Below are 57671 nucleotides of genomic sequence, written 5' to 3' on the forward strand. Positions count from 1 at the left end.
GGCAGCGTCAGATTTTGCTTTTTTGGCATCTGCAGTTGCTTTATCAGAATCAGATTTTGCTTTAGTTGCGTCTTTTTTAGCTTTCGCTGATTCCTTTTTGGCAGCGGCAGCAGCTTTGTCAGCATCCGATTTTGCATCAGCTGTTTTTTTGGCTTTCGCAGATTCCTTTTTAGCGTCTGCAGCAGCTTTGTCTGCATCTGACTTTGCTTTTTTTGCTTTAGTTTCAGTTTTAGACTTCGTAGTTGTTGTGGTTTCCTGAGCATAGAAATTCCCGGAAAGTACAAATACAAAACAGATCAATAATAATTTTTTCATAAGTTGAGAGGTTAAAATTTCGATTAAAAATAATCAATTTATGATAATGTTGTTCTCAAAGTGTTAAAAATAAGCGCGAAGCTGTACATTTCCGGTGTGAATTGTTTTTCCGGTTTCACTTTTTCTGCCTTGATAATTTAAGTTGATATCTAAAAACTGTGTAATGTTTTTTTGTATAAGAAGCTTCCAAACGAGGTTTTGACCCGCCTGAAGCCCTTCAAGCATCTGAAATCCTACAGATGAGAATTCATTTCCCTCAAATTCATTTTCATAAAAAGAAAACTCGCCATTTACTGTTATCTTTTTTTCGCCGGCATAAGAAAAAGAAGTTCCCAGTCTATTTTGACGCAGTGTTTCAAAATTCCCCATTTTATTTTCCTTGTTTTGCAATTCATAAAAGAAATCCAGACTTGTGTTTTTCGAGAATAAATAACTGATTTTCGGAGCAATTTGATAGCCATCCAGATCATAGTTTTTCTCAGTAAAATCTTCAGAAACTAAATTGGTTTTTATGGTTTTAGTAAAGAAATTAAACAACCAGCTTTTTTGCAGCAAATGTGTGTATTGCAATTGATGTGAATTATTGGTTACGTTTTGAGAACCAATAGAAAGCAAATTTTTTCCTTTATTAATAAGGTAAGAATACGTTACAGAGTGTTTTTGTTTGCCCCTGTTATAATAAAAACTGTTTCTAAAACTCGAATTTAATCCCAGCATATTTTCATCTGACGAACTAAACGGATTCAATTCTAAACGATCGCCATCACTTTTTACCTTGCGGTCCATAATAAAAGATGTCTGATTGTAAAAATAAGAAGCCAGTTTTTTGAAACCCGTTTCGTTTTGCCATTGCAACGGATTTAAAGTTACAGATTGCGAAAACTTATTTTGATTTGTTTTTATATAAACCTGATTGGGTAAAAAGATGCGCACAAACTTGGCCTGATCCGGAAAAGGGGCAATTTCAAACTCTTCGAGTTCCTGAATTCCGTTGCCATTATAATCATTCCAGGTATAAACGCCCTGACCGGTAGGAACTTCGACATACGTAAATTCCTGTTGTGCAATAGTTCCCGAACTCGTTTCATAAGCCGTACCAATTTGCATAAGCTGATTAAAAAAACGATCATTGTATAGAATTCTTGAATTTAATGAAGGTTCGTTTTTTCGGGAAACATCCGTAAAATTCAACGTTCGGTAACTGGCATAAACCGCCAAATCTGTTTTTTTGTTCTGAATCAATTTCGATTTCAAAACATACATTCGTGAATCATTAACATGTTGTAATAAGCCATTTTGCAAACTATCGTTGCGACGTTGTAAATATCCCAGTTCAACAAAAACTTTTGTACTGTCGCCGCGCCCAACAAAAACACCATATTCTGAAAACCTTTGGCTTAGTGCCGAAAATTCATTAGTAACTTTATCTTTTTCCTGATTATCTTCAATCTGAACACTTCCCCCAACCCAGTTTTTACCGAAATGATATTTGGTTTTGGTAAGGTTTCGAATGAATTTTGAAGTAGAAGTCGTGGCATCAGAATTCAGGAAACTTCCCTGGTTTTCAATTGTCCATTTATTTAATTTAAAAAACGCTGTTGCCGTATGTCGCGCACCCGAATAACTTTCGGTATAGTCCAGCTTTTCAAATTGATACATAAATAAGCCAATGTTTGTAGTTTCTTTTTTCGAAAATAAATCAAAATTTAATCCCGTAACCAGCAAACTTTGATTGCCCAAAAGTGTTGTTGTACTTAAATTCCAGTCTCTGTTAAACTCAATATTATACAAACGTTCTACAGATCTAAAATCTTCCTGAACAAATTGATAATTGGCAAAAGCATCCAAAGTCCAGTCTCTGGTAAAAAGACGTTTTTTAATATTAGCTTTAAAAGCAATTCCGTCATCGTTGGCATCATCAATATTCGAAAATAAATTTTGATCATTATTACTCACAGCAATTTCAAAATCAGCCAGCGTTTTTTCGTCAGGATTATATTTTCCTAAAAAAGTCGCAACCTGAATTTTCATAGGGGCAACCAACTTTACAATTGGCTCATAATTTCCCTGCAAAACACCATTTACTGGCGCAACATATTCGTAAATACGCTCGACAGAGTTATTGTTTTGAATAATATAATTTCCCAGATTATTGCCAACAAGACTAAATTTTACATTGTACAAAACATCACTCGAATTATTCGAATATTCGTAAACCTCTATAGAATTAACAATCGTTTTTTTGTACAAAATTTTATTATCAGCATAGGCATCTTCGTAAGCAGATGGCGCCACCATTAGGTTTTGATCATCTCCCGCCTGGCTCAAAATCTGAACTTGTTCCGGAGAAAGGTTTTGCTGTAAAGGCTGATTTTTCATATCATTTTCAGAATACAAATAACCGCCAAAACTCCAGCTTTTATTTTGATGTGTCGCGCCCGCATACGTAACAAGTCGGTTATAATTCCGTTCAGAGTATTGGTATTCAATACTAATACGCATTTCTGAGGTAATCGTAAAAAGGGACGTAAATACAATTTCGCCTGCATTATAATCAATAGTATAATCGTTGTTTTCGCCACGTTTTAGCAAAACACCATTTACATAAACACGTTCAGAACCCGAAATAACCAAAACGTACAATTCGCCATTTTGCCCCTTTAATTTATAAGGTCCCTGATTGCCCTCCTGTCCTGTAAAGGTACTTTTGGCATATTGCCCTTTTACAAAAGCGACCGATGCAAAAACATTGGTTTTATTATCCTCGTCGCCAAAATCAAAACTGGTTGCAAGCCCCTGAACTTTTTTATTAAAACTAAGAAATTGTGTTTTCCTGTTTTCTAAGAAAACATCGCCTGCGCGAATATTCCAGTCATCGCTAAAAAGCTCCATGAAAATATTATCAAACTGATCCAGTTTTTGAGAATATCCGCCATCCTGCAGCGGAATATTGCTATCCTGAAGTGAAGCTCTCAAACTAACTTTATCAGATATCTTTCCGGTAATCTGAAGATCAAGATTCGAATTCAAAACCGTATTTTGATTATTTCCAATTGTTACGCCACGTGTTATACTTCCGGAAGTATTCAATCCGTCAAACGGAGTAACTTTTTTGGCATTAGTATTTTCAAGTTTGTATAATTTCTCTGAGCCAACATCGTTACTCACAACCTGACTGTCTTTGTAAAGCGAATATTCTTTGGTTAAAAAGTCAGGATAATTTAAATAATTGACAACTAGAGTATCTGAATCTGAAGTGAATTTTTCGTTTAAAAGTAAAGTTCCTTTTTGAAAATCGATTTTGTAAAATGTCGAATCAATAGGTTCATTTTTAGTATTTAAAAGTTCGAAAAAGCTCGAATTAATGCTGAATTTTTCTAAGTGAATTGTATCTCGCGTTACAGTTACTTTTTTTGTTTGGTACGAAGATTCCGTTTCCTGCGCCCGAAGACCAGAAAACCAAATTAGCACCGTAAAAAACAGTAATTTTTTCAACATAAACACTTTAACTCTAAAAAAGCCAAAAGTAGTATTTATAATTGGGAAATGTTGTGGAGGATATTTTAGTTTTAGCAGTAATTATGATGGATTAATGCTGATTATCTGGCATATTTTATAAAAACAACTATTACTGCAACTAACAATAAGATAATAACAATGTAATTAGGATCTGCATAATTAGCATGCCAGCCAAATTCTTTTATTCTTTTTGGAAAATAAGATCTCTTGTCTTTTGGATTATAATAAAACATTCCCCATATCCAGTTATCCGGATCGTTTTCCCATTCATTTTTAGTTTCTTCGCTAGGTTCGTTATCATTTCGCATAATCGTAAAGTATTGATATTTATTGACTTACTTTTTTTGGCGCAAAGTAAATTTAGTTAAATATTTTTAATCAAGGAATAATCTTATTTTTTGTAAAAATTAAAAATAAACTTTTTCAAAATTATTCTGACAGGAATCAATTTTTTTTAGCTTTGTCAGATATAAAACTTCAATTATGGATACTGGTAAAGAACTTTTATTCTTTTTTAGTGCTTTGGGAGCTTTCAACGGAATTATTCTTGGGGTTTACTTTTTCTTCTTTACAAAGAAAAAATACCTGACTAATTATTTCTTGGGTGCACTATTGTTTGCATTAAGCGTCCGAATAGGGAAATCAGTATTTGTATATTTTGATCCCACTTTGCCTAAAATGTATTTGCAATTTGGGTTAACGGCTTGTTTTTTTATTGGTCCGTGTTTGTATTACTTTTTAAGATCGGCGGTTGAAGAAATAAATGTGATGCCAAAATCCTGGAAAATTTCATTGCTGTTTTGGGGAATTGTGATCGTTACTGTTGGTATTTTATATCCCTATGAAGATTATCCAAAACTTTGGGGACGTTCGATTATAAAAATAATTTATTTTCAATGGTTTGTTTATATTGTTTTTTCAGGATATACGATTCGAACAATTCTGAAGAAAATAATTGACCCAAGACAAAAAACAAATCCTGCCGAAGTATGGTTTGGAATGCTTTTTCTGGGTAATTTTCTTTTGTTTCTTTTTTATTTCCTTTCGATTATGGGTGCTCCGGGAGCAACGTATATAAGTGGTGCAGTAGTTTTTTCTTTCATCTTGTATTTAATAATTTCGATTCTTTTATACCGAAAAAAAACAGACGATTTATTTCTCCTGAACAATCAAAAGTATTCAGGTAAAAAAATAGATTCGGCAGAAGCCAAAGTTTTATCTGAGAAATTAGAAAAGATAATGAGCGACAAAAGTTTATACAAAAACCCGAACCTGAGTTTACAGGATTTATCACAGGAACTTACTATTTCGAGTCATCAATTATCACAGTTTTTAAATAATAATTTAGGAAAGAATTTTACGAGTTTCATCAATGAATTTAGAATTAATGAAGCTTGCAAAATCATCACTTCAAACGATAAACTTACTTTGGAATCGATTGGTTACGACGTAGGTTTTAATTCAAAATCGACATTTTTTGCAGCTTTTAAAAAACATACCGGAACAACACCGTTAAACTATCAGCTTCAGGCTTTACAAACTTAGGTTATGAATATTGGTAAAGAAATATTATTCTTTTTTGGTGCTTTGGTTGCATTCAACGGATTCATTCTGAGTGCGTACTTTTTGTTTTTTACCAGAAAAAAATACCTGACTAATCTTTTTCTAGGCTCGTTGCTTTTGGCTTTAAGTATCCGGATTACTGTCACGGTTTTTGTATATTTTAATAACGCTTTACCAAAAACGTATCTTCAAATCGGACTTTCGTCTTGTTTATTAATTGGCCCTTTTTTATATTATTTTTTAAAAGCGGGAATTCATTCTATTAATAAAATTCCTAAAACATGGAAATATCATTTGATGATTTGGTTCATTGCGATTTTTGGCATTGGATTTTTATTTCCATATCAAAATTATCCGGTTTTATGGAACGACTATTTTGTAGCATTAATTTTTCTGCAATGGTTTAGTTACCTTTTTATATCAGGTTTTGAAAGTCGAATATTGCTTCAAAAAATGATTCAACACTATAATAATACGACTCCGGCAGAAAAATGGTTCGGAATGATTTTCTTAGGTAACGCGATTATTTTTCTTTTTTATTTTCTTGGCTTTGCCAGAGTTCCGTTTATTTCGTGCGTTACAGGTTGTTTATCCTTTACATTTATTTTATATCTGGCTTTTTCGATTCTTTTATACCGAAAAAAAACGGACGATTTGTTTCTGTTGAATATCTCAAAAGACAAAAAACCAGATCCAAAAGAAGCATCAATTTTAGCAGAAAAATTAGAAAAAATAATGCTGGAAAAGAGTTTATACAAAAACCCGAATTTGAGTTTACAGGATTTATCCAATGAAATAAATATTTCAAGTCATCAATTATCACAATTTTTAAATAATAATCTGGGCAAGAATTTTACAAGTTTTGTAAATGAATTTAGAATAAACGAGGCCTGCAAAACCATAGTTTCAAATGATAAACTGACATTAGAATCTATCGGCTATGATGTTGGTTTTAATTCGAAATCAACCTTTTTTGCTGCCTTTAAAAAACATACCGGAACAACGCCTTTAAACTTTCAAATTCAGGGATTTCAAGCCTAAAACAGAGTATTGATTTATAAATTCGTACTCCTGAAATCTCTTTCCATTACCTCGTTTCGCGATTTTGAGCTGACTTTTGTCACTACAAAAAGTCAAATCCTCAATCGCAAAATTTATGAAGTTTTTAATCTCAGTTTTCATTTTTATTTATTGTTTTGTTTTTGCCTCGACAAATGCAAATGCACAAACTAAACCAACGATTCAGCCGAAAGTCGAACCTCAAAATAATGAGTTAAACGAAGTTGTAATAAAAAGACAGGCTTCCTTAATAAAGTACGGAGCAAACGGCAATATTGATGTAAACGTTGCCAACACCTTATTGGCCACAAGCAGTTCTGTAAATGAAGTATTAAGCAGGGTTCCAAACGTTGTCGTTGCCGAAGGACAAATTAGTGTTCTGGGAAAAGGCGAAGCCATTATTTACCTGAACGGAATTTTAATTAATTACGAACGTTTTGCCGCGATTCCGGTTTCACAAATTTTAAAAATAGAAGTAATCTCCAATCCATCTTCAAAATATGATGCCGAAGGAAAAGCGGTGATCAATATTATTACCAAAAGAAATATCGAAAACGGAATAATGGGAACGGCAACCCAGCAAGTTACAGTTTCGGAATTTGCGGGAACGAGCACCAATACACTTTTAGATTTTAATTATACAAAAGGGAAATTTTCGTTTATAACCAATTACGGATTACAATTAGGAAAAGGCAGAGAACTTTTATACACAACAAGAACACGACCAAATCCTGATGAATTTATGCGATCTCAATTAACCACAGACTGGAAACGTCAGTTTAATAATTACTCCAATTTTGGTTTTGGATTGCAATATGCTTTTTCTGACAAGGATTATATTTCTCTGGCTTATAGCGGAAACATTGAAGATTTAGGCGGAGTTGTTGAAAGCCGAAATTCAATTGAAGATAATACAGGAACTAATTTTTATGCAACGGATATTGCTAAAAATGATGTTTTACTAAATCAGTTCATCAATTTAAATTACAATGTGATCACGGATGCTAAAGGTTCATCATTATTTATAGGAACTCAATATTCAAATTATAATGGAACCATACATGACTTCATTAATGAGAACAGTCTTGAAAATGAGGTTAATACCGAAAAATATTTAAAGAATAATGTTGCTAATGGTATAAATATAATAATGGCACAAGTAGATTATTCTAAAAAAAACAATAAAAACACAAAGCTGGAAACAGGAGCAAAGTTTAGTAATGCCACTATAAATTCGGGCACAGATTTTTTGATTGCAAATCCTGAAGACGAAGTTTTTGAGTTGGATAGTGAACTCTCAAGTGATTTCTCTTATAAAGAAAAAATTGGTGCAGCGTATTTTAATTATGGAAATTCCTGGGGCGAAAAGTTTAATTTTTCGGTTGGCGCACGTGGTGAGTACACAAATTATGAATTATTTACAAACGCAAACGGAAACAGAAAATTTAGTAAAAGTTATGGCAATATTTTTCCGAACCTGCTTTTAAATTTCGATTTCTCGGATGATTTAAAAGCTCACGCTTCGTATGTTTCCAGAATTACAAGACCAAGATATCAGGCATTAAATCCGTATGTTATTTATCAGGATCCGTTTACGACAATAGAAGGAAATCCAAATTTATTGCCCGAAAAAATTCATGCTTTTGAAATTGGCGCGATGTACAAAAAGTTTGATTTTAAAATGGGATATACCTATAAAACAGATCCTATTTCTGCCGCAGCTTTACGTGGTGATACACCAAACAGTTATATTTTAAGATCTTTAAATCTCGAGAAAGAGCATTCTTATTTTGCTTCAATTTCAAGATCGTTTACTTCAAAATGGTGGACTTCTACCAATACCGTAAGTATGAATTTAACCAAAGCAGTTGATAATGCATATGCCTACGTTTTAGGACCTGTAAAACCTCAAATCTATTTGTATTCGAATAATACGTTTACAATTCCGGATTGGTTTAAAATTCAATTGCTTGCCTGGTATTTGGGCGATAAAAGTTACGGTTTACGAAGCGATAATAGCAGATCAACAGTTACCTTAGGTATTGAAAGAAACTTTTTTAAAGATGCCTTAAAACTCAATTTCACGGCAAATGATATTTTTCACGATTTCATGGTTTCAGGAAATTATACAGTCGGACAAACTGAGATTTATTATCACAGAACTTATACCTCAAATTACTTTAAATTGATCGCAACTTATAGTTTCGGGAATTCTAAAAAGACAAATTATAAGAAATCTGAGGTTGAGCAGACGGAGAATAATAGGGCGAGGTAAAAGCAAAAAGGTTTCACATTCCGTGAAACCTTAATATATTGAATTAATAATACCTTTTTAAACTCTTAATTAAGTTCCTTAGTCACAATTTGCATCGTTTCTCTACTTACTTGTTTCAATAAAACAGCTTTATTTTCTTCAACGGTTTGTGCAGCATTTTCTGTAAAGTGACGAATGGTATATAAAGTCACATTTTCGCTATAATCTACTTTGAATTTTTTCGAAAGAATGGCATTCAAATCATTAAAATTTCCAAATTTATCTTCCACACAAACAGAAAAACTAATCGCCGAATTCTGAATTAAATTTACTTTGATTTTGAATTCGTGAAATAAACCAAAAATCTCGCTAATATTTTCTTCCATGATAAAAGAAAAATCTATTGATGAAAGAGAAATCAAAAGCTGTTCTCTTTTTACAATAAAACAAGGATATTGCGGCTCTAAATCAACACCTTTAGAAACACAAGTTCCTTTGAGTAATGGATTGATGAAAGATTTTACATATAATGGAATTTCTTTTTTCTGTAAAGGCTGTAATGTTTTTGGGTGAATAACCGTTGCTCCGTAAAAAGCCAATTCGATTGCTTCACGATACGAAATCTGGTTTAACAAACTCGCATTTTCAAAATAACGCGGATCTGCATTCATAACTCCGGGAACGTCTTTCCAGATTGTTACGCTTTCGGCTCCAAGACAATAAGCAAAAATTCCGGCAGTATAATCAGAACCTTCACGACCAAGAGTTGTAGTGAAATTGTTTTCATCAGCACCTAAAAATCCTTGTGTAATATTCAAAGTTTTTCTTGGTACATTTTTGCTGATAAGCTCTTCTGTTGCTTCCCAATCTACTTCGGCATCTCTGTAGTTTGCGTTTGTTTTGATGAAATTACGAACGTCAAGCCAATTCGTCTGGATGCCCATAAAATTCATGAAATGACTTAAAATTGTAGTCGAAATCAATTCTCCAAAACTCACAATCTGATCATAAACGAAATTGTAATTTGGGGATTTATTATGTGCCAAAAAATATTCCAGTTCAGTAAACTGGGCATCTACCGCAGCAAAAACTTCATGTTTTTCATCTTCAAATAAATCTAATACTATTTGATTGTGATAATTTTTAATTTCCTGTACAGATGAATTCAACTCTGGTGATTGATCAAAATAATTCTTGATAACAACTTCAAGAGCATTTGTGGTTTTTCCCATAGCCGAAACTACCAAAATCACATCTTCATAACCCACTTTTTGTAAAACGTCGTATACGTTTTTAATTCCCGCAGCATCTTTTACCGATGCACCACCAAATTTAAATACTCTCATTATTAATTTTAGATTTTTAATTTTAGATTTCAGATGAATGAAATCTGCTATTTTTTATGGTTTTTTCCACAGATTAAAATCATTATACTCCTATAATCTGTGGAAAAATATTTTTAATTTTTCTCTAAGAAAGAATTAATTCCTTCCTGATCCATTTGAACAACCTGCCATCCGTCAAGAATTCTTGCGCCAGAATTCTTGTAAAAATTTACAGCCGGTGTATTCCAGTCCAAAACATTCCATTCAACTCTTCTCACATTATCTTTTTTTCCTTGCTTCATAATTTCGGCATAAAGTGCAGATCCCAAACCGGTACCACGCATTTTTTCCTTCACAATTAAGTCTTCAAGGTGAATTGTTTTTCCTTTCCAGGTAGAGTAACGGTAGTAGTATAATGCGATTCCAACAATTTCTTTTTGCTGTTTCTCACTTTCGATTTCGGCTACAAAAACATTAAATAATGGTTTTTCGCCAAAACCGTCACGTATTAAATCTTCTTCGGTTATAACAACAGCTTCAGGCTCTTTTTCGAATATTGCCAACTCCTGTATCAGTTCCAAAACCGCTTTCATGTCTTCAGGATTTCCCTTTCTAATATTCATTATTCTTATTATTAATTATTTATAAAGCCAAAAAATATGCTTTTACTGTATTCTTTTTGCCTTTAATTAGCAAATATACAATAGTAGCAAACTAACAAAATAATTTTTAAATCATTCTCACAAAATAAGCGATATTTGTGACTTAAAATTAAAACTATAACGATATAGCAATGGAAGAACGCAATAAAACACTGGGAGAGTTTATTATTGAGAACCAAAAAGCATTTCAGTATTCGTCGGGAGAACTTTCCCGAATACTCAACTCTATACGTTTGGCGGCAAAGGTCGTCAACTATAAAGTTAACAAAGCCGGGTTAGTGGATATTATTGGCGCCGTGGGCGAACAAAATATTCAGGGAGAAGAGCAGCAAAAATTAGATGTGTATGCAAACGAAGTATTTATTCAGACGTTAATAAACCGTGAGATTGTCTGTGGAATTGCTTCAGAAGAAAATGACGATTTTATAACAGTTCAGGGGAGCGACAACTGTCATAATAATAAGTACGTTATCTTAATGGATCCCCTTGACGGATCTTCAAATATTGATGTCAATGTTTCTCTGGGAACTATTTTTTCGGTTTTTAGAAGAATAACACCAATTGGTACTCCGGTTACAAGCGAGGATTTTTTACAACCGGGAGTAAATCAGGTGGCGGCAGGATATGTAATTTACGGAACATCAACTATGTTGGTTTACACAACAGGTTTTGGCGTAAATGGTTTTACACTGAATCCGGCAATCGGAACATTTTATTTGTCACATCCAAATATGAAATTTCCAAAAGACGGACATATTTATTCTGTAAACGAAGGAAACTATGTGCATTTTCCGCAGGGCGTAAAAAACTACATTAAATATTGCCAGCGTGAAGAAGATGACAGACCTTATACTTCAAGGTATATAGGAAGTCTTGTTTCTGATTTTCATCGAAATATGATCAAAGGCGGAATTTATATTTATCCAACAAGTTCAAAAGCACCAAAAGGAAAGTTACGTTTATTATATGAATGTAATCCAATGGCATTTATTGCCGAACAGGCAGGAGGAAAAGCAACAGACGGTTTTGGAAGAATTATGGAAATCCAGCCAACGGAATTGCATCAAAGAGTTCCTTTTTTCTGCGGAAGTCAAAATATGGTAGAAAAAGCTGAGCAATTTATGGCAGAAGCTGAATAGTATTTAGTTTTCAGTCTCAGTTTTCAGTTACAGCAAACCCGACAGATTTTAAAAATCTGTCGGGTTTATTTTTAGTATCAGTTCAAAAACTGTAAACTGAATACTATTTATGCATGTGCTGCATTTCATAAACAAAAGTGTCAGCATCTACTTTTTTGTCTACTAATGACAATGCTTTTGCAATGATATAATTTACGTTGCTTGGCGTAAAACCTAAAGCAATTCCTAACTTTCTTAACATTACCTCTTGTTGGTCTTCTAAATGATGATCAACATGCACCATTCTTGTTAAATCGTATAAACGCTCTAATCGCTGAACATGTAAATAAGGAGGATTGATTGGGTATTTTAATGGGTCGTTTAGAATTTCTTCGTATTCAGTTTCTGAAATTTCTAAACGTGAAGCTAATTTATCCAAGAAATTTTTTTCTTCAGGATGAACAATTCCATCTGCTAATGCTACACGAACAATAGCTGAAAAGTGACCTTTATTTCTTTGTTTGAATTCGCTATCGAATAAATCTGAAAATGACATAATTATGGAGTTTTATATCACGCAAATATAAATCTTATTTTAAATTAATAATTTTAATTTTCTCATAAAATTTAACTTTATTTTCTACGTTGATTTAATATCGGGGTTTCTCAGTTTTTTCAAAATAAATCGTAAGTTTACGACCCCTTAATCAATTAATACCATCATACCTATGTCAGAATTTTGGATTTATTTTCAGATAGGATTAAAGCACGTTTTAGATATTCACGCTTATGATCACGTTCTTTTTTTAATCGCATTAACAGTTCCTTATACCTTTAAAGACTGGAAAAGAATTTTACTTTTGGTTACAGTTTTCACAGTTGGTCATACCTTAGCTCTGGTACTTTCTGTTTTTGGAATCATAGCCGTAAAAGTAAGTCTGGTTGAGTTTTTAATTCCTATTACAATTCTCATAACCGCTTTTTATCATCTTTTTACAGCTGGAAAAGCAACTAAAAATGACGGACTGAACTTGATATTTTTTGTAACATTGTTTTTTGGGATAATTCACGGACTTGGATTCTCCAATTATTTTAAAACAATTTTAGGAGGTTCCGCAACATCAAAATTACTACCTTTAGGGGAATTTGCATTGGGTATCGAAACTGCACAACTAGTTGTTGTTTTTGTAGTTTTGTTATTATCATATATAGTGCAAACCGTATTTCGTTTTTCAAAACGCGATTGGGCACTTGTAATGTCGGCTTTTATTATCGGAGTTGTAATTCCGATGATTGTAGAAAGCCCAATTTGGAACAGATAAAATTAAATGGAAATAAAATTAAATAAATACGATAAAGCGTATCTTCGAATTGCCAAAGAATGGAGTTTGCTATCTTATTGCAAGCGTAAACAAGTAGGCGCGATTATCGTAAAAGATCGAATGATTATCTCTGATGGTTACAACGGTACGCCATCGGGATTTGAAAATTGCTGCGAAGACGAAGACGGATTAACGCGCTGGGATGTTCTGCATGCCGAAGCAAATGCGATTTTAAAAGTAGCACGATCAACACAATCATGTGAAGGAGCAACATTGTATATTACACTTTCGCCCTGCAAAGAATGCAGTAAATTAATACATCAGTCAGGGATAAAAAGAGTTGTTTATCAGGATGGTTATCGTGACGATTCAGGAATTCAGTTTTTAATAAAAGCAGGTATCGAAGTCGAACATATTCCTGTTTTAGAAGAATAAATGAAATTTAATTCAACATATTTACCCATCGTTATAGGAGCTACTTTCGCTCTTGGTACAATTGTAGGAAGCATGACTAATGCTCCTGCCGATGACCAGCTTTTGGCTAAAACCAGTTCAAAAACCAAGCTCAATAAACTGATTGATTTTATCAATAATGAATATGTTGATAAGGTGAACACAGACTCTATTGTAAATCTTACCGTAGATAATATTTTATCAAAATTAGATCCGCATTCTGTTTACATTCCGCCAAGTGAACAAGCAGAAGTTGCCGAAAGTATGAAAGGTGATTTTGTGGGAATTGGAATCAATTTTTATATGTACCGGGATTCTGTGGCGATTATCAGGCCAGTTGAAAATGGACCTTCGGCGAAAGCCGGACTAAAATCTGGAGACCGAATTTTATTTGCCGGAAAAACGAAATTATTTGGACGAAAATTACCTTCTGACAGTTTGTTTTCGAAATTGAAAGGCATAAAAGGTTCTGAGATTGAATTGACCGTTTTTAGAAAATCGGAAAAAAAGAAACTCAAGTTTAAAATTAAGAGAGATATTATTCCGCTTAAAAGTGTCGACGCTTCCTTATTATTGGATAATAAAACAGGTTACATTAAAATCAATCGTTTTGCCGAAACTACTTATAAAGAATTCAAAACCGGATTAACAAGATTAAAGCAAAACGGGATTCAATCACTCGTAATTGATCTTCGCGATAATGGAGGCGGTTATATGGAAGAAGCTGTGGCTATTGCCGATGAGTTTTTGAAAGATAAACAAATGATCGTTTTTACCAAAAACAAAAACGGAACAACCGAAAACACATATGCTACACAAGCCGGCAGTTTCGAAACTGGAAAAGTATATATTTTAATTAATGAAAATAGTGCCTCGGCAAGTGAAATTTTAGCCGGTGCGATTCAGGATAATGATCGCGGAACTATTGTTGGACGACGTTCTTTCGGAAAAGGATTGGTACAACGTGAAATGGATTTCAACGACGGATCTGCAGTTCGATTAACCGTGGCAAGATATTACACGCCAACCGGAAGATCGATTCAAAAACCGTATAAAAAAGGAAACGAAGAATATTATAAGGAATCTGAAGATCGTATAAAATCTGGGGAACTTTATGCAAAAGACAGTATAAAAGTAGCCGATTCCTTAAAGTTTAAAACACCAAAAGGTAAAATTGTTTACGGCGGCGGCGGAATCGTTCCGGATGTTTTTGTACCGATGGAAGCTGAACACGGAAATGAAAATGTCGCTTATTTATTGCAAACGGGAATAGTAGGGCATTTTGTTTTTGAAGAATTAGATAAAAACAGAAATGCATTTGCAGGACTTCATTTTAATGAGTTCCTAAACAAAATGAAAGGTTCTGATGCCTATTTCAAAAAGTTTCAAAACTATATTTTAATGACTGGTTTAGATTTAAAATTAGATAAAACAAAAGCATTGGTAAATCGCTACATTACAGCAGAATTTGCCCGACAATTATACGGAGAGCTGTATTATTATGATGTGATTTTGAAAGAAGATGTGATGATTAAAACAGTTTTAAATCCGAAGAAAAAATAATTTAATTTTTTTTGATATGAAAACAGAAGAGGTTGTTAATGCAGAAATCGAACTTTTAACGGCAATCAAAAAAGCAGATGTTCCAGTTTTAGAAAAAATGCTTCATGACGATTTGTTATTCAATTTGCCTGACGGAAATACCATTACCAAAGAATTTGATTTGGAATCTTATCGTTTGGGTAAAATGAAGGTCGAAACGCTGGAAGCTTCAGATCAACTAATTAATATTATAGATGATGTTGCAGTTGTTGCGGTAACCGTTTCATTAAGGGGAACTTATGATGGTAATCCGTTAGGTGGTGCTTACCGTTATATTAGAGTTTGGAAACAGTTTAATGAAGATCTTCAGGTAATAGCCGGAAGCTGTGTCGTTTTGCAATAATTCAAATAATAATAATTTTTTAAAGTATAATATAATATTTAAAGTCGCAGTCTTAGCGAACTTTACCAGATAAATAATTTAAAAAATTTGTGTCCCAAAGCTTCGGGATTCGTAAAACTTTGCGAGCTTTGCGGTTAAATTTTAATACACACAATACAAATATGAAAAATCTAAAAAGAATAAGTGCATTAGTAATTTTAATGGCTTTTGTAATTTCTTGTACAGCTATGAAAGATACCAATAAGGCCATCTCAGGAAAAGTAGAATCGGTAGAATCAGGAAAAGATGGTTACACAGCAAAAGTTATAACTGATACAAAAGAAGTTTATTTTGCAACCATCAGCATTGTAAATGTCGGCGGACCTCAAAACTACAAACAAGTTAAAATTGGAGATCAGGTTTCACTAAAAGGAGAAATCTGGAAAACAGACGACGAAAAACACATGAAAGTACAGGAGATTGTTTCAGTGAAATAACAACATAAATTTATTTTTAAACCACATAAGTTATATAAGTTCATATAATCTATGCGCAAAGCATTTTATATGAACTTATATAACTTATGTGGTTTAATTTTTTAATGAAATATATGTTTTGCCAATAATAATTGATACTAGAGCTTAATAAACTTAATATCTTAATGGTAAATATAAAAACTTATGGTTTGAAATTTTATCGAATGCTATCGTGGGCGTGAGTTTGTATACCGTTATTCCATAAAGTCAGAATATCGGTTGCAACAGCGGCACCACTTCCTGCGGCAATAGCCAGTTGGCTTCTCCAGCCTGCAAGAGTTCCAATAACATAAATACCATCAGCGACTTTATGATCGTCGTTTTTTAGCTGAATACGCTGTTTTTCTGGTAATGCTTTTTTGTGAGGTTCAACATATTGCATTAAACCTTCGATATCAAAAGTATTGGCAGAACCAATTCCGATTACGATATTTTTAGTTTTGTATGAGTTTTTATTCGTAATTACAGTGAATTCAGGAAAAGATCCCTCAACTTTAATTACTTTTTCATTTGCAATCTGAGTAATATGAGGATAAGTCAGAGCCAAATCCTGTGTGCTTTCTATAAGTAAATCAGATCCTAATTTACCTGGTGTAATTCCGTAAGCATTGTAGAAAATTGCTTCCTGTAAAGAAGAATTTTTTTGATGTGTAAAAATCCCGATTTTTTTATCGGCAACAAAAGCTTTGTTTTTGGCAGACCCCAATACGAGACCACAGGACATGCCAGAAACGCCTCCGCCGATAATTAAAACATCAAACATATTATCTACCGTTCATTTTTTCTTCAATTCTTTTTGAAATTCTAAAAATCAAAAGAATCAAAACGGCACAAAAAGAAGCGGCTATTCCAATAAAAGCAACGGCACTATCTCCTTGGAAAGGATTTTTAAAGTCTAACAATGTAATGTTAAAAACGATTAAAGCTAAAGCTAAAAGTACTAATATGGAAGTGAAAATTTTCATATGGCTATTTTGTTTGTCTAAAATAATAAGTAAAACCTTTTGACGTAAAATTGTCTTAAAGTTGTATTTAGAAATTTTAATGGGGGTAAATTTATAAAAATAAACGTTAGACGAACAAACCTTTAACATTAGCGGCGAATAATTTAACAGCAATCGCTAAAAGTATCACTCCAAATGTCTTGCGAACCACGCCAAGTCCGTTTTCTCCTAATAAATCTTCAATTTTTTTAGAAGATTTTAAAACAATATATACAAGGATGATATTGAGTAAAATAGCAATGACAATATTTATGGTATGAAATTGCGACCTAAGTGATAATAAAGTAGTCATTGTTCCGGCTCCGGCAATTAACGGAAAAGCCAAAGGAACGATAGAGGCAGATCCAGGTTCTTCATCGCGAAAAATTCTAAGTCCTAAAATCATTTCTAAAGCAAGAAAAAATAAGACAAAAGAACCTGCGACAGCAAACGAATGAACATCGATACCTATTAGGTTAAGAAAGCCTTCTCCAACAAAAAGAAAAACTATCATAATTGTTCCCGCAACAATAGTAGCTTTCTCAGATTCAATATGACCAACTTTCGCCCTTAAATTCACAATAATCGGAATAGAACCCACAATATCAATTACAGCAAAAAGTACCATTCCAACAGTAATTATTTCTTTAAAGTCGATTTCTAACATATTACTTTGATTTTAAGCGTTTAAAATTTTTGCAAAGGTAGATAATAAAGGTAGGTGTTTTTTATATACGATGTATTTTTGTTATAAAAACACGTTTTGTTGGTTAAAAAAGTGATATTTGTAACAATTGATAACTTTGTCACAGAGATTCACAAAGTTTTTCACAGAGTTTCGCAAAGTTTTAATTTTTAGAGTTTATAAATCAGTGAGATTTTACCGCAGAGATACACAAAGTTTTTCACAGAGTTACACAAAGGTTTTATTAAGCTTTACGAAAGTTAAATCTCAAAGCTTTGTGAACTTAAAAAAAAAACATCCAATGAAATTAACTCTGTGAATCTTTGCGAAAAAACTTTGTGTATCTCTGCGGTAAAACTTCACCAACGTATTCAGTAAAATTTAATCTCATATCATCTGCTTTCTTTGCCTATCTTTGCACTTTATAAATTTCAGTATTTTATTATCATGTTTCAATTAGGTAAAACCATTATTTCAGAGGATATTCTTGAAAAAGAATTTGTGTGCAACTTGTCAGCTTGTAAAGGAGCCTGCTGTGTTGACGGAGATGCCGGCGCGCCATTAAGTGAAGCTGAGACTAAAATAATGGAAGAGATTTATCCTAAAGTAAAACCTTTTTTAAGAAAAGAAGGAATTGCTGCGATCGAAGCACAAGGAACCTGGGTAAAAGGAACCGATGGTGATCTTGAAACGCCATTAATCGACGAAAAAGATTGTGCCTACGTTATTTTTGATGGAAAAACTGCACTTTGCGGAATCGAGCAAGCGTATAATCAAGGAATAGTTGACTGGAAAAAACCAGTTTCTTGTCATTTGTATCCAATTCGTGTAAAAGACTTCACAGAATTTGCTGCGGTTAATTATGACAAATGGGATATTTGCGATGATGCCTGTTCTTTAGGTAAAGAATTAGAAGTTCCGGTTTATAAGTTTGTAAAAGAAGCCCTGATTCGTCGCTTTGGTGAAGATTGGTATATGGAGCTTGAAAAAGTAGCTCAGGAACTTAAAAATTCTTAAAAAAATAACTGTAAAAAATACGCTTTTCATGCGGTATTTTTTAACTCAATGAATTAAAGTTTTAACTCTAAAAAAACTTTTAAAAACAATTAAAATTTTCTTGCTTTTTATTGTAAAAAGTCTATATTTTACGGCACTTAAGGTTAAATAGGTGGTTTTAAAATACTCATTTTCAATAATTTAAATATTGTCTGAAAAATAGACTACTTTTTTGCCGTTGTTAAAAACTACGCCAAATTGTGAATAAGTTTGGCTTTCATTTTTAGCGATAAATGACAATCTTTGTACTACTCTGAAAAAGCAAAAAATCAGTAAAAAAATTAAACATAAAAGCCATGTCGCAAGTCGAACCAATTTTACAAGAAAACAAGAACCGTTTCGTTATTTTTCCTATCAAGCATCATGATATTTGGGAATGGTATAAGAAAATGGAAGCTAGTTTTTGGACTGCAGAGGAAATCGATTTGCATCAGGATCTTACTGACTGGAATAATAAGTTAAATGATGAAGAAAGATATTTCATTAAACACATTCTTGCGTTTTTTGCCGCATCTGATGGAATTGTAAATGAAAATCTTGCTGAGAACTTTGTAAACGAAGTGCAATATGCTGAAGCAAAGTTTTTCTACGGATTTCAAATCATGATGGAAAATATTCACAGTGAAACTTATTCTTTATTGATTGACACTTACGTGAAAGATGAAGCAGAAAAAGCAGAATTATTTAATGCTTTGGAAGTTTTTCCGGCTATCAGAAAAAAAGCAGACTGGGCTTTAAAATGGATCGAATCTGATTCGTTTGCTGAAAGACTAATTGCTTTTGCGGCAGTTGAAGGTATTTTCTTTTCAGGAGCTTTCTGTTCTATTTACTGGTTGAAAAAACGTGGTTTAATGCCAGGTTTAACTTTTTCTAACGAGTTGATTTCTCGTGACGAAGGCGTGCATTGTGATTTTGCAGTTCACCTTCATAATCACCATTTGATTAACAAAGTACCAAAAGACAGAATTAAAGAAATTATTGTTGATGCTTTAGATATTGAAAGAGAGTTTGTTACGGAATCTCTTCCGGTAAGTTTAATTGGTATGAATGCAGCTTTAATGACACAATATCTAGAGTTTGTTGCTGACAGGCTTTTAGTAGAATTAGGTTGCGAACGTGTTTATGGATCAGCAAATCCGTTTGATTTCATGGATATGATTTCTCTTCAGGGAAAAACTAATTTCTTTGAAAAACGTGTTGCAGAATATCAAAAATCTGGTGTGATGAACACAGATAGTGATGCTCAGAAAATTTCATTCGATGCAGATTTTTAGACAACAAAAAATATTTTAGTGTTTTCCCCAAATAAACACTGATTACTATTAAAATTTTATAACAAAACATTTTTAGAATCTCTTTTCCCAAATCGAAGATTCAATAATTTTCAACGCATTTTCGGTCTGATTTCAGATTGGAATAGGGCGGCTATTGAGAATGCCGTAATTCTCAAAAAATAATTTAAAAACACACAATGTTTAAGTCCCGGAATTCGTTTTCTAGTGACTTTCATTTTTTCAATAAACTAAAAAAAGTAAGCTTATGTATGTAGTAAAAAGAGATGGCCATAAAGAGCCCGTAATGTTTGATAAGATTACAGAAAGAATCAAAAAATTGTGTTACGGGTTAAATGAACTCGTAGATCCTGTTAAGGTAGCCATGAGAGTTATCGAAGGATTGTATGACGGAGTTTCTACATCTGAACTTGATAATCTTGCAGCAGAAACGGCGGCATCTATGACTATTGCGCATCCTGATTATGCACAATTAGCAGCTCGTGTGGCGATTTCAAACCTACATTCGAATACAAAAAAGTCGTTTTCAGAAACGATGAAGGATATGTACAACTACGTAAATCCAAGAAACGGTCAGGAAGCACCGCTACTTTCGGATGAAGTATTTAAGGTGATTCAGGAAAACTCGGCTTTCCTTGATTCCCATATCATTTATACAAGAGATTTCAATTACGATTACTTCGGATTTAAAACTTTAGAGCGTTCGTATTTATTAAAAATCAACGGAAAAATCGTAGAAAGACCGCAACATATGTTGATGCGTGTTTCTGTTGGTATTCACTTAGATGATTTAAAATCAGTAATTGAAACTTACGATTTAATGTCTAAAAAGTTCTTCACGCACGCAACGCCAACGTTGTTTAATGCGGGAACTCCAAAACCACAAATGTCTTCTTGTTTCCTTTTGGCAATGCAGGATGATAGTATTGATGGTATTTATGATACTTTAAAACAAACGGCTAAAATCTCGCAATCAGCGGGAGGAATTGGTCTTTCTATTCATAACGTTCGTGCGACTGGATCTTATATTCGTGGTACAAACGGAACTTCAAACGGAATTGTGCCAATGTTGAGAGTTTTCAACGATACGGCGCGTTACGTAGATCAGGGTGGAGGAAAACGTAAAGGAAGTTTTGCGATTTACATCGAAACATGGCATGCTGATATCTTTGAATTTTTGGATTTAAAGAAAAATACAGGAAAAGAAGAAATGCGTGCGAGAGATTTATTCTTCGCCATGTGGACTTCAGATTTATTTATGAAACGTGTACAGGAAGATGCATCATGGACTTTAATGTGCCCGAACGAATGCCCTGGATTATATGATGTTTACGGAGAAGAATTCGAAACCATGTATTTGGATTATGAATTTAGAGGAAAAGGTAGAAAAACGATTCGTGCACGTGAATTATGGGAGAAAATCCTGGAATCACAAATCGAAACAGGAACGCCTTATATGTTGTATAAAGATGCGGCAAACCGTAAATCGAACCACAAGAATTTAGGAACAATCCGTTCATCAAACTTGTGTACAGAGATTATGGAATACACCTCTAAAGATGAAATTGCGGTTTGTAACTTGGCTTCAATTTCATTGCCAATGTTTATTGAAAACGGAAAATTTGATCACCAGGCACTTTACAACGTTACAAAACGTGTAACCCGTAACCTGAACAAAGTAATCGACAGAAACTATTATCCTGTAAAAGAAGCTGAAAATTCAAACATGCGCCACCGTCCGGTTGGATTGGGAGTGCAAGGTTTAGCAGATGCTTTTATCATGTTACGTATGCCGTTTACAAGTGACGAAGCTAAAGCTTTGAACCAGGAAATTTTCGAAACATTATATTTTGCAGCCGTAACCGCTTCTATGGAAATGGCTAAAGAAGAAGGTCCATATTCTACATTTGAAGGATCTCCAATGTCTAAAGGAGAATTCCAATACAATATGTGGGGAATGAAAGATGAAGAATTATCTGGTCGTTGGGACTGGGCTTCATTAAGAAAAGAAGTAATGGAGCATGGAGTTCGTAACTCATTATTGGTTGCACCAATGCCAACAGCTTCAACTTCACAAATTTTAGGAAACAACGAAGCTTTTGAGCCGTACACATCAAACATTTACACACGTCGTGTATTGTCTGGAGAATTTATTGTAGTAAACAAACATTTGCTGGAAGATTTAGTAAAATTAGGTTTGTGGAACGAAACATTGAAACAAGAAATCATGCGTCATAACGGATCTGTTCAAAACATTGATGTGATTCCGCAAGACCTTAAAGAATTGTACAAAACAGTTTGGGAAATGTCTATGAAAGACATTATCGATATGTCACGTCAAAGAGGTTATTTCATTGACCAATCACAATCGTTGAACTTGTTCATGCAAGATGCAAACTATTCTAAACTAACGTCAATGCACTTTTACGCTTGGCAATCTGGTTTAAAAACAGGAATGTATTACTTGAGAACGAAATCAGCAGTAGACGCGATTAAATTTACCTTAAACAATGATAAAAAAGAAGAAGTTCCAACTTTAGTTGCAGAAACAGAAGCTATCAGTGTTGAAGATTATAAAGCAATGCTTTTAAAAGCACAAGCCGCAGATCCTGAAGATTGTGAAATGTGTGGGTCTTAATTCTTTTTTGAGAAGAAAGAAGATAGAGTAAAGAGAAAAGATTTTATTCTTTGATTAATAGAAAGCAGTTATTGTAATGATAACTGCTTTTTTTGTGGTTTCTTTTTTAAGTTTATTAGTGATTTTGTTATTGAATAAAAGATTCCAAAAGAAACTCTTTAAACATAGCCCACGGTTTCAACCGTGGAAATACAATGCATTATAACGATTCGTATGCCAAGGTTGAAACCGTGGGTCATAGTAAAAAATGTGTTGGAGTTTGTTTAATTACCTTTTTGTATTCTTGTACTTTGAATGGGCAATATCCCCAAAAAATCTTCGTTGTAATTATTACCAAAGACCTTTTTCAAAAAACTTAGTTTCTTAATAATTAAGAAACTTAGCACCTTCTATTTTAAACCTTTATAGAAAAATTAAGTCTTATTGTAATAATTCCTGAATTATGAAAAAAAGCAATCTTTGGTCGTTACGATTGGGTTTTTCCGGCGAGCAAGCCGATGAAATTGAAAAACTAGGATTAGAAAAATTCCTAAAGCGCTCTTATGAATCAAAGTTTGACAAAGAACTTCCTGCTTTTTTGCAAGATGATCCCAAAACAATTGAAGAGCAAAAAAAAAGAAGCGAGATAATTAGAAATTTGGATAAGGAGGAAAAGAGGAAAATTCTAATAGAAGAAAATTTTACTACAACAAAACTTAAGGAATGGTGGGTTGCTAAAATGCAAACCGAAGAATTTCCATTGCGTGAAAAAATGGTTTGTTTCTGGCACAATCATTTTGTAATAACTTCTCAAAAAGTAAAAACCAATTATTGGATTTATCAACACAATATGATTTTACGTGAGAATGCTTTTGGGAATTTCAAGGAACTGACAAAGAAAATCCTAAAATCTAATTCAATGGTTAAATACCTGGATAATGTAGATAATAAAAAAGGTAAATTCAACGAAAATTTAAGTCGCGAATTGCTTGAATTATTTACTATTGGAATAGGGAATTATACTGAAGATGATATCAAAAATGGCGCACGGGCTTTGGCAGGATTAAGTCTTGGAGATGAACAAGCTGTTTACAGACAAAATTTTGAAGATAATAGCGATAAAACCTATTTCGGAAAAACAGGAAACTGGAAAGATGATGATTTGGTCGATATTATTTTCGAACAAAAAAACATCCCATATTTAATTACACGAAAAATTTTAAAGTGGTTTATTTATGACTCCCCATCAGAAGAATTGGTTACTTATTATGGGAATTATTTCAGAAAAGTAAATTTTGAAATAGCGCCGTTACTTACTAAAATCTTCACAGAAGAATACCTTAAAGATAATTCCGGAGAAAAAATCAAAGATCCATTAGTTTATATTTCTCAGCTTATTTCTGAATTGCATCTTAAGGAAATATATGATCAAACCAGGATTGTTGCCTTTTTAAGGCAGCAGGGAATGGATTTGTACAGTCAGACAAATGTAAAAGGTTGGGACGGAGGAAATTCGTGGTTGACTTCTCAACTCTACTTACAGCGAAACAATACTGCCGATTTTCTTTGTAAAGGTGGAAAACTTGCAAAGAAAACACCAGATATGATGAGTGATGAAACTCAGAAACCGAAAGAAGTAGTTAAGATAGAATATGATTCCAGCGGCAATAATAAAACTATCATTGCTGAATTATCAAACAGATTATTGTTTTCTGTAAATGATTCCATGCAAAAAGATATGGAAAATTTACTCAAATATGACTTTGACCCTAAAGGACCTAATTCGAATTTTGCGGTAGTTCGATTGTTTAATTATATTACAAAATTGCCAGAATATCAATTGATTTAAAACTTAAAGCTATGAACAGAAGAAATTTTCTAACGCTTACAGGAACGTTTACCGGAGGGCTACTTGTTCTTCCTGAATTTTTACATGCTTTTGGTTCCCAAAATAGTTTGGTTGTTGGCGAACAATGTTTGGTATTTGTACAGCTAAATGGAGGAAACGATGGTTTGAATACCTATATTCCATATGAGAATCCATTATATTATAATTTAAGAACTAAAATTGCCTTAAATAAGAATATTGTAATTGGAAAAAATAATGGAATGGCATTTCATCCATCTTTAAAAGATTTTGCCCAAATGCAGCAAAATGGAGATTTAACTGTGATTCAGAATGTAGGTTATCCTGAGCCTATTCGTTCACATTTTAGAAGTCAGGAAATTTGGCAAACGGCAGTAGATTCCAATAAATATCTAAATGAAGGCTGGTTAGGACGTTATTTGGATTTGCAGTGTCATGGTCATCAGCCAACAGCGGGAATAAATTTGGACTCGATAGATAATCTGGCATTGAAAGGTGCTGAACCAAATTCGATAACATTAAAAGATCCGGATCGATTTAAGATAAAACCAGGTAATGATGAAAATGTAAAATTATCAAACAATCCGCAATTGGATTTTGTTCGAAAAATTGCCAATTCACTTATAGAAGGTTCAGATGAAATTCAAAATGCATTGAAACAATCGAAAACAGAAGTCAGTTATCCAAAAACCGGATTGTCCAAAAACCTGGAATGGATTGCGCGATTGGTAAAAGGAAATTTAAATTCGAAAGTGTATTATACTTCACTAAACGGATTTGATACACATGACAATCAACTTTCTATGCACGAACGAAAATTAACTGAATTAAATGATGCACTATTTAGTTTTTATCAGGATTTAAAACAGGCTCAATTGCTTCAAAATGTAACAATTGTCGTGTTTTCAGAATTTGGACGACGTGTAAAAGACAACGGAAACGGAACAGATCACGGAACAGCAGCGCCAATGTTTATCATTGGAGGAAATAATAAAGGAACAATTTTAGGAAAAAATCCAAATTTAGCAGATTTAGATAATGGTGATTTAAAATATGAAATTGATTTCAGAAGTGTTTATGCTTCTTTATTAAAGGAAAAAATGAGTTTTGATTATTCTAAAATTGGGATTAAGAATATGCCGGTTTCCGGGTTGTTTTAAAAATAGAAAAAAATAAATTTGTTAGTTTGTTTTTGATTGAATTTATTTCATGGTAATTTGATTAAATTTGTAACATTGATAATATTAGTAATATTGAAAATATGGAAATCAAAAACTTATCTAAATATAGTAATGCTGAAAAAATTGTTTTAGCTGAACAACTGTGGGATAGTGTTTCTAAAGAGGATTTAGAAGTTTCTGATGATGTTAAGAGAGAGTTAGATGTTCGTATTCAAAATTTAGAAGAGGGAAAAACTGAATTATATACTTGGGATGAGGTTAAAGCTCATTTAAGATCGATTAGATAATGCATAGAATTCGGTTTGTTAAAGAAGCATTATTTGATGTTGAAGATGTTGTTATTTGGTATGAAAAACAAAGAATAGGTCTTTCTTATGATTTCGAACTTTGCTTAGAAGCTGGGCTTGATGAAATATCAAGAAACCCAAATGCTTTTCAAAAAAAATATAAAAATGTAAAAATTAGATTTATTTCAAGATTTCCTTATGGAATTCACTATCGATTTGAAAAAGATGAAATTGTCGTTATAGGTGTATTTCATACCTCCCGATCTCCCAAAAATTGGTCAAAAAGATTAAATTTATAAATGAATCTTAGAAACTGACGTACTTAGAAGTTCGGAAACTTTTAAAACCCCCACCGCAATAATCTCATTTTAAACCATATTTTTTATAATATCATACAAAAGGAATATAATTTGTTAAGAAATCCTCTTTTGTTTCATAAAATGCAATATTTTTTTTGGTGCAGTGAAAATAATTTATACATTCGCAGAGAATTTATTGAAAAACACAAACAAAATGTCTAATAACCGTTTTTATTTTAGCAACTCTTTTTATTTCTTCTTTAGTAGAAGTGAGGATTGTGCTATGGTTATTTGAAAAATATAAAATACAAATAAAACTAATATACAATCCTGATGCAAATCAGGATTTTTTTTTGAATATATGACAACTAAAATTGCAATACAAGGTATAAAAGGTTCTTTTCATCATCAGGTTGTGAAGGAATATTTCTCTGAAAATGTGGCTATTGATGAATGTTTGTCTTTTGAAGAATTAGTTGACAGCCTGCTTTCCGGAAAATCTGATCAGGCGGTTATGGCAATTGAAAATTCGATCGCAGGGCCAATTATTCCGAATTATGCTTTGATTGACAAGAATAATTTACACATCATTGGCGAGCATTATTTAAGCATTCATCAAAATTTAATGACTTTAAAAGGTCAGAAAATAGAAGATATAAAAGAAGTTCATTCGCACCCAATGGCATTATTGCAATGCATGGATTTTTTGAAACAATATCCAAATATCAAATTGGTTGAAGATAAAGATACGGCAGAAACAGCAAGAAGAATTCAGGAAAAACAATTAACCGGAATTGCAGCTATAGGGAGTAAAGTAGCTTCTGAAATGTATGATTTGGAAATCATCGCACCGGAAATTCAAACGATTAAAAACAATATGACTCGTTTTGTGATTATCAAAAAGCAGAATTCATTTTTGCCGGAAAGCGAAATTAACAGAGCTTCAATTAAATTTGAATTAGATCATAAAAGAGGAAGCCTTGCAGCGGTTTTAAATGTAATGAGCGATTGCAAATTGAATTTAACGAAAATTCAGTCACTTCCAAAAATTGAAACTCCCTGGAAATATTCGTTTTTCGTAGATGTAACATTTGAGAAATATGAAGATTTTGCAAAAGCCAAATCGTTACTAAATATAATGGCAGAATATTTAAAGGTTTTGGGAGAATATAAAAACACTAAACCTTTTATAGGTTAGAAGTTATTAGTTAAAAGTTATTAGTTAAAGAGCCTAAAGCTTACAGCTTAAAGCGTAAAGCAAAAAAAAAATGATTACAACAGCAAAAAGATTAGATACAGTTGAAGAATACTACTTCTCATCAAAATTGAGAGAAGTTCGACAACTGCAGTCTGAAGGAAAATCTATCATCAATATGGGAATTGGAAGCCCTGATTTGAGTCCATCGAAAGCAGTAATTGAGGCGGTTGCCGGAGCAATTCAAGATGAGAATGGGCATGGTTATCAGAGCTATCAGGGATTACCGGAATTGAGAAAAGGAATGGCAGATTTTTATCAGAATCAGTTTGGTGTTGCATTAAATCCGAATAATGAGATTTTGCCTTTGATGGGTTCAAAAGAAGGGATTATGCATATTTCACTTGCATTTTTGAATGAAGGCGATCATGTTTTAATTCCAAATCCGGGTTATCCAACGTATACTTCGGTAACTAATTTGGTAGGAGCTGTTCCGGTTTATTATGATTTGAAAGAAGCGAATGCGTGGGTACCGGATTTTGAAGCTTTGGAAAAATTAGATCTTTCGAAAGTAAAAATTATGTGGCTGGGATATCCACACATGCCAACAGGAGCGAGAGGAAGTTTAGCGTTATTTGAAAAATTGGTTGCTTTTGCTAAAAAACACAACATATTATTGGTCAACGATAATCCGTATAGTTTTGTTTTAAATGATAACCCAATGAGTTTATTGCAGGTTGAAGGCGCAAAAGATGTGGCTCTGGAATTAAATTCATTAAGTAAAACCTTCAACATGGCAGGCTGGAGAGTGGGTATGGTTTTAGGGAATCCTGAAATTATCGACGCAGTCTTAAAAGTAAAAAGCAATATGGACAGCGGAATGTATTACGGAATTCAGAAAGGAGCTATTGCAGCTTTAAATTGTGATAAATCCTGGTTCGAAGATCAAAACAAAATTTACAGACGCCGCAGAGAATTAACAGAAAAACTAGCAGAAAAATTAGGTTGCAAAGTTTATAAAGAAGGAGTTGGGCTTTTTGTCTGGGCAAAACTTCCGGAAGGAATTGAATCAGCAGAAAAGTTCATTGACGAGATATTATACGAGAAACATATTTTTATAACACCGGGAACAATCTTCGGAAGTAACGGTGAAGGATATATTAGATTCTCATTGTGTGTAAAAGAGGAAAAAGTACAAGAAGCGATTGATAGGTTTTAGTGTTAAGATTTTAGAAGTAAGAATCAAGATTTTAGATTGCGAACTTTGCGTAAAGCCTTGCGAACTTTGCGGTTAAGAAACAAAAAATAAATATGAAAGTATACGTAATAGGAATAGGGTTAATAGGCGGTTCGATGGTGCTGGACATCAAAGAAAAACATCCAAACGCAACTATTTTTGGAATAGATAATAACGAAAAACATTTGCAGGAAGCAATTGATTTGGGTGTTATCGAGAAAGCAGGAAGTTTTGAAGATTTGGCTGAAGCCGATTTTGTAATCGTTTCAGTTCCTGTTGATGTAGCGCTGACGGTTTTACCTAAAGTTCTGGATTTGGTTGGAGATAAAACAATTGTTTTTGAAGTAGGTTCCACTAAAAAGCCAATTTGTGAAGCTGTAGCAAGTCATCCGAAGAGAAGAAACTTTATCGCAACACATCCTATTGCAGGAACAGAGTTTTCAGGACCTTCGGCAGCAATAAAAGGTTTGTTTCAGGGGAAAACGAATATTATTTGTGAAGTGGAAAAAACCACTTTTAAATTGCAGGAAAAGGCGTTGAAGCTTTTTGCAGAAATAGGAATGAGAATTCGATATATGGATCCGATTTCGCACGATAAACACATTGCTTACGTTTCTCATTTGTCGCACATTAGTTCGTTTATGCTCGGAAAAACAGTAATGAATAAGGAAAAAGACGAACAGGATATTTTTGACATGGCGGGAAGTGGATTTGAAAGTACCGTTCGTTTAGCAAAAAGTTCTCCCGCAATGTGGACACCAATTTTTAAGCAAAACAAAGAACATGTTATTGAAACATTAGAAGAATATATCTCAAACCTGAGTCGGTTTAGGGATTTGTTAAAAGAAGAAAATTACAATGCCATTTTTGAAGAAATGGAAAGCACGAATAAAATAAAAGAAATACTAAACGGATTAACAACAACTAAAAAGTAAATTAGAATTAAGATGGAAAATAAGAAAGAAATGAGAAAGTGGTTAGAAGATTTCAATTTAAATCACCCACTTGTGATAGCTGGACCATGTAGTGCAGAAACAGAAGATCAAGTATTGAAAATTGCTCACGAATTGAAAGATTCGAAAGTTAGTGTATTCAGAGCAGGAATCTGGAAACCAAGAACGCGTCCGGGAGGATTTGAAGGTGTTGGAGAAATTGGTTTGAAATGGTTACAAAAAGCTAAAAAAGAAACTGGTTTATTAATGGGTACTGAAGTTGCAACTGCAGCGCACTGTAAACTAGCTTTAGAACATGATATTGACGTTTTATGGGTTGGTGCTCGTACAACTGCAAATCCATTCGCAGTTCAGGAAATTGCTGATACTTTGAAAGGAACTGATAAAATCGTTTTGGTTAAAAACCCTGTAAACCCTGATTTAGCTTTATGGTTAGGTGGTGTTGAGCGTTTACACATGGCGGGAATCGAGAAATTAGGAGTTATTCACAGAGGTTTCTCGACTTACGAAAAAACAAAATACAGAAATATCCCGGAATGGCAAATTGCTATCGAATTGCAAAATAAATTTCCTGATTTACCATTAATCATCGATCCATCTCACATTACAGGAGATCGTAAAATGATTTTTGAAGTAACACAAGAGGCTTTAGATTTGAACTACGATGGTATGATTATCGAAACGCACTACGATCCGGACAACGCTTGGTCTGATGCTGCTCAACAAGTTACTCCAGACGCTTTGAAACAAATCATTAAAGATTTGACTATCAGAAAAACGGATGACACTACAGATGAGTACAGTTCAAAAATGACAAAACTAAGAGCAAACATCGACGTTCTTGATGCTAACTTATTAGAGTTATTAGGAAAACGTATGAAAGTAGCTGACGAAATTGGTCAGGTGAAAAAAGATGCAAACGTTGCAATTCTTCAAAACAATCGTTGGAACGAAATCTTAGGAAAAATGATTTTAGAAGGTGAGAAAAAAGGTCTTACTGAAGAGTTTGTTTTAAGAATGTTCAAAGCAATTCACCAGGAAAGTATCGGTCACCAAGAGAAAATTTTCAATGCATAATTTTTTTAAACCATATAAGTGGTATAAGTTTTTTAAGCTTTTTGTTTTCATTAATTTAAGTTTTCTTATATCATAATTAAAGATTAAATTGTTTTTTAAATCTCCATTTCTTCGAAAGAAGATTTGGAGATTTTTGGTTTTTATTACATAGCTACGGTTTCAACCGTGTGGACACAATCAATAATCATAATCTTTATCGCCAGGATTGAAACCGTGGACTATGTTTAAAATTATTCATTTATCTTTGCAAAGATTTAGGTTTTCAATCTGAAATCTAATCCCGAAGTTTCGGGACAACAATCTAAAATTAAAGAATGACAGGACTCGTATATAAATCTACAGGAAGTTGGTACACCGTAAAATCTGAAAAAGGCGATTTTATAGAATGCCGTATGAAAGGGAAGTTTAGGATGAAAGGTATTAAAAGTACAAATCCTATTGCTGTAGGCGATATTGTCGATTATGAACTCGAAGAAACTTCGGATGCAGTAACGGGAACGATTTTTAATATTCACGAAAGAAAAAATTACATCGTTCGTAAATCGGTTAACCTTTCGCATCAAATGCATATTATTGCGTCGAATATTGATCGCGTTTTTTTATTGATTACGATTAATAATCCGCCAACAACATTCAACTTTATAGATCGTTTTTTGGTAACTGCCGAGGCTTATAGTATCGAAACAATTCTAGTTTTTAATAAAATTGACACTTTTGACGAGCCAACGCTAGAAGATCAATTGTATATGCAATATGTGTATCAGCAAATTGGTTACAAATGCCTGCGTGTTTCTTCTACAGAAATGAAAGGTATTGATGAATTAAAAGAAATGATGATTGGTAAAGTTAGTATGTTCTCAGGACATTCAGGTGTTGGAAAATCGACTTTGGTAAATGCTATGGAACCATCTTTGCATCTTAAAACCAAAACCATTTCTGAGGCCAGCAAACAAGGTCAGCATACGACTACTTTTGCCGAAATGTATGATTTGTCATTTAATGCAAAAATCATCGATACGCCGGGAATTAAAGGCTTTGGAATCGTTGATATGGAAAAAGAAGAAATCAGCGGTTATTTTCCTGAATTTTTCAAATTGAAAGATCAATGCAAGTTTAACAATTGTTTACATAAAGAAGAACCGCATTGCGCCATAAAAGCAGCTTTAGAAAGAGACGAGATCGCCTGGTCGCGTTACAATAGTTATTTAAAGATCCTGGAAGGTGATGAAGAAAATTATCGTACAGATTCGTATGATGAAGATCGCAAAATTAGTGATGAAACAAGAAATCAGAAATAAATTCCAACTTGAAAATTCCAAATTCCAATTCTAATAATTTATAGGCATTAGTTTATTGTAGAGATGCACAGCAGTGCATCTAACGTTAGAATTTAAATCTTTTTAATCCGTGTAATCTGTGGCAAAAAACCACATCATTAGATAAAATATGAAAATAGTTCTTCAAAGAGTTTCCCAAGCATCCGTAACTGTGGATGGGAATAAAACTGCCGATATTCAAAAAGGATTATTGGTTTTAGTTGGAATTGAAGATTCCGATACTCAGGAAGATATTGACTGGCTTGTTGGGAAAATCATTAAAATGAGAATTTTTGGTGATGAAAATGATGTTATGAATTGTTCTGTTCAGGATATCGATGGCGATATTATTGTGGTTAGTCAGTTTACACTTCACGCTTCTACAAAAAAAGGAAATCGACCTTCGTATATAAAAGCTTCAAAACCAGAATTTGCAATTCCGATGTATGAGAATTTTGTAAAATCTTTAGAAAAAGAATTCAATAAAAAAGTACAAACCGGAATTTTTGGTGCAGATATGAAAGTTAGTCTGTTAAATGATGGCCCGGTTACTATTTTGATAGACAGTAAAAACAGAGAGTAAAAAATCATAAACAAATGTTAAGGATTTCTAAAAATAATATATATTTGGCGAAATTCCTTACTGATGAAAAGCCTCGTTTTTGCATTATTTTTTCTTCTATTTACCGTTATTTCTTCCGCTCAAAAGAGCGAATTTCCAGCATTTACAATTTCAGATAGTCTTAAACAAAATGCCAATGCGGTAGTTCGCTTAGATCAAACCGATATTACAATTTTGTCGCAGCGAAGCATGAATACCAAAAATCATCGCGTTGTAACTGTTTTTAACGAAAAAGGTTTTGATGATATCGATGCTTATGAATTTTATGATAAATCAACATCGGTTAAAAATATTGAGGCTATAATTTACGATGCTTTCGGAAAAGAAATTAAGAAAATAAAAAGAAAAGATTTCAAAGATCAAAGTGTTGTTGGTGGTGGAACTTTGTTTTCAGACAACAGGTATATCTTTTTGGATTATACCCCTATTTCTTATCCTTTTACAATTGAATTTAATAGTGAAGTTCAAACTTCTTCAACAGCTTTTATTCCAAAATGGATGCCTTTGAGAAGTTATGGTGTTAGTATCCAAAAGTCTTTTTTAAATGTAATTTACCCGGCAGATTTGGGTTTTAAAAAGAAAGAATTTCAATTTTTAGATTTTAATATAAAAAAAATAACAGATACCAATACACAACTGTCTTATACAGCCAGCAATATTTTGGCTCAGAAAAACGAAGATTATAGTCCGTCATATAAAGATCTTTTTCCTAAAGTAATGATGGGTTTAGAGCATTTTCACTTAGAAGGTGTTGATGGAACAGCCACAAATTGGGTTGATTTTGGCAAATGGTATTCTGAAAAAATATTATCCGGAACAACAGATTTGCCTGAAGAAACAAAAGCAAAAATTAAAGCTGTTGTTGGAGATGAAAAAGACCCAATAAAAAAAGCAAAATTAGTTTATGATTTTGTACAAAAAAAATCCCGCTATGTTAGTATCCAGGTTGGAATTGGCGGTTGGAAACCCATGTTGGCTACAGATGTCGATCGATTAGGTTACGGTGATTGTAAAGCTTTAACAAACTATACCAAAGCACTTTTGCAAGCTGTTGATGTTCCTTCGTATAATACAGTTTTATATGGAGATAGTTATAAAACCAATATAGAAGCCGATTTTGTTGCCATGCAGGGAAATCACATGATTTTGTGTATCCCAAACGGAAATCATTATACATGGCTGGAATGCACAAGTCAGGACGATCCTTTTGGTTATCAGGGAACTTTTACAGATGACAGAGATGTTTTGATAATTAAACCCGAAGGCGGAGAAATTGTTCGTACTAAAACCTATGACGACAAAGGCAATACTCAAACAGACAAAGGAAATTACACTATAGATGAAAACGGGAATTTTTCGGGATCACTTTCAATTGTTTCAGAAGGGTCACAATACAGTTCAAAATCAAGAATAGAACATTTGCAGCCTACAGAGAAAGAAAAACATTATAAAGAATATTGGGATAAAATCAATAATTTAAAACTTGGGAAAATAGTTTTTACTAACGATAAAGAAAATATTCGGTTTACAGAAAACATTCAGGTAAGTGCTATAAATTATGCTGTAATTGCTGCCAACAAATTAATTTTTCCCGTTGATGCTTTTAATCAAAATGCAAATAACATTAAACGAATTCGAAACAGAAAAAATCCATTTCAAATTCAGCGTGGATATTTAGATTCTGATGAAATAGAAATTAATTTACCTAATGGTTTTACGATCGAATTTTTACCATCAAACTATGAGTTAAAAGGGAAATTTGGGGAATACAAAACCGAAATCATCAAAAAAGAAAATAACAAACTCGTTTATAAGCGTTCGATGTTTTTAAATAAGGGAAAATATTCGAATAAAGAATACGATGAATACCGCCTTTTTATAGAACAAGTGTCCAGAAACGATAATGCCAAAATTATATTAACCAAGAACTAACCAGAAAACTAAACAAGCCAAAACCAATGAAATTTATTAAACCATTTTGTTTATCAATTCTTTTGTTATTGATTTCAAACGTAACTGCGCAGGAATTTAAATTAGGGAAAGTGTCTATTGCAGAATTACAGGAAAAAACACATCCAAATGATACAGCAGCTGCAGCAGCGATATTATATAAAAAAGGAAGTTCAAGAATCGAATACAATCAAAACGATGGATTTGTTACGGTAACTGATGTTGAGACCAGAATTAAAATCTACAAAAAAGAAGGTTATAGCTGGGTTACTCATAAGGTTTGGTATTATAACAACAGTAATATATCTGAGAAAGTTTCTTTTAGTGATGCGATTACTTATAATTTAGTAGATGGCAAAATCGAGAAAACAAAGTTAAAGAGCGAAGGAATATTTGATGAAGTCCGCAATAAATTTAGTGGGCAAAAAAAAATAACAATGCCAAATGTAAAAGAAGGTTCAATTATCGAATTTAAGTATACTATTAGAAGTCCAGCCAGAATGATTAGAGAATGGGATTTTCAAACCAGTATTCCGGTCAATTATTCTGAATTTGTAACTTTTGTTCCAGAATATTATACTTTTAATTCAAGGCAAAAAGGATATGTTTTTCCTAAAATGACTGTTGAAAAAAACAATAAGTCGATAATTATATCTTCTAAAGAAAGAGTTAATTCAGGCGGGTTTACAGCTACAAGAACAGAATTTTCTCAGGACAAGTTTGATTATATAGAAACAAAAACCACTTATGTTGGAGAAAATTTTCCAGCGATGAAAGATGAGGCTTTTGTAAATAACATTGATAACTACACATCAAGTATTCAGCATGAATTGTCGATGGTAAAATTTCCAAATGAGCCATTAAAACCTTATTCAACAGATTGGAATTCGGTAGTAAAAACAATTTACGATTATGAAACTTTTGGTCCTGAATTAAATAAAACCGGTTATTTTGAAAATGATTTAAAAGTAATTTTAGCTGGTAAAGATTCTCCGGAAGAAAAAATTATGACAATCTTAAATCATGTAAAATCGAGTGTAAAATGGAATGGATATTACGGTTATGATTGCGATAACGGAGTACGAAAATCATATAAAGAAAAATCAGGAAATGTTGGGGATATCAATTTAATGCTTACCGCAATGTTGCGTTATGCGGGTTTAACGGCAAATCCGGTTTTGGTGAGCACACGTTCAAACGGGATTCCTTTGTTCCCAAACAGAACAGCTTTTAATTATGTTATTGCCGCAGTTGAAACTCCAAATGGAAATATTTTACTGGATGCAACCGATAAATTTTCGACACCTAATATCTTGCCATTAAGAACACTAAACTGGCAGGGAAGATTAATTAGAAAAGACGGAACATCAGAAGATGTTGATTTAATGCCCAGCAAGCCATCCGGTGATAATGTTTTTATTAATTATACTATTGACAACGAAGGTAAAGTTACCGGAAAAACCAGAAGACAATGTACAGATTATAATGCAATGATAACGAGGGATAATATTTCTGGTTTGAAAGAAGAAGAATATCTGGAGAAACTGGAGAATGAAAATAATAAAATTGAAATAAGCGAATATTCAAGAACTAACGAAAAGGAAATTTTATTGCCAATTGTTGAAACTTATTCTTTTACAGGAAATAATTTATGCGAACAAATTGGTGGTAAAATCTATATTAATCCGATGTTATTTTTTACAAATGAAAAAAATCCTTTTAAGCAGGAAGTTAGAGAATATCCGGTTGATTTTGGTTTTCCATTTGCAGACAAGTATAATATTACCATTCAAATTCCGGAAGGTTTTTCGGTAGAGAGTTTGCCGGCGCCCGCAGTAATGACGATGGAGGATAATTTAGGAACTTTCAAATATAATATTGCAGTAAGCGGAAATTCTTTGCAATTAGTTGTTGCACATCAAATTAATGAAGCTATTGTAGGAACTGATAAGTATGAAATGCTAAAAGAATATTACAAGGCAATGATTGCAAAAGAAACAGAAAAAATAGTTTTAAAAAGAATATAATATGAGATTTTACGGTTTAGTATTGGTTGCTTTTTTACTTTTAAGTATTTCAAAAATTAACGCGCAAAATTATGAATTAGGCAAAGTAACAATTGAAGAATTACAGCAAAAAGTAAATGCAAAAGATACTACCGCAGCCGCAGCAGTTTTATTTAAAAAAGGGAAAACTTTTTTCACTTATACATCAGAAAGAGGTTTTACGGCTAATCATGTTTATGAATTTAAAATCAAAATATACAAAAAAGAAGGACTTAACCTGGCAAACCATAAAGTTTCTTACTACATAGGATATGAAAACAGGAATGATGATAGTGTTAGTTTTTCAAATGCAGCGACATATAATTTGGAAAATGGTGTCATTGTAAAAACAAAATTAAATAGGGAAGGTGTTTTTAATAGCAATATCAATAAATACTGGAATCAGGCAATGATTACTTTGCCCAACGTAAAAGTTGGGTCTGTTATCGAATTTAAATATGTTGTGAAATCCGAAAATCTGATTAGGCTTCCTGATTTCGATTTTCAATATCCTTTTCCTGTTGCTTTTTTTGAGTATAAAACTGAAATTCCTGAGTTCCTGATTTATAAAACAATACTTATCGGTCAAGTAAATATTAAGTCAAGCACTGAAGTAGTAGAGAGTAAACAAATATTTGCTACAGGCTACAAACAAATTAACAGTCTTTATACTTTTGAAAATATTCCTGCACTAAAAAATGAAAAATTTGTCGATAACATAAGCAATTATTCAGGTTCTATACAAAATGAATTAGAAAGAAAGCGATTTCCAAGTGAACCTATTGTAGATTTAACTAAGACATGGGAAGGAGTTGCAACTAGTATTTATGAAAATGAGAGTTTTGGAAAAGAGCTTAAACTTAAAAATTATTATTCTGAAGATTTAAAAATTTTATTAGCAAATGTAAACTTGCCTTTGGATCGGTTAAATGCAATATTCAACTTTGTTCAGAATAGAATGAACTGGAATAAAGAAAATGGATATTTTGTAGACAAAGGAGTTAAAAAAGCATATGAAGCAAGAACAGGAAATGTAGCAGAAATAAATTTCATTTTGATTTCGATGCTAAAAACTGCGGGTATAGAAGTGAGTCCGGTTTTGGTTAGTACCCTTGAAAATGGCGTGCCTGTATTTCCAAACCGTACTGTTTTTAATTATGTAATTGCCGCTGCAGAAATCGATGGAAAGAAAATTTTATTAGATGCAGCGAATAAGTTTACTACGTCAAATGTTTTGCCATTAAACCTATTAAACTGGAAAGGAAGACTTATAAAACAAGATGGTTCTTCGCAGGAAATTGATCTTATTCCGGAATCTCTGTCAAAAGGCAACTATACAATAATAGCCACTATAGATCCTGAATTAAGACAAATTCAGGGACAAGTTAGAATTAGAAGAGCAGATTATTCGGCACTTCAATTTAGAGAATTAAAAGTAAGCAATAATGATGAAGACGCTTATCTTGAAAAGTTAGAAAATGATTTGAGCAAAATCGAAATTAAAGATTATTTATTAGAAAATAAGAATGAAGATTTGTCGAAACCAGTGGTAGAGAAATTTAATTTTTCATGGAGCAATGCGTATGATATGATTAACGGGAAAATATTTTTAAAACCCTTGCTTTTCTTTACACACACTTCCAATCCGCTTGTTCAGGAAGAAAGACAAATGCCAGTTTATTTTGGATATCCGGATCAGAATGTTTACAATGTCTTCTTAAAAATCCCGGATGGCTATGTTGTAGAATCGCTTCCAAAACCAATAAGCATTAGTACAGAAGGTAAAGATGGTTTTTATATAATGAATATGAATACTGAAGAAAATAAAATACAAATTCAGGTGACAAAAGGAATAAACAAAGCTATTTTTGCAGCAAGTGATTACGATATGCTGAAAGAGTTTTTTCAGAAGATAATCGTCAGTCAAAATGAAAAAATTGTCCTTAAAAAAATATAATCATGGATTTGAAAAATGCACAACTAGACGTTGATACCTGGATAAAAGAACACGGAGTTCGCTATTTTAATGAATTAACAAATATGGCGCAGCTTACCGAAGAAGTTGGTGAAGTTGCCCGAATCATTGCTCGCAGATATGGTGAGCAATCTGAAAAAGAAAGCGATAAAAATAAAGATTTAGGCGAAGAACTGGCCGATGTTGTTTTTGTGGTTTTATGTTTGGCGAATCAAACCGGAATAGATTTACAAGCCGCTTTTGACAAAAAAATGGATTTAAAATCGGTTAGAGATAAAGATCGTCACAAAAACAACGATAAATTGAAATAATTGTGAAATATCAGTTATAAACTTTGAATTATGAGTTTTGAATTTTGAATTATGAATGGGGAGTGGTAAATTGCATGCCTGAATTAGGTTTCTAATCCATCATAATTCAAATTCACCACTTACAATAAAAAAAATGAATTTAAAATTAAGCACGAATTCACCATTCACCATTGATAATTCTCAATTAAATATAACTGGATCCAAAAGCGAAACCAATCGTTTATTATTACTGAAAGCATTATTTCCAAACATTACATTAGCCAATACCTCAAATTCTGATGATAGCGAAGTAATGCAAAAAGCTTTAATTGGAAATGATGAAATTGTAGATATTCATCATGCAGGAACTGCAATGCGTTTTTTAACAGCTTATTTTGCTGTAAATGAAGGCAGAGAAGTAGTAATGACAGGTTCAAGCAGAATGCAGGAACGTCCTATAAAAATTTTGGTTGAGGCTTTGGCACAATTGGGCGTTGAGATCTCTTATGAAAAAGAAGAAGGATATCCGCCAATACGAATTAAAGGAAAAAAAGTTACGGCTTCAAAAGTAACTTTGGCTGCCAATGTAAGCAGTCAGTATATTTCGGCTTTATTACTAGTCGCTTCAGAATTAGACAACGGTTTAGAGCTGACGTTGGAAGGAGAAATCACTTCAATTCCGTACATCAAAATGACTTTGGCTTTGCTAAATGATTTAGATATTCAAACCAGTTTTGAAGGAAATGTTATTAAAGTATATCCAAAAACAGAAGTTGCAGCTAAAGAAATGGTTGTAGAATCTGATTGGAGTTCGGCATCTTACTTTTTTAGTCTGGTTGCTTTGTCTGATTCCGCTTCACTTATGTTAAGCAGTTATAAAAAAGACAGTTTGCAGGGCGATTCAGAGTTGGTATCACTTTATGAAAAAATGGGTGTTCAGACTACGTTTGAAAACAATAAAATGACTTTGGTAAAACAAGAGAATTTTAAGTTTGAAGATGTAAATTTTGAATTAAATAATACTCCGGATATCGCGCAAACAATTGTTGTAACTTGTTTAGGTCTGGGAATTGGCTGTCATTTAACAGGTCTCCATACTTTAAAAATTAAAGAAACTGACAGATTGGAAGCGCTTAGAATTGAATTGACAAAATTGGGAGCCAATATTTCTGTTACTAATGATTCTTTGACTTTATTGCCTTCGCAAAATATTAATCATAATGTAAAAATCGGCACTTACAATGATCACCGTATGGCTATGGCTTTTGCGCCTTTAGCCCTGAAAGTTCCAATTATTATCGAAGATGCCGAAGTAGTTTCAAAATCATATCCAGATTTCTGGAATGATCTGAAAGCATTAAATTTCGAAGTATCAGAATTGTAAATAAAAATATTCACCACGAATTCACGAATTTTAAATAATAATTCGTGAATTCGTGGCGAAAAAATGCATAGCCTCCAGTTTTAACTGGAGGTTTTTTTATGAATTATTGTTTTCGGCTTTAGCCAAATAAATTATTGACATTTTACAAGAATCCGGATTAAATGAGCTTATACGACTTATATGTTAAAAAAAATCTTTTTTAATCAACTCGAAACGCCACTAAATCAACGACTTTTGAAAATAAACAGCAAAACACTTGACAACGCCTATCTCACAATCGTATATTTGCACACGATTTATAATTTTAGATAAAAAATCTAAAATCTACACTCTAAAAATCACAATGCCAATATGAAATTATCACATTTTCAATTTAACTTACCAAAAGAACTTTTAGCGGAATTTCCAGCAGAAAACAGAGATGAGTCTCGTTTAATGGTAATCGATCGTCAAAAACAAACTATAGAACATAAAATGTTTAAAGATGTTATCAACTATTTTGATGACGGAGACGTTTTAATTCTTAATAATACTAAAGTTTTCCCTGCACGTTTGTATGGAAACAAAGAAAAAACAGGAGCAAGAATTGAAGTTTTCTTATTAAGAGAATTAAATTCAGAGCAACGTCTTTGGGACGTTTTGGTAGATCCGGCCAGAAAAATCCGTATCGGTAACAAACTTTATTTTGGTGACGATGATTCGTTAGTTGCTGAGGTAATTGACAATACAACTTCTCGTGGTAGAACATTACGTTTTTTATATGACGGTTCTTACGAAGAGTTTAGAAACAAATTGACAGAACTTGGAGAAACTCCAATTCCTAAATACATCAACAGAGAAGTAACGGCTGAAGATGCTGAAAGATACCAGACAATCTACGCAAAAGAAGAAGGAGCTGTAGCGGCACCAACTGCTGGTTTACACTTCTCAAAACACCTTTTGAAAAAACTGGAAATTAAAGGAGTAAACTTTGCAGAAGTAACACTTCACGTAGGTTTAGGAACTTTTAATCCGGTTGAGGTTGAAGATTTATCAAAACACAAAATGGATTCTGAGGAATTGATCATTAAACAAGATGCTTGTGATATTGTAAATGCTGCAAAAATTGCGAAAAAACGTATTTGTGCAGTTGGAACAACTTCAATGCGTGCTATTGAAAGTTCAGTTTCATCTCAAAATACTTTAAATCCTTACGAAGGGTGGACAAATAAATTCATTTTTCCTCCTCACGATTTTAGTATTGCAAACTGTATGATTACAAATTTCCACACACCAAAATCAACATTATTAATGATGATTTCTGCTTTCTGTGGACATGATTTAATGAAAAAAGCATACGAAGAAGCAATCAAAGAAGGATACAAATTCTATTCTTACGGAGATGCAATGTTGATTCTATAATTTGCAAGTCAAATCAAATATAAAACCTGTCAGAAATGACGGGTTTTTTTATGGTTTAAAAGTTTCAGGTTTCAGGTTTCAAGTTGAACGCATCGTTGAGCTAACCTGAAACTTGAAACCTGAAACAAAATTAACTAACTATTATAGCATTTTTTGTTATTTTTACCTTTCAAAAATTATACAATGACTTTTCAAAATACACGCGAATTCGCGAAACAACTTGACTCACAAGATACTTTAAACCATTATCAGGATCAATTTATATTTCCTAAAGTAAATGACAAACGCGTAATCTATTTTACGGGAAACTCTTTAGGTTTACAGCCAAAACGCACCAAAGCTTATATCGATGAAGTAATGAATGACTGGGCAGAACTAGCCGTTGAAGGTCATTTTTATGCTCAAAAACCATGGTGGGATTATCAGGAAAGATTTGCAGAACCATTGAGTAAAATTGTTGGTGCTTTGCCATCTGAAGTTACGGTAATGAACACTTTGACAGTAAATCTTCATTTGTTGATGGTTTCATTTTATCAGCCAAAAGGCAAACGTTATAAAATTATCTGCGAAGAAAAAGCTTTTCCATCAGATCAATATATGTTTCAGAGTCAGGTTCATTTTCATGGATATAAAACAGAAGATGCAATTGTAGAAATCAAACGTCGTGAGGGCGAACATAATATCCGCCTGGAAGATGTTTTGGCAAAAATTGAAGAAGTTGGAGATGAACTTGCTCTCGTTTTAATTGGAGGAGTAAATTACTATACAGGACAAGTTTTTGATATTAAAACCATCACCGCTGCAGGACACAAAGCTGGAGCAAAAGTGGGTTGGGATCTGGCACACGCCGCCGGAAACATAAAACTTGAATTGCACGATTGGAATGTAGATTTCGCTGCATGGTGCAGTTATAAATATATGAATTCAGGTCCGGGAAATGCTTCCGGATGTTTTGTACATGAAAAACATCACAATGATGCTGATTTACCAAGATTTGCCGGCTGGTGGGGACATAATAAAGAACGTCGTTTTAAAATGGAACCAACTTTTGATCCCGTTCATGGGGCAGGAGGATGGCAAATTAGTAATTTACCGGTTCTTTCATTAGCGCCTTACCTGGCTTCAGTTGAAATGTTTGCTGAGGTTGGAATGGATGCTTTAATTGCAAAAAGAGATCATATAACTTCTTATTTAGAATTTATTCTGCATGAAATTGATAAGGAAGTAAAAGGTAATTTTGAAATTATTACACCTTCAAATCCCGAAGAAAGAGCTTCTCAATTGTCTGTTTTTTTACACGGCGAAGGAAGAAGTTTATTTGATTATTTAATGAAAAACGGAGTTATTACAGATTGGCGTGAACCTAATGTAATTCGTCTTGCACCAGTTCCACTGTATTGTTCTTATGAGGATATGTATGATTTTGGACAAATTCTGAAAAAAGGAATCTTAGGAAAATAAAAGAAATTCGCAAAGTTTTTTTTTACGCAGATTTTACAGATTTAAGCAGATTTTAAAATATTTTTCAAAAAGAATCTGCTAAAATCCATTTCAAATCTGCGTGAAAAAAAATCAACAAATAAAAAAATCCGTTTTTAATCAGTGTTTTGCTTTAGCAATCCGCGTCATCCGCGTTCTAATCTACAGGGCAATCTTCAAATTCTATAACCTTTCCACAAAATCCTGTAACTTAAACAAAAGCTATCTTCGTTAATTTGTAGTGTATAATAACTTAAAACTACAATCATGAAAACTGTATATATATTACTAGTAGCCCTATCAATTGTTTCTTGTCAGAATCAATCAAATGCGGATATGAAGAAGGCGAAACAGGCAAGTATAGATTCCATGAAAGTTGCAATTGAACAACAAAGAGTAATGGACTCGATGAAAACGGAGATGGCAAAAATAAAAGAAGAGCAACGAGTAGAATCTCAAAAAGTGGTAGTGGTACATCAACAGGCAGCAAACGGAAATACTGCAACTACGACAACTACAACTAAAAAGAAAGGCTGGAGTGCTACTGCTAAAGGTGCTGTAATTGGTGCCGGAGTTGGTGCTGCAACCGGAGCAATTGTAAGTAAGAAAAAAGGTGAGGGTGCCATTATCGGTGGTCTGGCCGGCGCCGCTTTAGGAACTGGGACAGGTGCCGTTATTGACAGTAAAAATAAAAAAGAGTAAGCTAAATAGCGCTATATATAAAACCCCGATCTGGATTTCCAGATCGGGGTTTTGTTTTTATACTAATTCTGGTGTTGGAATTTTTATTGATGCTAATTCCAATTTATAAAAATCGAACTGATATTTGATTTTTTCTGCATCGCTTCTAAAATAGAAACCGGATTCAAATAAATTCTGATAATAATCAATACCTTCCAGAAGATTAGCTTTAAAACTATTCCATTTTTTAAGTTGGTTGGCAGTAACTTCACCCGAAATAGTTTCAATCTCGTTTCTGAAATAATCGATATACATCTTTAATTCTTTCACAAATAAATTAGGGCGATTTTTAGCCCTTAAAACAGACTTATTTCCATAAATATGCTGCATCATACCAGTAAGTGAAACTTCTTGATCAAAATACGCCATATTAGGTCCAGGACAAATAACAACACCTTGGGCTTGTCCTTTTATTTTAATGTCATTTTCTAAATAGGAGGAATTGGCTAAACCAACACACAAACATGATTTTTCTGTGATTTTAGTTTTAGCATTCTCAAAAGCATTAATCGAAAGAGTGTTTTTGATACTATCTAATTCGGCTAATTTTATGTCCTGATATTTTTTAGATGCTGTACAAATTCCGTGAGGATCGTATTCTTTACTCAATGCCAGAAATTTTTTAGGGCAAGAGCTTCCTGCTTTATTTTCGTGGATTCGTTTTTGTTTTAAAATTTCATTTGATGTGCCTCTCACGGTATTAAAAGGAACTCCCAAAGGTGAAATATGACTCAAATACAAATCTTTTTCTTTCGCATTTATCAATAAGTTACGGGTTGTCTGGTCTACAGATGTTGCTTCGGGTACTAATAAAAAAGGAGAGCCCCAGCCAACAGAATCGACCTCGTATTTTTCTAATAAAAATTCATGTTCTTCCGCAGTTCCAACGCCGCCCTGAACGGTAATTTTTAAAGGCAGGGGCTGATCAGGAATGGGTGCATTTTTTTGTTGCAGCACTTTTATCATCAATTCATGGGCAGATTGAATTAATTGTTCTTTTTTCAGTTTAAATTCTTCCAGAATAGTTCCTAATAAAAGCCCATCAGTGGCAAAAGCGTGTCCGCCGCAGTTTAAACCTGATTCTATGCGATATTCAGAAACCCAAAGTCCTTTTTTAGCTAAAAAATTTCCCTGAATCATTGCAGATCTAAAATCACTAACTTTTAGAATAATTTTCTTTTTGAGTTCGTTTTTTTGATTTGGAAAAAAGTCTGAAAAATTCTCGAAATAGCTGTAAAGTCTTGGATTCATTCCCGCAGAAAGTACTACTGAAGATTCAAGATTGCTGTTTGCAAAACCTCTTAAAGCAGCATGGGCGTCATTAAACTCAATAGGGAGCTGTTCATTTTTGACAAAATTATCTTTGTCCAGTTTCGTCATGATATTTACATCAATTTCACCTGGAAAAAGATTGGATTCGATGTAGTTTTGAATGTTTTCTTTGAATAAAATTCCATCTTCCAGTAAATTTTGAAAACCTTTTTTAATGTCAGAAGTATTGGGTAATGTTGCTATAAAATTCTCTAAAGCGGTTTTACTTTCAGCTAATTCTGTTTTAAAACTTTCAAACTTCTGTTTTACGATTTTGTCTACTAAGTTTAGATACGAAGTGATTCTTTCGGCGCGATAATCATGGAATTTCTGATTTATTTCTTCATATGGAAAATTGAATTTGGTGCTGTAAAAATCACGCATCTTTTCAATTAAATCATCATCGGCTATAGAAATCACAGACGAAATCCCGTATTGCGCCACTCGTATCGGGCTGTCAATAGTATAAGCGAGTCCCATTACCGGAATATGAAAGGTATGTAAAGGCCTTTTTGTCATTTGTTTTCAAATTAAAATAAAAACAAATGTGAAGAAAAATAATTACTGAAAACCTGATAATTATCAGGTTCGAGGTTTCTTTACATAGCCAACGGTTTCAACCGTGGGAGACGGGGCGTAAAATACATTGTGTTCCAACGGTTAAAACCGTTGGCTATGTCAACAAATAAAAAATTTGCGGAAATTCGTGTAATTCGTGGCTAAAAAATACTAAATCAAAATCTTCTTCAAAGATTCTGCAATGCTTCGCCATAAAAAATTATAGAATGATTTTTCCTGAATTCTTTCAAGTTCAACCTCGGCGGTTTTTGCTTTGTCTTTTGAGTCGTTTTTTACTAATAAATTAACGACAGCAGATTTTAGTTTGGCTTCTTTTTCCGGGTTTTTCTTTTTGAATAATTTCACTTTCAGATCGTCATAATCTAAAGAGGCATTTCCTTTGGAGATATTATCATTTCCATAAAAATTAAAACGGTATTTATTAAAAACTCCCGTAAACGAAGCATTCATATAAGGCTTGCTGAATCGGCCAATAGCAGCAACATCAAAATTTAAAATAACGCCCTGAATATGAAAACTGTCTTTTTTATCTAAAACATTAAAATTCCAATTAACATTTAATGGCGACGTTTTCATGAACACGCAGTTAATTTTGATTTTTACATCATCCATTTTTTTTAATCCAAAACCACTTTTCAAATTTGTTGCCTGAAGATTAAAATGATCAAAGTTTAAAACACCCGGACCTTTAGAAAAATCAATTTCTTCTTCGTAAACCAGTTTTGATTTCAAGACTTGCAAAGTATCAATTTGAAGCGGAAATTTAATATTTCGTAATAAATGATTGTAAAGATATTTTTTGCTTAAATCATCTTTTGGCATTTTGCCACGATAGATATTGGCATCAAAATGATTGATTACAAGTGAATTTGCTTTAAAGAAAAAACGATCATTTTTAAAACCCCAATCCATTTTTGCTATTTGGGCTGAATCAAATTTTAGCGTATAAATATCCTTTTCCTTATCTAAATGCTTAATAAAATCTCGTCGGTTAAATTGAGGAAGATTAGAAAAATTATTGATTTTTATAAAGTTTTTTTCGGTACTTATTTTGCCAATGTTAATATGATAAAAAGCACTTGGTCTGTAAAATAAGCTATCAATAACCAAAGCGTAACTTTCATATCGAAGCGGAATTTTTTCGTTTAAGGTTGCATCGGTGATTAAAATACCTTCCAGTTTTAAAATCATTTTTTTAATACTGAAAATTGGTTTTTGAGTATCTAAAGAAACAACATCCACAGATGCGTCATTCAAATAAATGTTCGAAACAGCAATTATTTTACGAAAGGGTGCGATAATTTCATTTTTAATGCTTTTGCTGTTATTCAAAAGTTTTTCACCTTTTTTATATAAAATAACTCTGGGTTTATTGATGATAATGCTCTCGGCCTGAATAACGTCGCGAAAAGCCAAATCCCAAATATTAAAATGCTGAATGGTAATAGATTCGATTTTCGAAAAAAGCCCGTTTTTGCTGTCTTTAGGTTCATTTTTCGGGCTTACTAATAATGTCTCGGCGTAGATATTTCTGGAAAAAAGCGATACTTCAATTTTTTCGTAATTGATGTTATACGGCGTATTGTTTTTCTCGTGAATAATAATCGGAAGTTGTTTTTTGATCCAGTAATTCAGACCAATATTGGCAAAAATCACAAGTAAAAAAAGGGAAATTACACCGATTGCTATTTTTTTATATACTGACATTTATAGGATTGGTTTTAAATACATAAATTTAGGCTTTAAAAAAAAAGGATTATTACATTATTCTCTTTATTGGTTACATGATTTTACAAACCTTAATTATTTACTTATTTCAAAATATGAGAAGATTTAAAAAATTTCTGCTGGTTTTATTCGTACTTATAGTTGTAATTGGAATAGGTTTGTGCGCTTACATTTTTCATTTAAAGCCTAAATATGAAGGTGAATTAGAACTTAAAAACATCCAAAAAGAAACCATCGTTTATTTTGATGATTTTGGTGTTCCCCATATTTATGCCAATTCTGAAAAAGATGCAATGACAGCTTTAGGTTATGTACACGCGCAGGAAAGATTGTGGCAAATGGAATTATTACGCCGAATTGCTCCAGGGAAATTATCAGAGATTTTTGGATCTGTTGCACTTAAAAATGATATGTTTTTCTCCGGTATTGGTATCGAAGATGCTTCGGCGAAAGCCATAGCAAAACTGGATAAAAACAGCCAGAGTTATCAATTAACAATGGCGTATTTAGATGGAATTAATCAATATTTAGAGGAAGGCGTAACACCAATTGAATTTACTTTGGTTGGTGTAAAAAAGAAAAAATTTACGATAGAAGATGTTTATAATATTTTTGGATACATGTCTTTTAGTTTCGCAATGGCGCAAAAAACAGATCCTCTATTAACAGATATTCGCAATAAATACGGTTCTGCCTATTTGAAAGATTTAGGAATTGAAGGCGAATTTAATACGACACAAATCAAAAGTTCAAAAGAAAATATTGAAGAATATACAGCAATTTCAAAGTCGGTTGCGGCTTTGCTGGATAAATCGCCGATTCCACCATTCGTGGGCAGTAACAGCTGGGTTGCAGGACCAAATAAAACCAAAAGCGGAAAAGTAATTTTTGCGAATGATCCGCATATTGGGTTTTCGCAGCCTGGGACTTGGTACGAAGCGCATTTGGTAACGCCAAATCATGAATTGTACGGTTGTTATTTGGCCGGAACGCCGTTTCCGTTATTGGCACACAATCGCGATTATGCTTACGGATTAACGATGTTTGAAAATGATGACATCGATTTTTATCAGGAAAAAAATAAAGCCGGAGATTCAACTCAATATCAAACACCTGATGGTTTTGCAAAATATCAATTGATCAAAAAAACAATTAAAGTAAAAGATAGCTCTGATGTAGTTTTAACTGTAAAATCAAGTCGACACGGACCTATTATGAATGATTTGCTGGAACGTTTAGATCGTAAAAATCCAATTGCAATGACGTGGACTTATACCCAACAGCCGATTCAGATTTTGGATGCTGTTTATGGACTTTCGCACGCTAAAAGCAAAGATGATTTTAAAAAAGCAGTACAATTAGTTGCCGCGCCGGGATTGAACGTAATGTACGGCGATGCTAAAGGAAATGTAGCTTGGTGGGCAACGGGAAAATTATATAAACATAATAAAGGCGTGAGTACGTACTTTATTTTAGACGGTGCCAGCGGAAAAGATGATATTGCAGAATATCTGGATTTCTCCAAAAACCCATCTGCAGAAAATCCTGAATGGGGTTATGTGTATTCTGCGAATAACCAGCCGGAAGCTATTGATGGCTTTTTATATCCGGGATATTATTTGCCTGAAGATCGTGCAAAAAGAATTTCAGGTTTAATGGATGCAAAATCAAATTGGGATAAGGAAGAAATTAGTAAAATGATTTATGATAATACATCTGATGTTTCACCGGGCGTTGTTCAAAATCTAATTTCAAGTTTAAATAAAAAATCTCTTTCGATAGAAGAAAGACAGGCAATTGGAGTTTTAAAAGCCTGGAAAGGCACCAATAATTTAGAAGATATTGCGCCAACGATTTACAACAAATGGATTTATTTGTATTTGAAAAATACTTTTGAAGACGAAATGGGGTCTGACAATTTTAATTTATTTCTTGGAGTGAGTTTAGGAAAACAAATTATAGCCAGACAGATTGTAAATGAAAATTCGGTTTGGTGGGATAATATTAAAACCAAAAACGTAAAAGAAACCAGAAGTGAAATTGTATCAAAATCATTTCACGAAGCGATTACTGCACTTAAAAAACAATTAGGAAACAATGTTCCCAATTGGAATTGGGGAAAAGTTCATACCGTAGAACACGAACATCCGCTTGGAAAAGTGGCTGCTTTACGTAAATTATTTAATGTTGGCCCATTTGCAGATCCGGGATCGAATGAAGTAATTAACAATCAGTTTTTTGGATATAATGAAGAAGGGAAATATTATGTAAAAGGCGGACCTTCAACCAGAAGAATTGTTGATTTTGCAGATATTGAAAACAGTTGGAGCATTTTACCAACAGGACAATCGGGAAATCCTTTTAGCAAACATTACGACGATCAGGCCGATATGTTTGTTCACGGAAAATTCAGAAAAATGAAGTTGAATAAAGAAGAAATTATAAAAACTTCGACAAAATTGGTTTTCAAACCAGAGAAAAAATAGTTTTTTTGAAGTTGCTAAGGTTCTGAGTTGCTAAGATTCTAAGATTGCTATAAAAACTTAGAATCTCAGAACCTTAGCAACTTAGTATCTTATTTAGCCAAATACTTCCCGGTAACAACATCTTTGGCATAAATATCCAGATTGTTAAGCAGGACTTTGTTGGTTGTCATTGCGTTTGTAGTTTGGTAAGCCGTATTTTTTTGATATTCTTTTAATAATGTTTCTAATTCTACTTCGTTGTAAAAAGCAAACATATTATAAACCGCATCTCTAAAGTTTTTAAAGTTGATGGTTTCAGTTATTTGAACCGTTTTTTGTTCGTTCCATTTTTCTTTATATGCCGTTTCGTTTATTTTGGTCAAGCAATAATCAACAAAATAGGTTTTGTAATTGGTAACATCAATAATTTTATTGACAATAATAGTATTTTGCTGGGTTGGCATTGGCGCCTTAGCAACCGAAGTTTGAGAAATACAAATAGCAGGAACAAACATCAATAATACAAGAAACAGAAAGTAGTTTTTTTTCATAGGTTATCTTAAAATTGATTACAGTTTTTAAGCTGTAGATCAGGTTGATTTAGATTTTAAATATTATTTTTTGGGCTTGGCTAAAATAGTTTTTTTGTTCTGAATATTCAATGGAAAAATAACTTTTAAATAAAAAATCTCCGATAGCAAATTTTAAAATTTCTGCTGTTGGAGATTTGTAAAGTAATAGTGAAGAATAGCATTTTTCAATCCGTTATTTTCTCGAAGTGCGCATTGCTTTTACCACTTTTAGGTTTTTATCTTTTGATAGTGTTTGGTATTCCGGAGTTTCCATTCCGTATAAGGCAATTTTCCCATTTTCATCATTATGAATTCCCCAGCCGTAACGTTTGGTTAAAGGTGAAGCGCGAAAACACGCCTGACCTTTTGAGAAAAACTGTTCTCTGGATTTTTCATATTCTGATTTGGTTAAATCATGTTTATCTGCAAAAACCTGAAACAAAACATCATCAGAAGAATATTTATATGGATTTTTGCTGATCATGTCAAACTCAATATTGGCAACAGTTTTCTTGTCGCCTTTTTGTTGCGGGATTTCACCATTAGTTGCCAGACAATCTTCTGCAACTTCAATAAAAGTATTTTGATAATTTGTAGTGTGAATTTTCATATCATTTATTGATTAAATAGCTTAGCTAAAATAATCATTTTCAATAAAAAAAAACTCTAACAATCCAGTTTTAAACTGAATTATTAGAGTTAATTTGAATAATTTATTCTTTGTTACTGATTATTTCTTTTTCAAAATTTCTGCTAAAACTTCTTTTCCATGTTCATTTTTCGGATCAAGTTCTATCGATTTTTTGTAATTCGCAATTGCTAATTTTGTGTCTCCATCGGCTAAATAAGCTTCGCCTAAACTATCATACGCATTTCCGGATTTAGGAAAAGCTTCTACATTAATTTTAAAAACTTCAAGAGCTTCTTTCTTTTTTCCGGTCATTAATAATTGATATCCAACATTATTCATATCATCTTCCTTAATGCCATAAGTTGAATCTGCTTTTAGTTTTTTATAAGTTTCTGCTCCTGTGGCTGCGCCTTTTTCTGTTAATACATCTAATAATTCAAATGCCATTGATTTTTTTGGCTGATTAAAAGGCTGATTGTATAAAATATTTCTAATAGATTCTGTCATTTCACCCAAAACAGTTCTTCCTGTATTATTTAATAAAACAATAAGAATCTTGTCAGATGGAACGCGGGAGATATTGGTATTAAAACCATTAATTCCTCCGCCATGTTCAATAATTTTTACTTTTCCTTTAGTTCCGTTTGTTACATCTCTAAGAAACCATCCGTAACCATAAGCCTCATCTCCTTGTGCGATATAAGGCTTAAACAAAGATTCCATTGATTTTTCTGAAAGCAATTTGTTGGTATAAAGTGCCTGATCCCATAAATATAAATCTTCTACAGTAGAATATAAAGAACCCGCAGCATACGGAATACTCATGTCGATATAAGAAGAGTTTACGATTTTTTTACCTTGTTTTTCGTAACCAGCAGCTCTGTTTTTTAATATAACATCGCTGTGATCGTAACCAGAATTGACCATCTTTAAAGGAGTAAAAATAGTTTCCTGTAAATATTGCTCATAAGTTTTACCAGTAATTTTTTCAATAATATATCCCAATAAAAAATAACCCGAGTTACTATAAGCGAATTTTTCACCAGGTTTAAATTCAAGCGGTAAATTCGAAAATGTCTTCACGAAATCTGTAGGCGAATATGCATTTCGGGCCTTTTCATTCATGAAGTTGGGTGCGCTGGTATAATTTGGAATTCCGGATGTATGTGTCAATAAATTATGAATTGTAATTTTATCACCCGTTTCTTTTGGATAATCCGGTAAATAAGTTGTGATTGGAACATCTAATTTTATTTTGCCTTCTTCGGCCAATTTTACAATTAACAGAGCCGTAAATTGTTTACTTATAGAGCCTAATCTGAATTTTGTATCAGGTTGATTTGGAATATTCCACTCCATATTAGCAAAACCGTATCCTTTTTGCAAAATAACTTTTCCGTTTTCTGATACAAGTGCAGAGCCGTTAAATAATCCGTATTGATTGTATTTGTTTAATAATTCTTCAATTTGTTTTGCTTTGTCCTGCGCAGAAATATTCAAAGCAGATAATACAAGAAAGCAAACTGCAATAAGTTTGATTGGTTTTTTCATTTGATTAATTAGTTAGGTTAATGAGCGGTTTTTTGATTGTGAAATGATGAATGAAACTCTTCTAATTTATTAGACGACTATTCTTTCATTTTGTTTCAAATATCAATCATTTTTTTGGTATTTGTCTTAATAACTTATAAATACCACAAAAAAATAGCATTACTTTTTTATCGGTTTATGCTCATAACTAACAATTCGTTTCAATATCCAATTTTCATCTTTTCTTTCCCAAATGTGAATAAATTTTCCAGTTCCAACCGGAATATTATTGACTAGAAAAGTATGTTCGCCCAATTGTACCGCACCAAAATCGCCCAATTTATCGATTGTAGTGGAATTTAATTTTCGGGTAAGTTTTTCGGTTCCGGCACATTTTTCGGCCAACGATTTTATTTCGTTGCCTTTAGAAGTATTTAATCCGAAACGATCGTCGTAAAACTCGACATCTTCGGCTATTATTTTTTTAAAAATTGCCGCATCACATTGATTAAAGGCAACATCAAAAAGCAAACTGTCCATTTTTAGGATTTCATTTTTCAGGAGATCCATTTTTACCGTATCATTATTGGTTTGCCCTTTTGCTTCTCTGCTCAAAAACAATATAAAAAAGGCCAATGTGTTTATCATTCGTGTCATAGCTTTTATATTATTTGGTTTCTATTTCAATTATTTTTCTTCCGTTTTCGCCTAAAAAATGGTTGACAATTTTTTCGTAAACCTTATAGCCGTCATCAACATTGGTAAAAATAAGTAAGCCCTGTTTTGTTTTTGGAAGCAATAAAAAAATCGTCTGAACGCCTTTGTCTGCGCCACCATGCGAAAGTGCATAATTGCTATTTCCTAAGTCGTAAATTTCAAAACCCAACCCGAAATATTTGTTTTTCTTTGTCTCAATTTGATGCGAAATCATGTCGTTAAAGACTTTTTCGCTCAAATTATCGCTATTCATTACGCTGCATAAAAAAGTTCCGTAATCTTCAATTGAAGTTAATAAATCATCGGCAGCGTTTGCGGTTTTGTTTTTGGTTGGTTCGTAGGCAACTCCTTTGTTGCTATAATTAATAGCATATCTTGAAAGATCGATTTTATCATTCCAGATTAGTTGTGTATCGCTCATTTTTAACGGATCAAAAACCAATTCATTTGCTAGTTGATCTAATGTTTTATGAAATTTCTTTTCTAATGCTTTTCTCAAATATTCGAATCCTTCTCCGGAATATTGATATTTTGTTCCCGGTTTAAACTTAAAATCTAATTTCCCGGATTCGTTCATAAATCTCCAATTCGGAAAACCGGTTTGGTGACTCAGAATAATTCTTGTCGTCAGCAATTTTGTATTTGGATCGTTTGCGATATCCGGATCTGTCCAATATTTATACAGTGGCTCGTCAAGATTCCATTTCCCCTGACTTACGAGTTTTAGCGTTACGATTGCCGTTACCGGTTTTGTCAATGAAGCGACATTCCAAATGGTATTATAAGGAGCTGAAATACCTTTTTTAAGTTCGCCAAACACTTTTACTTGCTGCAGTTTTCCATTGTTAATTACGCCAATTCCCAATGTTGGAACATTATTTTGTGATAGCCATTTTTCAATTTCTTCATCATTATCAAAAATATCAGACTTTGTTTCGGCCATTTGAGAAGACTGATGATCATAGCTGAGGGATCTGTGCAATTTCCAGATTCCGTTTTCTAATATCCACAGATGCGTAAATTTGGCTGTACTGCCAAAATTTTCTTTAGCGGCCGCCAGAGATTCATTATTCTCTGCAAACTTTTCATAAAATTGATGAATGCCTATTTGAATAGCGCCATACAAAACACTTTTTTTGTATAAAGGATAAATTTCGGTACTGTTGGGGATTAGATATCTTCGGGATTGAAATTTACTTATAGAACCACAAAGACCTTTTTTAAGGTTTTTCAGAAATAAAGTCTTGTCAGAAATACTGTCTTTGTCGTGATAAAATTCAAAATTATCACTTACAAGGTTTTCAAACTGTGAAATATCGCAAGTATTAAAGCCAACATTAAACAGAAGACTGTCTTTTGACATGATGGTTTTGTACAATGTTGAGGTTTTTTCTTCCTGAGAATATCCAAAATGGAATTGAAAGAGGAATGTCCCCATTAAAATTGCTTTTAATGGGAAAAATGACGGATTGATTTTCATTTTATGATTGATTGATTGATTGATTGATTGATTGATTGATTGATTGATTGATTGATTGATGATTTGCAATATTAGTACAATGAAAATTTTTAAAATTGTACAAATGCGAATTATTCTCTTTTTTTTGAAAGAAAATAAGAATTTGAATTGAATGTTTTTGGAGTCGTTTTCATCACATCTTTAAATTGTTTTATAAAATGTGACTGGTCAAAATATTTGTTATAAAGGGCAACATCGGTCAGATTTAATTTTTCCAGACCAATATTCACCATTTGATCGATTGATTTCCTGAATTTCAGAATCTGAATGTATTTTTTGATTGTAAGTCCGGTTGCGATTTTAAATTTAATTTGCAATAATCTTTGTGAGACATTTAGAATGTTTCCAATTTCCGAAACCGTAATTTCTTCGTTATGAATTTTAATGATTTCACAGATTCTCTCTACAAGATTTTTGTTTGAATTTGAAGTATTTAAGTCTTCAAAATACGTATTAATTATATCCAGTAAAACTAAAATATTACCATTTAAACCAGAATTAATTTCGTGTTTAAATGGCAATTCATTTTTATTAATCCTGATAATTGAATCGGTAAAATTGCTTAAATCATAATTAGGAAACATCGAAAGCGTCCAGGCATGCAATTGAATTATGGTGACTTTTGTTTTCGGCTGAATATTAACCAAAACTTTATTCGTCATTTGCGAACAAAAATAGAAACCTTCGGGCATTTCATATTTTTGTTTGCTTGTATGAACTTCGATAGCATTTCCACTCACAATGGCGAGATTAAAACAGCCGTTTGGTAAAACGAGTTTGTTTTCGATCAGGCTTTCGCCGATGCTGTTATCGAGACACCAAATTTTATTGACAAATCTTTCGCAATTTTCGCTCACATAATATTCTGAATATAAGTTCATTTTTAGATTATTATGTTGTTGATTGTCTCAGATTTATTTTTTTCCTGTAAATAATTCTACACTTGATGTTTTCTTAAACGGATCATTAAAGAAACTCAATAAAACCATATTAAAGAGTTCCGGTTTTTCGTAAGCACCAAAATGAGTTGCACCTGGCATTACAAAAAAGTTCGAGTTTTCGATATTGTCAAAAATTTTAATCGAATGTTCTAATCGTATAGCATCTCTATCGCCCGACATAATTAGCACGGGACATTTAATTTTCTGCAAATCTTTCTCGGTGATATTAGGCTGATGCGCTAATAAAGTGTAGAGATTTTTGGTACGAGGATCTTTGGTTACTTTTAAAGTATCCAAAACCATTTGATCAATTTCGTTAAAAATGGCTTTTTTTCCCGGAAATATATTCGCACCAAAAGTGGCTACTTTCGCAGTTTTATCCGGATGATTTATAGCCAATAAAAGACCTAGAATTCCACCATCGCTTTGTCCCCAAATATTGGCATTTTTAATTTTAAGTGAATCTAATAAAACACTTACATCATCGGCCATTTGCACATAATTCAATTGTTTTTTCGAATCATCTACAGATTTTCCGTGGCCTCTGCTGTCAATTGCGATTACCTGAAAATATTGTTTAAAATATTCAATTCTGCGAGTATGACCTTTTATTGATCCGCCATTTCCATGAAGTAAAACCAGAGGCTGACCGCTTCCGTAAACTTCATAGTACATTTTAATGCCGTTAATTTGTTTGTAATGTCCCGCTTCAGGATTGTTTCCGTACGGAATTTTGATTTCTGTCTGCGCGAAAAGAGTTCCAAAAGTTAGTAGGAGAATTGAAAATAGAATGATTGATTTTTTCATTTGATTTGATTGATTTTGATTGATGATGACGTCTAATAATTATTAGACGTCAAAATTTTGTTTTTGTTTCAATATTGATTGAGAAATAAATAAGGATTTACTATTGGAACTTCTAGATTACAAATCCTATTTATGTGATAAATAGAAATTTTGCGCTGTTAGCACTTATAAAACTTTTAATTTTTTTGTTTAAGATTCTGTTTATTGATTTTAGTTTTAATTATTTCGATTTCTTGTCTTAGTTTCAAATTGTCATTCTCCTTATTTATATTTAAAATAAAAGTAAGAATTGATAATATAATTGCAATTAATGATAGTATATATGGTAAGAAACGAGTTCTATAAATCCACTTTTTAGAAAGAAAATCGTATTTTTCTTTTTCAGAATTTATTTTGTTTTCTTCATTCTGTATATGTAAATTATTGAGCCAGCCTCCTTTGTTTATTACTTCTAATCCATATGAGCTTAAGTATATAATTCTATTATTACTTATAGGTTTGATAAGAAGTTTCAGATCATCAATCATTATAAGTAGCAAACTATGATATTCAATATAATCAGTATGATTTTCAAAGTCATCTTCATCTTTCATTTCATAGTGTTCAGTCTCACTTATATTTTTTAAAATTTGATCTATTTTTATATTGTTCATTAATTTAAATTTAATTGATATTTGATAACTTTTAGTTTTGTCACTAAATTACTGTATTTTTCTCTTATAAAACGTTTAAATAAATTCCGCAAAATATTCTCTTTTAGTATTCTTCCATTCCTCTAAAATAATACTATAATAAACATCATCTTTACTTTTTCCTTCAGAATCAACATAATTATTTCTGAAGATTCCTTCTCGTACAGCACCTAATTTTTCTATAGCTTTTTGCGATT

General features: G+C 32.8%; 50 protein-coding genes and 1 pseudogene (1 of these 51 running past the window's edge). 31 read left to right on the plus strand and 20 right to left on the minus strand.

What is annotated here, in order from left to right; all coding sequences use genetic code 11:
* From RT99_RS04965 to RT99_RS04975, 3 genes and pseudogenes are all read right to left on the minus strand, one after another.
* Window positions 1–315 (minus strand): annotated as a pseudogene (locus RT99_RS04965) (hypothetical protein); the annotation flags it as partial.
* A gap of 63 nt (window positions 316–378) precedes the next feature.
* Window positions 379–3813: a hypothetical protein gene (locus RT99_RS04970; protein ID WP_042563642.1), complete on the minus strand. Its 3435-nt coding sequence runs from the start codon at window positions 3811–3813 to the stop codon at window positions 379–381.
* A 101-nt stretch (window positions 3814–3914) separates the two neighbouring features.
* The gene (locus tag RT99_RS04975) at window positions 3915–4142 is read right to left on the minus strand and encodes a hypothetical protein (RefSeq protein WP_042563643.1); all 228 of its coding nucleotides are present in this window, start codon (window positions 4140–4142) and stop codon (window positions 3915–3917) included.
* A gap of 175 nt (window positions 4143–4317) precedes the next feature.
* Here RT99_RS04975 and RT99_RS04980 point away from each other — a divergent pair, with 175 nt between their 5' ends.
* The 3 genes from RT99_RS04980 to RT99_RS04990 all read left to right on the plus strand — a co-directional run bounded on the left by RT99_RS04980 (window position 4318) and on the right by RT99_RS04990 (window position 8731).
* On the plus strand, window positions 4318–5379 hold the full coding sequence (locus RT99_RS04980; RefSeq protein WP_042563644.1) for an AraC family transcriptional regulator: 1062 nt from the start codon (window positions 4318–4320) through the stop codon (window positions 5377–5379).
* 3 nt (window positions 5380–5382) lie between these two features.
* Entirely contained in the window at window positions 5383–6438 is a 1056-nt protein-coding gene (locus RT99_RS04985; protein WP_042563645.1) for an AraC family transcriptional regulator, read from the plus strand.
* Between the two features lie 115 nt (window positions 6439–6553).
* Window positions 6554–8731 carry a TonB-dependent receptor domain-containing protein gene (locus RT99_RS04990; RefSeq protein ID WP_042563646.1) on the plus strand — a complete coding sequence of 726 codons (2178 nt, stop codon included), beginning with the start codon at window positions 6554–6556 and terminating at the stop codon, window positions 8729–8731.
* 65 nt (window positions 8732–8796) lie between these two features.
* Here the strand turns inward: RT99_RS04990 and RT99_RS04995 are convergent, their stop codons facing one another.
* Both RT99_RS04995 and RT99_RS05000 read right to left on the minus strand, forming a co-directional pair.
* Window positions 8797–10056: an aspartate kinase gene (locus RT99_RS04995; RefSeq protein ID WP_042563647.1), complete on the minus strand. Its 1260-nt coding sequence runs from the start codon at window positions 10054–10056 to the stop codon at window positions 8797–8799.
* Between the two features lie 113 nt (window positions 10057–10169).
* Window positions 10170–10658, minus strand: coding sequence for a GNAT family N-acetyltransferase (locus RT99_RS05000; RefSeq protein ID WP_042563648.1), 489 nt, complete (start codon window positions 10656–10658; stop codon window positions 10170–10172).
* Between the two features lie 170 nt (window positions 10659–10828).
* Between RT99_RS05000 and fbp the strand changes: the two genes are divergently transcribed.
* Window positions 10829–11836, plus strand: a complete 1008-nt coding sequence (fbp, locus tag RT99_RS05005) for a class 1 fructose-bisphosphatase (RefSeq protein WP_042563649.1) — start codon at window positions 10829–10831, stop codon at window positions 11834–11836.
* Between the two features lie 103 nt (window positions 11837–11939).
* Here fbp and RT99_RS05010 read toward each other — a convergent pair whose 3' ends face one another.
* Window positions 11940–12371, minus strand: a complete 432-nt coding sequence (locus RT99_RS05010) for a TerB family tellurite resistance protein (RefSeq protein ID WP_042563650.1) — start codon at window positions 12369–12371, stop codon at window positions 11940–11942.
* 172 nt (window positions 12372–12543) lie between these two features.
* Here RT99_RS05010 and RT99_RS05015 point away from each other — a divergent pair, with 172 nt between their 5' ends.
* From RT99_RS05015 to RT99_RS05035, 5 genes are all read left to right on the plus strand, one after another.
* Window positions 12544–13137: a HupE/UreJ family protein gene (locus RT99_RS05015; RefSeq protein WP_042563651.1), complete on the plus strand. Its 594-nt coding sequence runs from the start codon at window positions 12544–12546 to the stop codon at window positions 13135–13137.
* Window positions 13138–13143: 6 nt separating this feature from the next.
* Window positions 13144–13572, plus strand: coding sequence for a dCMP deaminase family protein (locus RT99_RS05020; RefSeq protein ID WP_042563652.1), 429 nt, complete (start codon window positions 13144–13146; stop codon window positions 13570–13572).
* On the plus strand, window positions 13573–15153 hold the full coding sequence (locus RT99_RS05025; protein WP_042563653.1) for a S41 family peptidase: 1581 nt from the start codon (window positions 13573–13575) through the stop codon (window positions 15151–15153).
* Window positions 15154–15169: 16 nt separating this feature from the next.
* Entirely contained in the window at window positions 15170–15535 is a 366-nt protein-coding gene (locus RT99_RS05030) for a nuclear transport factor 2 family protein (RefSeq protein WP_042563654.1), read from the plus strand.
* A gap of 161 nt (window positions 15536–15696) precedes the next feature.
* The gene (locus tag RT99_RS05035) at window positions 15697–16011 is read left to right on the plus strand and encodes a hypothetical protein (RefSeq protein WP_042563655.1); all 315 of its coding nucleotides are present in this window, start codon (window positions 15697–15699) and stop codon (window positions 16009–16011) included.
* A gap of 196 nt (window positions 16012–16207) precedes the next feature.
* Here the strand turns inward: RT99_RS05035 and RT99_RS05040 are convergent, their stop codons facing one another.
* From RT99_RS05040 to RT99_RS05050, 3 genes are all read right to left on the minus strand, one after another.
* The gene (locus tag RT99_RS05040; protein ID WP_042563656.1) at window positions 16208–16813 is read right to left on the minus strand and encodes an FAD-dependent oxidoreductase; all 606 of its coding nucleotides are present in this window, start codon (window positions 16811–16813) and stop codon (window positions 16208–16210) included.
* A 1-nt stretch (window position 16814) separates the two neighbouring features.
* Window positions 16815–17015 (minus strand): hypothetical protein, encoded by a 201-nt coding sequence (locus tag RT99_RS05045; protein WP_042563701.1) that lies wholly within the window; start codon window positions 17013–17015, stop codon window positions 16815–16817.
* Between the two features lie 106 nt (window positions 17016–17121).
* A complete protein-coding gene (locus tag RT99_RS05050; RefSeq protein ID WP_042563657.1) occupies window positions 17122–17700 on the minus strand; it encodes a MarC family protein in 579 nt (192 codons plus the stop codon).
* A gap of 465 nt (window positions 17701–18165) precedes the next feature.
* Here RT99_RS05050 and RT99_RS05055 point away from each other — a divergent pair, with 465 nt between their 5' ends.
* From RT99_RS05055 to RT99_RS05155, 21 genes are all read left to right on the plus strand, one after another.
* Entirely contained in the window at window positions 18166–18735 is a 570-nt protein-coding gene (locus tag RT99_RS05055; protein WP_042563658.1) for a DUF3109 family protein, read from the plus strand.
* Between the two features lie 335 nt (window positions 18736–19070).
* Window positions 19071–20048, plus strand: coding sequence for a ribonucleotide-diphosphate reductase subunit beta (locus RT99_RS05060; protein WP_042563659.1), 978 nt, complete (start codon window positions 19071–19073; stop codon window positions 20046–20048).
* Window positions 20049–20313: 265 nt separating this feature from the next.
* On the plus strand, window positions 20314–22704 hold the full coding sequence (locus RT99_RS05065) for a ribonucleoside-diphosphate reductase subunit alpha (protein ID WP_042563660.1): 2391 nt from the start codon (window positions 20314–20316) through the stop codon (window positions 22702–22704).
* 442 nt (window positions 22705–23146) lie between these two features.
* Entirely contained in the window at window positions 23147–24532 is a 1386-nt protein-coding gene (locus RT99_RS05070; RefSeq protein ID WP_042563661.1) for a DUF1800 domain-containing protein, read from the plus strand.
* An 11-nt stretch (window positions 24533–24543) separates the two neighbouring features.
* Complete coding sequence (locus RT99_RS05075; protein ID WP_042563662.1) at window positions 24544–25710, plus strand: DUF1501 domain-containing protein; 1167 nt, start codon at window positions 24544–24546, stop codon at window positions 25708–25710.
* Window positions 25711–25811: 101 nt separating this feature from the next.
* Entirely contained in the window at window positions 25812–26018 is a 207-nt protein-coding gene (locus RT99_RS05080) for an addiction module protein (protein WP_042563663.1), read from the plus strand.
* On the plus strand, window positions 26018–26317 hold the full coding sequence (locus RT99_RS05085) for a type II toxin-antitoxin system RelE/ParE family toxin (protein ID WP_042563664.1): 300 nt from the start codon (window positions 26018–26020) through the stop codon (window positions 26315–26317). The genes RT99_RS05080 and RT99_RS05085 overlap by 1 nt, the downstream gene beginning before the upstream one ends.
* A gap of 361 nt (window positions 26318–26678) precedes the next feature.
* A complete protein-coding gene (locus RT99_RS05090) occupies window positions 26679–27515 on the plus strand; it encodes a prephenate dehydratase (protein WP_042563665.1) in 837 nt (278 codons plus the stop codon).
* 70 nt (window positions 27516–27585) lie between these two features.
* The gene (locus RT99_RS05095) at window positions 27586–28731 is read left to right on the plus strand and encodes a pyridoxal phosphate-dependent aminotransferase (RefSeq protein ID WP_042563666.1); all 1146 of its coding nucleotides are present in this window, start codon (window positions 27586–27588) and stop codon (window positions 28729–28731) included.
* A gap of 92 nt (window positions 28732–28823) precedes the next feature.
* A complete protein-coding gene (locus RT99_RS05100; protein WP_042563667.1) occupies window positions 28824–29684 on the plus strand; it encodes a prephenate dehydrogenase in 861 nt (286 codons plus the stop codon).
* A 12-nt stretch (window positions 29685–29696) separates the two neighbouring features.
* On the plus strand, window positions 29697–30779 hold the full coding sequence (locus RT99_RS05105) for a bifunctional 3-deoxy-7-phosphoheptulonate synthase/chorismate mutase type II (protein ID WP_026983484.1): 1083 nt from the start codon (window positions 29697–29699) through the stop codon (window positions 30777–30779).
* Between the two features lie 314 nt (window positions 30780–31093).
* On the plus strand, window positions 31094–32077 hold the full coding sequence (rsgA, locus tag RT99_RS05110) for a ribosome small subunit-dependent GTPase A (protein WP_042563668.1): 984 nt from the start codon (window positions 31094–31096) through the stop codon (window positions 32075–32077).
* Window positions 32078–32225: 148 nt separating this feature from the next.
* A complete protein-coding gene (gene dtd / locus RT99_RS05115) occupies window positions 32226–32678 on the plus strand; it encodes a D-aminoacyl-tRNA deacylase (RefSeq protein WP_042563669.1) in 453 nt (150 codons plus the stop codon).
* Window positions 32679–32741: 63 nt separating this feature from the next.
* Window positions 32742–34649, plus strand: coding sequence for a DUF3857 domain-containing protein (locus tag RT99_RS05120; protein ID WP_042563670.1), 1908 nt, complete (start codon window positions 32742–32744; stop codon window positions 34647–34649).
* Between the two features lie 26 nt (window positions 34650–34675).
* Window positions 34676–36694: a DUF3857 domain-containing protein gene (locus RT99_RS05125; protein ID WP_042563671.1), complete on the plus strand. Its 2019-nt coding sequence runs from the start codon at window positions 34676–34678 to the stop codon at window positions 36692–36694.
* Window position 36695: 1 nt separating this feature from the next.
* On the plus strand, window positions 36696–38669 hold the full coding sequence (locus tag RT99_RS05130; protein ID WP_042563672.1) for a DUF3857 domain-containing protein: 1974 nt from the start codon (window positions 36696–36698) through the stop codon (window positions 38667–38669).
* 2 nt (window positions 38670–38671) lie between these two features.
* Window positions 38672–38998, plus strand: a complete 327-nt coding sequence (locus RT99_RS05135; RefSeq protein WP_012022600.1) for a nucleotide pyrophosphohydrolase — start codon at window positions 38672–38674, stop codon at window positions 38996–38998.
* A gap of 133 nt (window positions 38999–39131) precedes the next feature.
* The gene (gene aroA, locus RT99_RS05140) at window positions 39132–40361 is read left to right on the plus strand and encodes a 3-phosphoshikimate 1-carboxyvinyltransferase (RefSeq protein ID WP_042563673.1); all 1230 of its coding nucleotides are present in this window, start codon (window positions 39132–39134) and stop codon (window positions 40359–40361) included.
* A gap of 351 nt (window positions 40362–40712) precedes the next feature.
* On the plus strand, window positions 40713–41762 hold the full coding sequence (queA, locus tag RT99_RS05145; protein ID WP_042563674.1) for a tRNA preQ1(34) S-adenosylmethionine ribosyltransferase-isomerase QueA: 1050 nt from the start codon (window positions 40713–40715) through the stop codon (window positions 41760–41762).
* Between the two features lie 183 nt (window positions 41763–41945).
* Entirely contained in the window at window positions 41946–43223 is a 1278-nt protein-coding gene (kynU, locus tag RT99_RS05150; protein WP_042563675.1) for a kynureninase, read from the plus strand.
* Between the two features lie 285 nt (window positions 43224–43508).
* Window positions 43509–43943 carry a YMGG-like glycine zipper-containing protein gene (locus RT99_RS05155; RefSeq protein ID WP_042563676.1) on the plus strand — a complete coding sequence of 145 codons (435 nt, stop codon included), beginning with the start codon at window positions 43509–43511 and terminating at the stop codon, window positions 43941–43943.
* 57 nt (window positions 43944–44000) lie between these two features.
* On the opposite strand, the gene RT99_RS05160 is transcribed toward RT99_RS05155, so the two are convergent.
* Window positions 44001–45812, minus strand: a complete 1812-nt coding sequence (locus RT99_RS05160; RefSeq protein WP_042563677.1) for a hypothetical protein — start codon at window positions 45810–45812, stop codon at window positions 44001–44003.
* Between the two features lie 210 nt (window positions 45813–46022).
* Window positions 46023–47579, minus strand: coding sequence for a hypothetical protein (locus RT99_RS05165; RefSeq protein ID WP_042563678.1), 1557 nt, complete (start codon window positions 47577–47579; stop codon window positions 46023–46025).
* A gap of 116 nt (window positions 47580–47695) precedes the next feature.
* Between RT99_RS05165 and RT99_RS05170 the strand changes: the two genes are divergently transcribed.
* Entirely contained in the window at window positions 47696–50086 is a 2391-nt protein-coding gene (locus RT99_RS05170) for a penicillin acylase family protein (RefSeq protein WP_042563679.1), read from the plus strand.
* Window positions 50087–50175: 89 nt separating this feature from the next.
* Here RT99_RS05170 and RT99_RS05175 read toward each other — a convergent pair whose 3' ends face one another.
* The 9 genes from RT99_RS05175 to RT99_RS05215 form a co-directional block, all read right to left on the minus strand.
* Window positions 50176–50616 carry a hypothetical protein gene (locus tag RT99_RS05175; protein ID WP_042563680.1) on the minus strand — a complete coding sequence of 147 codons (441 nt, stop codon included), beginning with the start codon at window positions 50614–50616 and terminating at the stop codon, window positions 50176–50178.
* Between the two features lie 214 nt (window positions 50617–50830).
* The gene (locus tag RT99_RS05180; protein WP_042563681.1) at window positions 50831–51247 is read right to left on the minus strand and encodes a DUF6157 family protein; all 417 of its coding nucleotides are present in this window, start codon (window positions 51245–51247) and stop codon (window positions 50831–50833) included.
* Window positions 51248–51367: 120 nt separating this feature from the next.
* Window positions 51368–52819, minus strand: a complete 1452-nt coding sequence (locus tag RT99_RS05185) for a serine hydrolase (protein ID WP_042563682.1) — start codon at window positions 52817–52819, stop codon at window positions 51368–51370.
* 159 nt (window positions 52820–52978) lie between these two features.
* A complete protein-coding gene (locus RT99_RS05190; protein WP_042563683.1) occupies window positions 52979–53455 on the minus strand; it encodes a nuclear transport factor 2 family protein in 477 nt (158 codons plus the stop codon).
* A gap of 10 nt (window positions 53456–53465) precedes the next feature.
* Entirely contained in the window at window positions 53466–54953 is a 1488-nt protein-coding gene (locus RT99_RS05195) for a serine hydrolase (RefSeq protein ID WP_042563702.1), read from the minus strand.
* Window positions 54954–55105: 152 nt separating this feature from the next.
* On the minus strand, window positions 55106–55915 hold the full coding sequence (locus RT99_RS05200; RefSeq protein WP_042563684.1) for an AraC family transcriptional regulator: 810 nt from the start codon (window positions 55913–55915) through the stop codon (window positions 55106–55108).
* A gap of 33 nt (window positions 55916–55948) precedes the next feature.
* The gene (locus RT99_RS05205; RefSeq protein ID WP_042563685.1) at window positions 55949–56782 is read right to left on the minus strand and encodes an alpha/beta fold hydrolase; all 834 of its coding nucleotides are present in this window, start codon (window positions 56780–56782) and stop codon (window positions 55949–55951) included.
* Between the two features lie 176 nt (window positions 56783–56958).
* On the minus strand, window positions 56959–57435 hold the full coding sequence (locus RT99_RS05210; protein WP_042563686.1) for a hypothetical protein: 477 nt from the start codon (window positions 57433–57435) through the stop codon (window positions 56959–56961).
* A 75-nt stretch (window positions 57436–57510) separates the two neighbouring features.
* Window positions 57511–57671, minus strand: partial view of a GNAT family N-acetyltransferase gene (locus RT99_RS05215; protein WP_042563687.1) — the 3' end only. The gene runs 433 nt beyond the window's last position; the window shows 161 of its 594 coding nt (coding positions 434–594); its start codon lies beyond the right edge, outside the window; it ends in the stop codon at window positions 57511–57513.

Origin of the sequence: Flavobacterium sp. MEB061, from assembly GCF_000834715.1 — a bacterium.
GTDB classification, from domain to species: Bacteria; Bacteroidota; Bacteroidia; order Flavobacteriales; family Flavobacteriaceae; genus Flavobacterium; species Flavobacterium pectinovorum.

Coding starts and splice junctions, on each gene's coding strand:
- RT99_RS04970 (WP_042563642.1), bottom strand. CDS start 3,813: ATGTTGAAAAAATTACTGTTTTTTACGGTGCTAATTTGGTTTTCTGGT.
- RT99_RS04975 (WP_042563643.1), bottom strand. CDS start 4,142: ATGCGAAATGATAACGAACCTAGCGAAGAAACTAAAAATGAATGGGAA.
- RT99_RS04980 (WP_042563644.1), top strand. CDS start 4,318: ATGGATACTGGTAAAGAACTTTTATTCTTTTTTAGTGCTTTGGGAGCT.
- RT99_RS04985 (WP_042563645.1), top strand. CDS start 5,383: ATGAATATTGGTAAAGAAATATTATTCTTTTTTGGTGCTTTGGTTGCA.
- RT99_RS04990 (WP_042563646.1), top strand. CDS start 6,554: ATGAAGTTTTTAATCTCAGTTTTCATTTTTATTTATTGTTTTGTTTTT.
- RT99_RS04995 (WP_042563647.1), bottom strand. CDS start 10,056: ATGAGAGTATTTAAATTTGGTGGTGCATCGGTAAAAGATGCTGCGGGA.
- RT99_RS05000 (WP_042563648.1), bottom strand. CDS start 10,658: ATGAATATTAGAAAGGGAAATCCTGAAGACATGAAAGCGGTTTTGGAA.
- fbp (WP_042563649.1), top strand. CDS start 10,829: ATGGAAGAACGCAATAAAACACTGGGAGAGTTTATTATTGAGAACCAA.
- RT99_RS05010 (WP_042563650.1), bottom strand. CDS start 12,371: ATGTCATTTTCAGATTTATTCGATAGCGAATTCAAACAAAGAAATAAA.
- RT99_RS05015 (WP_042563651.1), top strand. CDS start 12,544: ATGTCAGAATTTTGGATTTATTTTCAGATAGGATTAAAGCACGTTTTA.
- RT99_RS05020 (WP_042563652.1), top strand. CDS start 13,144: ATGGAAATAAAATTAAATAAATACGATAAAGCGTATCTTCGAATTGCC.
- RT99_RS05025 (WP_042563653.1), top strand. CDS start 13,573: ATGAAATTTAATTCAACATATTTACCCATCGTTATAGGAGCTACTTTC.
- RT99_RS05030 (WP_042563654.1), top strand. CDS start 15,170: ATGAAAACAGAAGAGGTTGTTAATGCAGAAATCGAACTTTTAACGGCA.
- RT99_RS05035 (WP_042563655.1), top strand. CDS start 15,697: ATGAAAAATCTAAAAAGAATAAGTGCATTAGTAATTTTAATGGCTTTT.
- RT99_RS05040 (WP_042563656.1), bottom strand. CDS start 16,813: ATGTTTGATGTTTTAATTATCGGCGGAGGCGTTTCTGGCATGTCCTGT.
- RT99_RS05045 (WP_042563701.1), bottom strand. CDS start 17,015: ATGAAAATTTTCACTTCCATATTAGTACTTTTAGCTTTAGCTTTAATC.
- RT99_RS05050 (WP_042563657.1), bottom strand. CDS start 17,700: ATGTTAGAAATCGACTTTAAAGAAATAATTACTGTTGGAATGGTACTT.
- RT99_RS05055 (WP_042563658.1), top strand. CDS start 18,166: ATGTTTCAATTAGGTAAAACCATTATTTCAGAGGATATTCTTGAAAAA.
- RT99_RS05060 (WP_042563659.1), top strand. CDS start 19,071: ATGTCGCAAGTCGAACCAATTTTACAAGAAAACAAGAACCGTTTCGTT.
- RT99_RS05065 (WP_042563660.1), top strand. CDS start 20,314: ATGTATGTAGTAAAAAGAGATGGCCATAAAGAGCCCGTAATGTTTGAT.
- RT99_RS05070 (WP_042563661.1), top strand. CDS start 23,147: ATGAAAAAAAGCAATCTTTGGTCGTTACGATTGGGTTTTTCCGGCGAG.
- RT99_RS05075 (WP_042563662.1), top strand. CDS start 24,544: ATGAACAGAAGAAATTTTCTAACGCTTACAGGAACGTTTACCGGAGGG.
- RT99_RS05080 (WP_042563663.1), top strand. CDS start 25,812: ATGGAAATCAAAAACTTATCTAAATATAGTAATGCTGAAAAAATTGTT.
- RT99_RS05085 (WP_042563664.1), top strand. CDS start 26,018: ATGCATAGAATTCGGTTTGTTAAAGAAGCATTATTTGATGTTGAAGAT.
- RT99_RS05090 (WP_042563665.1), top strand. CDS start 26,679: ATGACAACTAAAATTGCAATACAAGGTATAAAAGGTTCTTTTCATCAT.
- RT99_RS05095 (WP_042563666.1), top strand. CDS start 27,586: ATGATTACAACAGCAAAAAGATTAGATACAGTTGAAGAATACTACTTC.
- RT99_RS05100 (WP_042563667.1), top strand. CDS start 28,824: ATGAAAGTATACGTAATAGGAATAGGGTTAATAGGCGGTTCGATGGTG.
- RT99_RS05105 (WP_026983484.1), top strand. CDS start 29,697: ATGGAAAATAAGAAAGAAATGAGAAAGTGGTTAGAAGATTTCAATTTA.
- rsgA (WP_042563668.1), top strand. CDS start 31,094: ATGACAGGACTCGTATATAAATCTACAGGAAGTTGGTACACCGTAAAA.
- dtd (WP_042563669.1), top strand. CDS start 32,226: ATGAAAATAGTTCTTCAAAGAGTTTCCCAAGCATCCGTAACTGTGGAT.
- RT99_RS05120 (WP_042563670.1), top strand. CDS start 32,742: ATGAAAAGCCTCGTTTTTGCATTATTTTTTCTTCTATTTACCGTTATT.
- RT99_RS05125 (WP_042563671.1), top strand. CDS start 34,676: ATGAAATTTATTAAACCATTTTGTTTATCAATTCTTTTGTTATTGATT.
- RT99_RS05130 (WP_042563672.1), top strand. CDS start 36,696: ATGAGATTTTACGGTTTAGTATTGGTTGCTTTTTTACTTTTAAGTATT.
- RT99_RS05135 (WP_012022600.1), top strand. CDS start 38,672: ATGGATTTGAAAAATGCACAACTAGACGTTGATACCTGGATAAAAGAA.
- aroA (WP_042563673.1), top strand. CDS start 39,132: ATGAATTTAAAATTAAGCACGAATTCACCATTCACCATTGATAATTCT.
- queA (WP_042563674.1), top strand. CDS start 40,713: ATGAAATTATCACATTTTCAATTTAACTTACCAAAAGAACTTTTAGCG.
- kynU (WP_042563675.1), top strand. CDS start 41,946: ATGACTTTTCAAAATACACGCGAATTCGCGAAACAACTTGACTCACAA.
- RT99_RS05155 (WP_042563676.1), top strand. CDS start 43,509: ATGAAAACTGTATATATATTACTAGTAGCCCTATCAATTGTTTCTTGT.
- RT99_RS05160 (WP_042563677.1), bottom strand. CDS start 45,812: ATGACAAAAAGGCCTTTACATACCTTTCATATTCCGGTAATGGGACTC.
- RT99_RS05165 (WP_042563678.1), bottom strand. CDS start 47,579: ATGTCAGTATATAAAAAAATAGCAATCGGTGTAATTTCCCTTTTTTTA.
- RT99_RS05170 (WP_042563679.1), top strand. CDS start 47,696: ATGAGAAGATTTAAAAAATTTCTGCTGGTTTTATTCGTACTTATAGTT.
- RT99_RS05175 (WP_042563680.1), bottom strand. CDS start 50,616: ATGAAAAAAAACTACTTTCTGTTTCTTGTATTATTGATGTTTGTTCCT.
- RT99_RS05180 (WP_042563681.1), bottom strand. CDS start 51,247: ATGAAAATTCACACTACAAATTATCAAAATACTTTTATTGAAGTTGCA.
- RT99_RS05185 (WP_042563682.1), bottom strand. CDS start 52,819: ATGAAAAAACCAATCAAACTTATTGCAGTTTGCTTTCTTGTATTATCT.
- RT99_RS05190 (WP_042563683.1), bottom strand. CDS start 53,455: ATGACACGAATGATAAACACATTGGCCTTTTTTATATTGTTTTTGAGC.
- RT99_RS05195 (WP_042563702.1), bottom strand. CDS start 54,953: ATGGGGACATTCCTCTTTCAATTCCATTTTGGATATTCTCAGGAAGAA.
- RT99_RS05200 (WP_042563684.1), bottom strand. CDS start 55,915: ATGAACTTATATTCAGAATATTATGTGAGCGAAAATTGCGAAAGATTT.
- RT99_RS05205 (WP_042563685.1), bottom strand. CDS start 56,782: ATGAAAAAATCAATCATTCTATTTTCAATTCTCCTACTAACTTTTGGA.
- RT99_RS05210 (WP_042563686.1), bottom strand. CDS start 57,435: ATGAACAATATAAAAATAGATCAAATTTTAAAAAATATAAGTGAGACT.